Consider the following 57,671-nt stretch of genomic DNA (forward strand, 5'->3'; position numbering starts at 1 on the left):
TGTGCGAGGTGGATTTCTGTTCGATCGAAATGGCCGGCGACAAACCTTCGATGTGGTCCAGGTCGGGCTTTTCCATCACGCTGAGGAACTGGCGTGCATACGCCGACAGCGACTCGACGTAGCGACGCTGGCCTTCTGCATAAATGGTGTCGAACGCCAACGACGACTTGCCCGAACCGGACAGGCCGGTGATCACGATCAATTTGTCGCGAGGCAGGTCGAGATCGATATTCTTTAGGTTGTGCGTCCGCGCGCCGCGGATGCGGATGAAATCCATCGCCATGGGGGATCCGGTGTCGGGCCGGCGAACCGGCGGTGGTGCGAGCGTGCTCAGCGGGAATGAGTGGCAGTCGATCAGCCTACCCGCCGACCCAGGTGAGGGCAATTACCCCAAATGCCAGTCTGCCGGGGCCCTTGTGGCGGCCGGATGATGCGTTCCATGGCCCGGTTAGGGGTGGGCCGGGTAACACAGCTTGCGACTTGACCCGAAACAGGCTAGGCCAGTACAATCGCGCCCCTGTTTGCCCCATGGGTAAGGCAGGCGACCATAATAACTACAGAGGAAAACCTGGTCATGTACGCAGTTCTGGTCACTGGCGGTAAGCAATACCGCGTCGCGCAGGGCGAAACGCTCCGCGTGGAAAAGCTCGAAGTCGAAGCCGGCAACGAGATCACGTTCGACACCGTCCTGATGTTGGGCGATAGCGACGGCATAAAGCTGGGCGATGCACTAAATGGCGCTTCGGTCACCGCTAAGGTTGTGGCCCATGGCCGCGCCGACAAGGTGCGCATCATCAAGTTCCGTCGCCGCAAGCACCACATGAAGCGTCAGGGACACCGTCAGTACTACACCGAAATCGAGATCACCGGTATTGCCGGTGGCGATAAGAAGTAAGGAGAACCAGTCATGGCACATAAAAAGGGCGTAGGTTCCTCGCGCAACGGTCGCGATTCCAACCCGAAGTACCTCGGCGTGAAAATCTTCGGTGGCCAAGCCATCGATGCCGGCAACATCATCGTGCGTCAGCGCGGCACCCAGTTTCACCCGGGCGCCGGCGTCGGCCTCGGCCGTGACCACACCCTGTTCGCTCTGGTGAACGGCAAGGTGGAGTTCTCGGTCAAGGGCGCGAAGAAGCGTCGTACCGTCAGTGTGGTTGCCGAGGCGTAATCGCCCGCTCCATGCAGGCCAGTTCGTACGGCAGCAAAGCCATGCGAACGAGACGGAAAGCCCCGCTTTTGCGGGGTTTTCCGTTTGACGGCCGGGAGTCGGAAATGGGGAATCGGAAAAGCCGGTTCTGCATCCGGTCGCGTTTTTCCGCTGTCGTGCTGGTGAGTGTTCTCGCCAGCAGGAATGGGCCGCTTTTGTTGGCCAATTCCTCATTCCCTATTCCCTATTCCCTATTCCCTATTCCCGGTTGTACGCCCCATGAAGTTAGTCGACGAAGCAGAAATCCTGGTTACCGCCGGCAATGGCGGCAATGGCTGTGTCGGCTTTCGCCGCGAAAAGTTCATTCCGCTCGGTGGGCCCGATGGCGGTGATGGCGGTAGCGGCGGCAGTGTGTGGATCGTGGCCGACGAGAACGTCAATACGCTGGTCGATTTCCGGCATGAGCGCACCTTCAAGGCGCAGCGCGGCGAAAACGGCATGGGTCGCCAAGCCTACGGCAAGGGCGGCGAAGACCGCATCATCGTGGTGCCGGTCGGTACAGTGGTGATGAACGTGCAGACCGATGAAATCATCGGCGACCTCACCCAGCATGGCGATCGCCTGCTGGTGGCCAAGGGCGGCAAGGGTGGCCTGGGCAACATGCACTTCAAGAGCTCAGTCAATCGCGCGCCGCGTCAGTCCACCACCGGCGAAGAAGGCGAGGAGCGTCTGTTGAAGTTGGAACTAAAGCTGTTGGCTGATGTCGGTCTGTTGGGCTTCCCGAATGCCGGCAAGAGCACCTTGATTCGTGCGGTGTCGTCGGCGACGCCGAAGGTGGCCGATTACCCGTTCACCACCCTGTATCCGAATTTGGGTGTGGTCAGTGTCGAGGCGTATCGCAGCTTCGTCATCGCCGACGTGCCGGGCCTGATTGAAGGTGCTGCCGACGGTGCCGGCCTGGGGACGCAATTCCTGCGCCATCTGCAGCGCACGCGTCTGCTGCTGCATTTGGTGGACATTTCACCTGCTCTCGGCGTGTACGGCGAAGGTGGCGTGGACGGCGCGTCGCCGGCCGATCAGGTGCGCACCATCGAGCGCGAGCTGGAAAGGCATGATCCCGAGCTGCTTGAAAAGCCGCGTTGGCTGGTACTCAACAAAGCCGACCTGATGTTCGAAGACGAGGCGCGTGCTGCCGCCGAGACGATCGTGGCCGAGCTGGGCTGGACTGCGCCGTGGTATCTGGTGTCCGCACTGGGGCGCGAGGGCACGTTCCCGATCATGAAGGACGTCATGGCATTTTTCGATCGCCAGCGCGAGGACGAGCGCGATGCGCGCAATGCGGGCTGAGTGTATGCACTGGCACACAAAAAACCCGGCCAAAGCCGGGTTTTTCTATAGTCCAGGAAGCCAGGCTTCCGGCAATGCCGAGACTGATCGCTTACGCGGCCTTGATGGCCTTGATACGAGCGGTCAGGCGGCTCTTGTGACGAGCCGCCTTGTTCTTGTGAATCAGGCCACGGGCGCTGAAACGGTCCAAGATGGGCTGAGCAACGGCGAAGGCAGCTTCAGCGCCTGCAGCATCGTTGGCGTCAAGGGCCTTGATCACCTTCTTGACGGCGGTGCGCAACATCGAACGCTGGCCGGTGTTGCGCTCGTTGCGCACGACGGTCTGCTTGGCGCGCTTCTTGGCGGACTTGATATTGGCCACGGTGGTGGGTTCCTGAAAAATCGGTATGGTGGAAAAAGCAAGCGTGAAAGTATGATAGACCCGAATATGTACGTCAAGTCAGTTGTCAAGAGGGATGCAGCGTGAGCAAGCCCGCAATGTTGAAAGGCCTGCTCTCATTCAGCAGTATGACCATGGTTTCGCGGGTGTTGGGCCTGATCCGCGACCAGGCCATCTCCACGACTTTCGGCGCCAATGCGGTGACCGATGCATTCTGGGTGGCGTTCCGGATTCCCAATTTCCTGCGCCGGTTGTTCGCCGAGGGCTCATTTGCCACCGCGTTCGTGCCGGTGTTCACCGAGGTCAAGGAAACCCGCCCGCATACCGATCTGCGCGGGCTGATGGCGCGCGTGTCCGGCACGCTCGGCGGCATGTTGTTGGTGATTACCGCACTGGGGCTGATCTTCACTCCGCAACTGGCGTCGGTGTTCGCCGGTGGCGCGGCCACCGATCCCGAAAAGTACGGGTTGTTGGTCGATTTGTTGCGGTTGACCTTCCCGTTCCTGCTGTTCGTTTCGCTCACGGCCCTGGCCGGCGGCGCCCTCAATAGTTTCCAGCGCTTTGCGATTCCGGCACTGACGCCGGTGATTCTCAACCTGTGCATGATCGCCGGCGCTTTGTGGTTGGCGCCGCGGCTGGAGGTGCCGATCCTGGCACTGGGCTGGGCGGTGCTGGTGGCCGGCGCGCTGCAGCTGCTGTTCCAGTTGCCTGCGTTGAAGGGCATCGACCTGTTGACGTTGCCGCGCTGGGGCTGGAATCACCCGGACGTGCGCAAGGTGCTGACCTTGATGATCCCGACCTTGTTCGGTTCGTCGATCGCGCAGATCAACTTGATGCTGGACACGGTGATTGCCGCGCGGCTGGCCGACGGCTCGCAGTCGTGGCTGTCGCTGGCCGACAGGTTCCTGGAATTGCCGCTGGGCGTGTTCGGCGTGGCGCTGGGCACGGTGATCCTGCCGGCGCTGGCCCGCCATCACGTCAAGACCGACCGCAGCGCATTCTCCGGTGCGCTGGATTGGGGTTTCCGCACCACGCTGTTGATCGCGATGCCGGCGATGCTGGGCCTGTTGTTGCTGGCCGAGCCGCTGGTGGCCACCTTGTTTCAGTACCGCCAGTTCACCGCGTTCGATACGCGCATGACCGCGATGTCGGTCTACGGCTTGAGCTTCGGCCTGCCGGCTTATGCCATGCTCAAGGTGCTGTTGCCGGCTTTCTACGCACGTCAGGACACGCGCACTCCAGTGCGTGCCGGCGTGGCCGCACTGATCGCCAACATGGTGTTCAACTTCGCGCTGTTGGCGGTGGTCTACCAGATCATGGTGCCGCCCGAGCTCAAGGCGCAGGGCATGATGCAGGCGCTGGGCAAGCAGCCGGGCCTGCATCTGGCGCTGGGCATTGCCAGTGCGCTATCGAGTTATCTCAACCTGGGAATGCTGTGGTACTGGCTGGACAAGTCCGGCGTGTACCAGCGCAGGCCGGGTTGGGCTGGCTATGCGTTGCGCCTGTTGCTGGCGTGTGGGGCGATGGTAGCGGTGTTGTTGAGCCTGCTGTGGTGGCTGCCGTCGTTTACGCAGATGGACAAGTGGGATCGCATCGGCTGGCTGGCAGTGCTGGTCGGCAGCGGTGGGCTGACCTATCTGGTGGCGCAGGTAGGATTGGGATTGCGGCCGCGGCATTTGCGCGAGGGGTAAGAGAGGGATAGGGCGCCTGCCGGACTTGGCAGAGTAAGTGACAGAACCGCCTGCGCTGTACGGAGTTCTGCCTTCGCGCAGCCGAATGTTCGCTGCCACCTGCCAAGCGCTACCCGCTCCTGAGCGCGCGCTCATGCGGCTTGACAGGCACGGCTATACTTATGGGTTATGTGTCAGCGAGGGTCGGCCGACAGGTCGGCATCTGTTTGGATCGAGGAATGAGCAGGCTGTTTAGAGACGTCGAGGGCGGGACATTGTTCCCGCGCGGAAGCGTGGTCTGCATCGGCGCCTTCGATGGCCTGCACCTAGGGCATCGGACGTTGGTGCAACACGCAGTCGCGCGCGCGCGCGCGCTGGGCGTGCAGGCGGTGGCGGTGAGCTTCGAGCCGTTGCCGCGGGAGTTTTTTGCCTCGGCCGCGCCGCCGCCGCGGCTGACCCTGGCCCGCGCCAAGATCAAAGGGCTGTATGACTTCGGCGCCGACAGCGTGGGCATGATCCGTTTCGACGGCCGCTTGTCGGCGATGAGCGCGGAAGACTTTGTGCGATTGGCGCTGGTCGGCCGACTGTGTGCGCGCGAAGTATGGATCGGCCCGGAGTTTCGCTTCGGCCATCGGCGCGGCGGCGATATTGCGTTGCTGCGTACCCTCGGCGATCAGCACGGTTTTGTGGCCGGCGAAATCGCGCCGGTGCACCGGGGGGGTGAGCGTATTTCTGCGACGCGGATTCGCGAGCTGCTGGGTGCCGGCGAGTTCGCGCATGCTGGCAAATTGCTCGGCCGCCCGTATGCCATCGGCGGACGAGTTGTGCGTGGCAAACAACTCGGCTGCACGCTGGGCTACCCGACTGCCAACTTGCGCTTTCAGCGCACCCCGGCTTTGTCTGGCATCTATGCGACCTGGGTGCACGGGATGGCCGAGCAGCCTTGGCCATCGGTATCGAGCTTTGGCACCCGGCCCACGGTGGCCGGTGTGGAGCCGCTGCTGGAAGCGCACCTGTTCGATTTCCAGGGCGATCTGTATGGCCGGCATATCGAAGTCGAATTCGTTGCCAAGCTGCGCGACGAAGAAAAGTTCGATGGCCTGGACGCGCTGACCGTGCAGATGCATCGCGATGCCGAGCAGGCACGTGCTGTACTTGATGCCGGTCCCTCGCAAGGGCCTGCACATAATAAAAATGCGAGCTCCTCGCAAACGTCTGCACACTTAATTGCAGGCACTTTAGACAACGCAGCGCAACGGTAGAGACCTGTGACCCAAGACTACAAAGCCACTCTCCATCTGCCCGCGACGGAATTCCCGATGCGCGGCGACCTGCCCAAGCGCGAGCCGGCGATGCTGGAGCGCTGGGAGCGTGAGGGGTTGTACGCGCAACTGCGCGCCAATGCCGCAGGGCGCCCGCTGTTCGTGCTGCACGACGGCCCGCCGTATGCCAACGGCCAGATTCATCTGGGCCATGCGGTCAACAAGATCCTGAAGGACATCATCGTCAAGTCGAAGTATTTGGCTGGCTTCGATGCGCCCTACATTCCGGGCTGGGATTGCCATGGCCTGCCGATCGAAATCGCGATCGAAAAGAAGTACGGCAAGGTCGGGGTAAAGCTGGATGCGGCGGAATTTCGCCAGAAGTGCCGCCAATACGCAACCGAACAGATCGATCTGCAGGGGCGCGATTTCAAGCGCCTGGGCGTGATCGGCGATTGGGACAACCCGTACAAGACGCTCGATTTCCGCTTCGAAGCCAATGAGATTCGCGCGCTGGCCAAGGTCGTCGACAACGGCCACCTGACCCGCGGCGTCAAACCGGTGCACTGGTGCTTCGATTGCGGTTCGGCACTGGCTGAGGCCGAGATCGAATACGCCGACAAGGTGTCGCCGACGGTGGATATCGCCTATCCGGCGCGTGCTCCGGCCGCGGTCGCGGCCGCGTTCGGCGCGAGCCTGCCTGCTGGCGTGAGCGTAGCGGTGCCGATCTGGACCACCACGCCGTGGACGCTGCCGGCCTCGCTGGCGGTGAGCGTGGGTGCCGAACTGGATTACGTGCTGGTCGAAGGCCCGGCCGACCGCGGCCAGCCGCGCTGGCTGGTGATCGCCGAGGCCTTGGCCGGCAAGGCGCTCGGGCGCTACGGTATAGAGACGGTGGTGGTGCACGGCCATGCCAAGGGCGCGGCGCTGGAGCAGATGCTGCTGAATCACCCGTTCTATGCCGAGCGCGAGATCCCGTTGTTGCTTGGAGATCACGTGTCGGCCGAAGACGGCACCGGCGCAGTGCATACCGCTCCGGGCCACGGACAGGAGGACTACCAGGTCTCCAGGCAGTACGGCCTGCTGGAACGCTACGGCGCTGCGCAGATCAACCCGGTGGACGGACGCGGCGTGTACCGACCGTCGACGCCGCCGCTGGGCGACACCGTGCTAGCCGGGCTGCATATCTGGAAGGCTAACGACATCATCATCGAGGCGTTGCGCGACACCGGGGTGGTGTTGGCGGCCAGCAGGATGGAGCACAGCTACCCGCATTGCTGGCGCCACAAGACGCCGATCGCGTTCCGCGCCACGCCGCAGTGGTTCATCTCGATGGAGCAGGCCAATCTGCGCGCCGATGCGCTTAAGGCCATCGAAGGCGTGCATTGGTATCCTTCCTGGGGCCAGGCACGCATCGCCGGCATGGTAGAGGGGCGCCCGGATTGGACCGTCTCGCGGCAACGCACCTGGGGCGTGCCGATCGCCTTGTTCGTGCATCGCGAAACCGGCGAGCCGCATCCGCGCAGCACCGAGCTGCTGCGCCAGGTTGCCGACCGGGTGGAGCTGGGCGGTGTGGACGTGTGGTACACGCTAGACGCTGCCGAACTGCTGGGCGACGAAGCGGCCGATTACGACAAGATCACCGACATCCTGGATGTGTGGTTCGACTCGGGTGTGACGCATGAAGCGGTGCTGGTCGATCGCGGCCTTCCCAAGCCGGCCGATCTGTATCTGGAAGGCTCCGATCAGCATCGCGGCTGGTTCCAATCTTCACTGCTGACCGGCGTGGCGATGGACAAGGCAGCGCCTTACAAGCAGTGCCTCACCCACGGTTTCACTGTGGACGAGCACGGCCGCAAAATGTCCAAGTCGCTGGGCAACGGTATCGAGCCGCAGGACATCATGAAAACCCTGGGCGCGGACATCCTGCGCCTGTGGATCGCCTCGGCCGATTACAGCAACGAGATGTCGCTGTCGCAGGAAATCCTCAAGCGCAATGCCGATGCGTATCGCCGTCTGCGTAATACTGCGCGCTTTCTGCTTGGCAATCTGCATGGGTTCGATCCGCTGCAGCATCTGGTGGCGCTCGATGGCATGGTGCCGCTTGACCGCTGGATCGTGCATCGCGCGCACGAACTGCAGGAGAAGATCGTCGCCGCGTATGCGCGCTACGACTTGGCCGAAATCGTGCAGGCCCTGCTGAACTTCTGCAGCGTGGATCTGGGTTCGCTGTATCTGGACGTGACCAAGGACCGTCTGTACACGATGGCCGAGGATGCACGCGGCCGCCGCTCGGCGCAGAGCGCGATGTACCACGTGGCCGAAGCGTTCGTGCGCTGGATCGCGCCGGTGCTGAGCTTCACGGCCGAAGAACTGTGGGGCTACCTGCCGGGCAAGCATGCCGACAACGTGCTGTTCGCCACCTGGTACGACGGCCTTGCGCCGTTGCCAGCCGATGCCGCGCTGACCAGTGCCGACTTCGACAAGCTGCTGGCCTTGCGCGAGCAGGTGGCCAAGGTGTTGGAGCCGATGCGTGCCAACGGCGCGATCGGCGCGGCACTGGAAGCGGAGATCACAGTGGCCGTCGATGCGCAGACCGCTGCACGCTGGCAGCCATTGGCCGAAGAGCTGCGTTTTTTGTTCATCAGTGGCGACGTTAGCGTGATCGCAGCCAGCACCGACGACATCTTCGTCAGCGCGCAGCCGACCGCCAAGGCCAAGTGCGTACGCTGCTGGCACCACCAGGCCAGCGTGGGTAGCGATCTGCGTCATCGGGAACTGTGCAGCCGCTGCGTCAGCAACATCGAAGGCCCTGGCGAGGAGCGTCGCTGGTTCTGATCCTGTAATTTCTTCTCACGCGAGCGGGAGAAGATGGCGCGAGGTGCCGGATGAGAGCCTGCGATGGTGCCTCCGGCTGTGCTTACCCATCCGCCCTTCGGGCAGCCTTTCCCGTGCTCGGGACAAGGAACAGTAAGGTGATTTCATGACCGCAAGACCCAAACCCTCCGCCCTGATCTGGCTGCTGTTGTCGGCGCTCGTGGTCGGGCTGGACCAGTGGAGCAAGGCCTGGGTGCTGTCCAGCCTGCCCGAGTACACCCCGGTGCCGGTCATCGGCGGGTTCTGGAACTGGTACCGCACCTACAACACCGGCGCAGCCTTCAGCTTTCTGAGCGATGCCGGCGGTTGGCAGCTTTGGTTCTTCACCGCTCTGGCGGTGGGCATCAGCGGCTTGCTGGCGTTCTGGCTGTCGCGCACGGCGCGCGGTGAATGGCGCAGCGCGGTGCCGTACGCGCTGGTGATCGGCGGGGCGATCGGCAACGTGATCGACCGGCTGATGCACGGCCACGTGGTCGATTTCATCCAGTGGTACATCGGCAGCCACACCTGGCCGTCGTTCAATATCGCCGACTCGGCGATCGTGGGCGGCGCTATCGGCATTGCAGTGTTCGGTTTGTTCGACACGTCCGGGAAGCGGGAATCGGGGATTAGGAATTAGGAATCGACGCTGAAGTGGTCTAGCGGGCGAGCGCCGCCTAGTCGGGCTCCTCTTTCCTCATTCCCGTAGAATGCCCGCCATGGATGTCCTGCTCGCTAATCCCCGTGGTTTTTGTGCCGGTGTCGACCGTGCGATCGAGATCGTCAAGCGCGCGATCGAGACGCTGGGCGCGCCGATCTATGTGCGCCACGAAGTCGTGCACAACCGCTTTGTGGTCGACGATCTCAAGCAGCGCGGCGCGATCTTCGTCGAGGAACTGGACGAGGTGCCCGACAAGGCGACGGTGATTTTCAGCGCGCATGGCGTTTCGCAGGCGGTGCGCCAGGAAGCCGAGCGGCGGGGGCTCAGGGTGTTCGATGCCACCTGTCCATTGGTGACCAAGGTGCATTTCGAGGTCGCGCGGCATTGCCGGGCCGGCCGCGACGTGGTGCTGATCGGCCACGCGGGGCATCCGGAAGTGGAAGGCACGATGGGGCAGTGGAGCCGCGAGCGCGGCCAGGGCACGATCTATCTGGTCGAGGACATCGAGCAGGTGGCCACATTGCAGATCCGCCAGCCTGACAAGCTCGCTTACACCACCCAGACCACGCTATCGGTGGACGACACCATGGGCATCATCGAGGCCTTGCGCACGCGCTACCCGGCGATGCAGGGTCCACGCCACGACGATATCTGCTACGCCACCCAGAACCGTCAGGACGCGGTGCGCGATCTGGCGCGCCAATGCGATCTGGTGTTGGTGGTCGGCTCGCCCAATAGCTCCAATTCCAACCGTCTCAGCGAGCTGGCCCGGCGCGACGGGGTAGAGTCCTACTTGATCGACAACGCCAGCGAGATCGACCCAGCCTGGATTATCGGCAAGCAGCACATCGGTCTGACCGCTGGCGCCTCCGCGCCGCAGGTGTTGGTAGATGGTGTGCTGGCGCGGCTGCGCGAACTGGGTGCCGAAGGCGTGTCCGAACTGGAAGGCGAGCCCGAATCGATGGTATTTGCGCTTCCCCGGGAACTGCGGCTGCGTCTGGTCAGCTGAAAGCGGCTGACGATGGGGCAGGAGTGTCGATCGGCACCGTCGCGCTGGCGCATTGCGCGTGTGCGATCCAACAACACCCGGCACCGCGATGGTCAGCCCGCTACCACTGGCGATTGACCAGGGGGCGGCTGCGCTCCTACAATTCACGGCTGGCCGGAATAGCTCAGTTGGTAGAGCGGCGCATTCGTAATGCGTAGGTCGTAGGTTCGATTCCTATTTCCGGCACCATGCTGCGTGACTGGGTTGGCCTTTGGTCGGCCCAGTTTCGTTTTGGAGCGCTGCATATGTGCGTTTCATACAGTCATCGCATGTGCGCACGGCCCGATCGGCGGCCGCAACTGCTCAATTCTTCCCTGGCGCTGCGCTGCGACAACATGTCGCACAAATCTACGCGTATTTATTGCGATGGAGCATTGCAAATGGGTTTCGTGCAGGTGCAGCAAAGACTAAAATTGGCGTGCTAACCCGTGTCTTCGGTCTGCGCAGGCCACCTCAACTAGGACGTGCATGCGTCGGACGCATCCCGAAGGGGAGACGACGTACGAGGCTGGCGTTCCTTCGCATTTGGATCGACCGATGATTCCGCTGAAACATCTCAGGCGTTTACTTCGTCTAGGTCTGATGTTGCCGTTCCTGCTGTTGGCAGGCTGCAACTCGGCCATTCTCAATCCGAAAGGCCAGGTCGGCCACGACGAGAAACAGCTGCTGATCACCTCAGTGGTGTTGATGCTGATCGTGGTCATCCCGGTGATCGTGATGGCGATTACGTTCGCGTGGAAATATCGCGCATCGAACACGAAGGCGCGCTACGAGCCGGACTGGTCGCACTCCACCGCCATTGAAGTGGTGGTGTGGTCGATCCCTTGCGTGATCATCTTGGTGCTGGCGGTGCTGACCTGGCGCTCCTCGCACGCGCTGGACCCGTACCGGCCGCTGGATTCGGACGTCAAGCCGATCAACATCGAAGCAGTGTCGCTGGACTGGAAGTGGATGTTCATCTATCCAGACCAGGGCATTGCGACCGTCAACGAGATCGCGTTCCCGGTGCACACGCCGCTGAACTTCAAGATCACCTCCGATACAGTGATGAACACGTTCTTCATCCCGCAGCTGGGCACCATGATCTACGCGATGGCGGGCATGGAAACCAAGCTGCATCTGATCGCCAATGAGCCGGGCGAATACTTCGGCCTGTCGACCAACTACAGCGGTCACGGTTTTTCGAAGATGAGCTTCAAGGCGCATGCCACCGATCAGGCTGGCTTCGATGCATGGATCGCTCAGGTCAAGGCATCGCCGAAGACATTGGACGCCACCGAGTACCAAGTGCTAGCCGCCAATCGCAACGATAAAGAACAGTATCCGGTTACCTACTACGCGTCGGTGCAGGACGGCATGTTCCGGTCGCTGATAGGCAAATACATGAATGGCCCGGGTCACCATCCGGAAGGCCACGGCGATCATCAGGCATCGGCTGTAGAGCCGGTTGCCATGTGCACTTCTGGAGAAAAGTGATGCTAGGCAAACTTACGCTCGAGGCGGTTCCGTACCATGAGCCGATCATTATGGCTGCTCTCGGCGGCGCGAGCCTGCTCGGCCTGATCATCGCCGGCGCCGTCACCAAGTACAAGCTCTGGGGCTATCTGTGGAAGGAGTGGTTGACCTCGGTGGATCACAAGCGCATCGGTGTTATGTACATCATCGTGGCGCTAGTCATGCTGCTGCGCGGCTTCGCCGATGCGGCGATGATGCGCACCCAGCAGGCGATCGCCCACGGCGGCAACGAAGGCATCTTTCCGCCGCATCACTACGATCAGATCTTCACCGCGCATGGCGTGATCATGATCTTCTTCATGGCCATGCCATTCATGACGGGTCTATTGAACGTCATCGTGCCGCTGCAGATCGGTGCACGCGATGTGGCGTTCCCGTTCTTGAATTCACTGAGCTTCTGGCTGTTCGTGGCCGGTGCGGCGTTGATCAACCTCTCGCTGGGCGTCGGTGAATTCGCGCAGACCGGTTGGTTGGCCTATCCGCCATTGTCGGGGCTGGAATACAGTCCAGGTGTCGGTGTGGACTACTACATCTGGGCGTTGCAGGTCTCAGGGTTAGGCACATTGCTGACCGGCATCAACTTCTTCGTCACGATCATGCGGATGCGCGCACCTGGCATGACCCTGATGCGGATGCCGATCTTCACCTGGACCGCGTTGATCACCAACATCCTGATCATCGCGGCATTCCCGATCCTGACCGTGGCGCTGGCGCTGCTGGGTGCCGACCGTTATCTGGGTACGCACTTCTTCACTAACGACGGTGGCGGCAACGCCATGATGTACGTCAACCTGATCTGGATCTGGGGTCACCCGGAAGTGTATATCCTGATCCTGCCGGCGTTCGGCATCTTCTCAGAGCTGATCGCGACCTATAGCCGCAAGCGTCTGTTTGGCTATACCTCGATGGTGTACGCCACCTCTTGCATCGGCGTTCTGTCGTTCGTGGTGTGGTTGCACCACTTCTTCACCATGGGCTCGGGTGCCAACGTCAATGCCTTCTTCGGCATCACGACGATGATCATCTCGATCCCGACCGGGGTGAAGATCTTCAACTGGCTGTTCACCATGTTCCGCGGTCGCGTGCACATGACAGCGCCAGTGTTGTGGACGATCGGCTTCATCATCACCTTCAGCATCGGCGGCATGACCGGCGTGATGTTGGCGATTCCGGCCGTGGACTTCGTGCTGCACAACAGCCTGTTCCTGATCGCGCATTTCCATAACGTGATCATCGGTGGCGTGGTGTTCGGTTACCTGGCAGGTCTGACCTACTGGTTCCCGAAGGCGTTCGGCTTCAGGCTTAACGAGAAGCTGGGCAAGGCTTCGTTCTGGTGCTGGATCATCGGTTTCTTCGTGGCCTTCATGCCGCTGTACGTGCTCGGTTTCATGGGCATGACCCGCCGCATGAATACCTACAACCATCCAGAGTGGGCACCTTGGCTAATCGTGGCTGCGGTGGGTGCAGCGATCATCGGTACAGGCATCTTCCTCAATCTGGTGCAGATCGCTTACAGCGTCTGGAAGCGTAGGGAGCACATGGATTACACCGGCGATCCGTGGGATGGCCGCACGCTGGAGTGGGCAACTTCTTCGCCGCCGCCGTTCTACAACTTCGCCGTGTTGCCGCACATCGACGACCGCGATCAGTTCTGGGCCGATAAGCAGAACGGCAAGGGTTGGGTGCGACCGTCCAGGTACGAGCCGATCCATATGCCGCGTAATACCGGTGCAGGTGTCTATATCGGTGCTTTCAGCGTGCTGCTGGGCTTCGGTATGATCTGGCACATCTGGTGGCTGGCCATCATCGGCCTGGTGGGCATGATCGGCAGCTTCATCGCACGGACGTTCGATGACGACATCGATTACTGGGTGCCGGCCGACGAAGTGGAGCGCATCGAAAACGCACGTTTCGCCCTGCTCGAACAGCAACAGGCGGCGCAGGCCGCGAAGGTGGTATGACCATGGCTTCCTCGACCACGCTTGACCACGCCGCCCACCCGGGCGGCCACGATCACGATCACGAACATCACGACGCCGGTGGCAACACCGTCTTCGGGTTCTGGGTCTATCTGATGAGCGACTGCTTGCTGTTTGCCGGTCTGTTCGCCACCTACGCAGTGCTCTCAGGCGCCACGGTGGATGGACCGACGGCCAAGGAGCTGTTCGATCTGAAGTTCGTGCTGGTGGAAACCTTCCTGCTGTTGTTCAGCAGTTTGAGCTTCGGCGTTGCGATGATCTCGGCGCACAAGCGCAATATGACCGGGCTATATGCCTGGTTAGGCGTCACCGCGCTGCTGGGTATCGGCTTTGTGTGCATGGAAGTCTATGAGTTCAATCACCTGATCCACGAAGGTGCCGGCCCGGGGCGTAGTGCATTCCTGTCGGCCTTCTTCACCTTGGTGGGCACGCACGGATTGCACGTGACTTCCGGCCTGCTTTGGATGGCGGTGCTGGTGATCCAGATCTCCAAGAACGGCCTGACTTCGCGCAACAGCACGCGTCTGGCCTGCCTGAGCCTTTTCTGGCACTTCTTGGACATCATCTGGATCGGTGTGTTCACCGTCGTCTATCTGTTGGGAGCGCTGTAATGGCCAATCACCACCACACCGAAACCGCTGCCGACGCCTATGCAGGCGGCTTGAAGTCCTATCTGACCGGCTTTGTGATGGCCGTGATCCTCACTGCCATCCCATTTGCGATGGTGATGAGCGGAGCGTTCTCCAAGAGCGTCACCGTTATCGTGATCTCGCTGATGGCCGCCGTACAGATGCTGGTGCATATGGTGTATTTCCTGCATATGGATCGCTCGCCCGAGCAGCGTTCCAACGTGCAGGTGGGCCTGTTCTCGCTGCTGATCATCGGCATCGTGATCGTTGGCTCGCTGTGGGTGCTGCACAACATGAACGTCAACATGATGCATTGAGACGGCGCCACGCCAAATCGAAGCATGCTGGATCAAAGAAGGCCGCCAAGTGAATGGCGGCTTTTTTTGCGGATGAATCGCCTGCGACATGACCAATGGCATACGGGGAAGCGCTGGCGGGCGCTTAGCATCGTGGGCTTGCCTGTTCCAGGTCACTGCGGAGTTGCGATGAAAATGCCCACCTTGTTGTCCGTGTCTTTGCTGGCGGCGCTGTCGTTGCCCGCAGCCGCGCAAACCGCACCGCCACAAGATGTGCCATTTGAAGGCACCTTGAAGATCGATGTCGATGCCACCGATCTGGCGCACCGCATCTTCAAGGTCAAGACCACCATGCCGGCCAAGCCGGGTCCGATGACACTGCTGTATCCACAGTGGATTCCCGGCGATCACTCGCCGACCGGGCCGATCGACAAGCTTGCCGGTCTTGTGATCAAGGTCGATGGCAAGGTGGTGCCGTGGACACGCGATCAGTTCGACGTGTACGCCTTCAAGATTGACGTGTCGCAGGGTGCCACCGAGCTGGTGGCCGAGTTCAAGTTTCTCTCGCCGCAGGCCCCCAACCAGGGCCGGGTGATGATGACGCCGGAAATGCTCAACCTGCAGTGGAACACCGCTGCGCTCTATCCGGCCGGTTACTTGGCACGCAACATTAAGGCGCAGGCCAGCGTCACGCTGCCGGCCGGCTGGAGCTATGCCACCGCATTGGAAACCGACCACCGCGTCGGCGACACGGTGACCTTCAAGCCGATCGATTTCGACGACCTGGTCGACTCGCCGATGTTCGCCGGCAAGTACTACAAGCGCGTGGAGCTGAGCAACGCCAAGCAGCCGGTGTACCTCAACGTGTTCGCCGACGACGCCAAGTCGCTGGAGTCCAAGCCCGAACAGATCAAGGCGCATGCGTCCCTGGTGCAGCAGATGGACAAGCTTTACGGCGCACGCCATTTCGACCATTACGAATTTCTGCTCGCGCTGACCAAGAAGTTGGGTGGCATCGGCCTGGAGCACCACCGTTCCAGCGAAAACAGTGGCCCGCCGAATTACTTCACCGAGTGGGACAAGAGCTGGACCGGGCGCGACCTGCTTGCACATGAGTTCAACCATTCCTGGAACGGTAAATACCGCCGTGGCGCCGACCTGTATACGCCGAATTTCAACGTGCCGATGGGCGACAGCCTATTGTGGTTGTATGAAGGCCAGACCCAGTTCTGGGGCGAAGTGATGGCTGCGCGGTCGGGCCTGTGGACGCAGGACCAGGCACGCGAGATTTTGGCAGTCGTCGCTGCGACCCAAGAGCGCGGCCGCCCCGGGATGGCCTGGCGCACTGTGCAGGACACCACCAACGACCCGGCTATGTCGATGCGCCGCCCGAAGGCGTACCGCAGCTACCAGATGAGCGAGGATTATTACTCCGGCGGCCAGATGATGTGGCTGGAAGTGGATAGCAAGCTGCGTCAGCTGACCAACAACAAGCGCTCCATCGACGACTTCGGCAAGGCGTTTTTCGGCATGAAGAACGGCGATTGGGGTGTCAATCCGTACACCTTCGACGACATCGTCGCCACGCTCAACGACGTGGCCTCCTACGACTGGGCGAGCCTGCTGCGCAGCCGAATGGACGGGCACGGCTCCTTGAACGGTGGCATCGAAGCCAACGGCTGGAAGCTGGTCTACAACGACGAGCCGAACCTGGCGATCAAGACCTACGAAAGCAACGAGAGTGACGTCATCCTGAGGCTGTCGTTGGGTTTGTCGCTGGAAGGCTCCGGTGAAATCAACGAAGTGCTGTGGGACAGCCCGGCGTTCAATGCAGGCCTGATCAACGGCAATACGATCGTCGCAGTCAACGGCCGCGCCTTCAGTGCCGAAGTCATCAAGGACGCAATCAAAGCCGCCAAGGACACCACCACGCCGATCGAATTGCTGGTCAAACGTCTGGATCGCTACGACACCGTGCGCATCGATTACCACGGCGGGCTGTCGTATCCGCATCTAGAGCGTATTGCCGGCAAGCCGGATCGCTTGAGCGAATTGTACAAGGCGCGTTGATGGATGATTCCCCGCTCTTGTGAGGTGAGCGGGGAGTGTGTGGGCTCTGCAGCTGCATGGTCGGTAGTGATCGATCATGCAGCTTCCGATGAGTTGGTTGTCGTCGATACCGATGTCGACTCATCTAACGAAAGGCATTGCGCTAGCCACGTGTTTCGACGTCGTCGATGTGTCCCACGTAGAGCGCCGTGGTTGAAGTGCACAGTTGCAAGTCATCCAGCAGCGCTGTCAGCCTAGACGAATTCCCGATCCCGCCAGCGTCGCACATCCTGAGACCAACGGCGGCTATCCTGTTGTTCCAAAATCGATTGGCTAGATGACGATGGCGAAGGCCAAAACCAAAACAGCCTATGTCTGCGGCGAATGCGGCGCCGAGTACAACAAATGGCAGGGCCAGTGCACCGAATGCGGTGTATGGAACACGCTAAGCGAAATCGTGCTCAAAAGCGCGACGCCTGGCAGCAAGGCCTCGCCAGCGGCATCGCGGCGTAGCGGCTGGGCGGGTAAGGCCGAGGCACCCAAAATCACCGCGCTCAAAGATGTGCAGCAGTCCGAGCAGGCGCGTGTGTCCACCGGCATCGGCGAGTTCGATCGGGTGCTGGGCGGTGGGCTGGTCGAAGGTGTAGTGGTGCTGATTGGTGGCGACCCCGGCATCGGCAAGTCGACGTTGTTGCTGCAGGCGTTGGCAAGCATGGCCAGCACGTTGCCGGTGTTGTATGTCACCGGCGAGGAATCGCTGGCGCAGGTCGCCGGGCGTGCGGTGCGCCTGGATCTGCCATTGGAAGGTTTGAATGCACTGGCCGAAACCGGAATCGAAAACATCCTGCAGCACGCCAGCGTGGCGCGGCCGAAGTTGATCGTGGCCGACTCGGTGCAGACGCTGTGGACCGAGTCGCTGACCGCAGCTCCCGGTTCGGTTAGCCAGGTGCGCGAGAGCGCGGCGCGGCTTGTGCGCTATGCCAAGGAGACCGGCACTGCCGTGTTTCTGGTCGGCCATGTCACCAAGGAAGGTGGTATCGCCGGCCCGCGCGTGCTCGAGCACATGGTCGATGCGGTGTTGTATTTCGAAGGTGAGAGTGGGAGCCGGTTTCGGTTGTTGCGCGCTTTCAAGAACCGCTTCGGTGCGGTCAACGAGTTGGGCGTATTCGCGATGGGCGAGAAGGGTCTCAAGGAGGTGTCCAACCCGTCGGCGATCTTCCTGTCCGGCGGCAGCACACAGCAGCCCGGAAGTTGCGTGATGGTCACCCGCGAAGGCACCCGGCCGTTGATGGTGGAGGTGCAGGCCTTGGTCGATGCCTCGCCGTTGTCCAATCCGCGTCGGGTTGCGGTGGGGTTGGAGCAGAACCGGCTTGCGATGTTGCTGGCGGTGCTGCATCGCCACGGCGGTATTGTGGTGGGCGATCAAGACGTGTTCGTCAACGTGGTGGGCGGCATCCGCGTGCAGGAAACCGCAGCCGATCTGCCGGTGTTGCTGGCGGTGCTGTCTTCGCTGCGCGACTGCCCGTTGTCCGAGAAGACCATTGCGTTTGGCGAAGTGGGGCTGTCCGGCGAAATTCGTCCGGTACCCAACGGCGAGGACCGCCTGAAGGAAGCCGCGACGCATGGTTTCAAGCGCGGGATCGTGCCCAGAGCCAATGCGCCCAAGACGGCCAGCATCAAGGGAATGGAGATCATCGCAGTGGAGCGGCTGAGTCAGGCGCTGGAAGCGTCGGCCGACTGACGAGCCGATACGTCTGCCGGACATGCGGTGCGCTCGGCGGCGTGCACCGCATGTCCGGCAGGGCGTCGCAGCCTGCCTGTGTCCGACAGCTGCATGCACAGGCGATCAATCCGGATTCTCAAGCCGGCGCTCGCCTGCAGTGATCGTCCAAGCGCTACGGCGCATCGCAGCGTATGGGGCGCTCGTATCTGCAGCGGCTGGCCGCTGCCGACCGTCCGTCGCACAGCGTTTGGCGATATGCATTGGGCCGCAAAGAAACCATTTTCACCAGAGTGCGGCTATGGCAACATGTGCGGCCCGTTGCGCAGTGCCGCCAGATCACAGATACCGCTCACTGCTCATTACGAGAAGAGTCACGATGGAATGCATGCTGCTGCCGATCAAGCGCTGTGCCGACTTCCTCGCTCGCGTCGCGAGGAATATTGGATGTTTGCGCTGATGCAGTTCTTGGTCCTGGCGGTGCTCGGTGGCTTGTTTGCCATCGCTGCAGCAGTGTTGGGCGGCGAAAATGGTCCCGGTCCGGTGGACTGGGGTGGGGGTGTTCGCCGTTTTGACGAACTTGCTATTGGCATGATCAGCCTGGTGCCTTATGTCGGTTTTATCGTCTTGCTGGTCTTCATGTGCATCGAGGACACGCCCGGCCCGAACGAATACGGCGAGAATCCGAGCAGTAATCTGCAATACACGTGATTGAACGACGGCTTAGGGATTTCCATGTGCCGTTGTCTTTGCGTCGTACCGTTACCACGTTGCGGTAGTGATCGCGGGGCGCGGGCCATGACGTGCGGTTTAATCTGTTAGCGCATCATTTCAATGACGGCAAAGTGCGGACTTTAGCGGCGCCGCAGCAACGAAATGGCATGCAGCGAAAGCACTTGGCGATGTGCAATGCATTTAGGGAAGCTTTGAACAACTCCTCCATGAGCCTTCGATAAACAACCAAGGCGATCGCCGATATGCATAATTGCTTGATTTTCACTATGGACAATCGCCGCGTTTGAGAAACATTCCAAGTTCACTCGCTACGCCGTGAGTTGTTCAAAAGTTCCCTGGCGCCAGATCAACGCTCGCTCAGCAAGCCGCCGCGCGATGCGCCGGGCTGGGACTGACTGCCTTGCTCATCGTCACTGCATCCTTGTCGTGCGCGGACAGTTCCAGCTTGTAGCCGTGCGAATACACAGTTCTGATGCGCACCGCTCCGCTGTGATTGCATAGCTGCAATTTCTTGCGCAGCTTGTAGATGTGCTGCTCCATGGTGCGGTCGGTGAACTCGGTGTGACTACCCCATACTGCCTTGGCCAGTTGGCAGCGGCGAAAGCACACGCCGGGGCTGGAAAACAGCAGCCATGCAATCGAGAACTCACGCGCAGTCAGGACGATCGGCTTGCCGTGCATATACACGGTATTTTCGTCGCGTATCAATTGGTACGGACCAAGGCTGAGATGCTGTGTTTCCGGGCAAGCCTGCGCCACCGGCGAGATCGCCAAGGCTGCGCGCACATGCAGTTCGTGCGAATTGAATGGCAGCGCGAGCACGTCCTGCGCGCCTGCGCGATACCAGGCCAGAATGTCGTTGGCGCAATCGAAACGCCCCAGCACGATCAGCGGCGTGGGATGACCACTATGGCAGTGCTGCCAAGCCAGCACAGAGCTGTCGTCGGAAGCAACACAGGTCGCATCGAAGATCAGCAGCTCGCAAGCCGAATGCCGCAGCGAGCGCAGGAGCTCAAGTTCATCGGAGAACACCGAAAAACTCGGCGGAAGCGGTGCAAGGCTGGCGTTGACCTGCGATGCCAGACGCGCGTCCTGCGTCAACAGGAAAGCCGATCCGTGCTGGTTGGGCGGATTGCCGTACATCAGCCGGCCTTCCCATGACGGCACACATACCAGTGGTAGGTCGGATGCCTATGACGGGCGATCGGTGCCAATACAAAACCTATATGTAGAGATAAGTGCATTGCCAGACCTTTCGGCTGCCGGGGGGGGGCGACCATTATCAGACGAATGGTATGTACCATTGCAAAGCCAGAAAGTTGCATTGTTGCGCACGTTTCTTCGGATTTGCGCAGGTTGGCTTTAACCTGCGCTCATCTAGGCGTAACAGAGCTCTTACAGTTCAAGCATGCATGATGCGTCTGTGACAGCAGCATAGGGACTGCCACGGGCACACACGGCCCTGATGACCCAGGGAAGCTCTGAACAACTCATGACGTGGCGGACGTGGCGGACGTGGCGAGTGAACTTGGAATGTTGCTCAAACGCAACGATCTTCCATGCTGAAAATCAAGCACTTAGGCATATCAGCGATTGCCTAAGTTGTTGGTCGAAAGCGCATGGAAGAGTTGTTCAAAGCGTCCCTTGTGCTACATCGTTACGCGCACGGAGCCAATGGGCGGAGAGGTCTAGACCAAGCTATTGCGATTCATGTCTGTATGGATCGCGCTTGGAATATGTCGATCAGAATGAACGGCGCGCTATGCCTGCGACTACAGGGCTGAAGAAACGGGGGTAGCCCTCATGACGTGCAGGCAGTCAGTCCCATGACACAGGTCGACAACGGTCAATGTGCGGGGAAGCTGCGCGTTCGCAGACGTTGCCCGATTGCACCAGTGCTTTTGCGGGAATCGCTTAGATCAATACCCAATCGAATGGCGTGGTGTGTCCTGCGCATGACAATGCCGACGGTATACAAAAACATCCCTCGATGCGCGCAACGTACGATGCGCACGTTTGAGGGCAGAGTGAGATTTTTTGATTTTCTCAGTGTCTTAAAGTGAGAAATTCCATTGGATCGGCTGCATACAATCATTCGCGCCAGCCAGAACGGCGTTTGTTGTCTTTTGCTCCGCCCCTCAAAAGAGAGAGACCTGGCATGATCCTTTCCACCTACTTCGCAGCCATCTCTGCGTTGTCGTACGCAGAACATCTCCCTATCTATACGAGCAGGATGCTGGTTGGTGCTTGGCCTCAAGGACTGCAGCATCTCCAACAGCGCCGAGACGGGCAGGGCGCCTCGGATGGCGCTGACGACGGGGTCAGCCTGTTCGGCGCAAGCGGCGATGCGCTGCTGATCCTGGAGTATCAAGAAGAGGCTGAAGATGCATACAGGCATGCCTTGAAGGCGATGCGCGGACATCAGCGGCAATTGCGGTTGCTGTCGTGCCGTAATACCGCCTGGTTGATGCTGAGCCAGCGGCGGCTGAGCGCCGCGTTGAACTGCTTTGCGCAGTTGGCAATGGATCGCGAGACGCCGCCCACCCTCTGCGGCGAAAGCCTGTTGGGCAAGGCGCTGACTCACTTCCACCTGGGCCAGAGCACGCTCGCGTTGCAGACCTTGGAGCGTGCCAACGAAGTTCTGGCCGAATTGGAGAGCGGTGCCGCCGACTGGCTGCGGATCGCTACGGCACTGCGCCTGGACATGATTGCGCAGCTGCGCATCCGCCGCGCTGACCGCATGAGCGACCACGTGTTCTGGCAGGCCACGCTGCGCCAGGAAGATGCAGCGCATGCGTTCGAGCCCAACGAGCTGCGCGCCTGTATCGCCGATCTGGCCGAGAGCATGCCGGTGGTTGCACAGCGCATGCGGCACGTGCGCAATCTGCTGCGGATTGCCGGTGGCGATACCTTCGGGTTCGATGCGCAGATCGATGCGCTGCCAGCCGCGGCGACCGGCTGCCCGCCGTGCGCCCGACAGGACGCGCAGGTGGAACTGGCGCTCGCCGCGTTGGCGGTGGGACGTGCCGATCTGGCCGAGCGCGCCCTGGCCGGTGCCGGCCGGCATCATGCGCCGCGCTGGAATCTGGAATTCGAGTATTGCCAGGCCAAGATCAGCCAGGCGATGGGGCGTACCGAACAGGCGCTGTTGCTCTACAACCGTTATGCGCTGGGCGCCGTGCAGTGTCTGCGCAGCGAGGTGCAGGCGCCGCGCCTGCTGGAAAGCGGCACTCCTGCGCATGTCAGCGACGACATTTCCGCACGGTTGCCGGCCAAGTACCGGCGTGCTTACAGCTACATGATCACCAACGCGCACCGCTCGGATCTTTCGATCAATGAAGTGGCCGCGCAGATCGGGGTCACTGGGCGCGCGTTGCAGCAGGCGTTCAAGTCCGCTACCGGGCTGTCGCCGACCCAGGTGCTGCGCCGTTACCGGATGCAGAGCATCCGCGACGAGCTGCTGGCCGAAGGCGGCTGCGGCAGCGTGTTGCAGGCGGCCAGCCGTTGGGGCGTGGGGAGCCGCTCGGCGCTGGCCAAGGGTTACCGCCAACACTTTAATGAGGCGCCGATGGAAACCCTGCAGCGCTAGCCGTCTCGCGCCACGGCCCCGCGGTGACGTGGTCGTGGCGTGTCGTTTTCAGTGAAGTGACGCAGCCGTCGTCGGCTGCCGGCAGCGTAGGGCGGGACTCCAAGAGTGCGACGTGCGTGCGAGGTGGCTTGCGGCTATCCTCTTCGGCCCGCACTGCCGCCCGGAAGGCGCGGCTGAAGACCGGCGTGGCCGCCGAGGAAACGACGACCGATCATGCAAGAGCGCATCCCCTGGGCCGCGGATGCTTAGCAGGTCCGCCGCGCAGGCGTCGATCTCAATGGACTGATGTCCGCCCTCAGTAAACATCTGTAACCCACACCGGTAGTCGCGTTGCGCGAGCTGTTGCAGAACGCGCACGACTCGATCCTGCGTCGCCGCCTGGAGCAACCCGATTGGCAGGGCGAATCGCGCATCGAAGTGCACGCAGACCCCGTGCAAGAATACGATGGACGGTTACAACGACCGTAATGCGCGCCTGCACCTGCAGTTACTGTTGAAGCCCAACGATGCGTTCTCGCTGCTGGGCTCTGTGCATACGCGCGATTACGATGGCACCTCCACCTTGTTCCTGCGCAATACGGTCACGCGCGGCAGCGACAAGGTGGACGTCGCGCGACCGCGTGGCCTACGATGAGGCGCATGACAACCCGCAGGCGTATCAGACCGACGGCGGCTCGATCAATGCGATCTACGACTTCGGCGGCGTGTCGCGGACCTCCATCACCGCCTACGAAACCACCTCCGGCTACAGCCGTGGCGATACCGATGGTGGCGCGGCGGCCAATGCCCCGGTCAATGGTGTGCCGAATGGCTTTGGCCAGTCGATGGGCCGGAACCGCGACCTGGACCAGTACACGCAGGAACTGCGCCTGGTCAGCGAAGGCGACGATGCACTGCAATGGCAGGTGGGCGCATTCTACTTCGATGCGCCGCGACACCACCGATTTCTATCAGCGTGCGTATTTCCTGCAGACCGCCGCGCGCAATCCGAACAACTGGGTGCGCCTGCGCAACACCGATACCTCGTGGGCCGGCTTCGGGCAGTTCAGCTATAAGGCCACCGATGCGCTCACGCTGACCGCCGGCATCAGCCAGACCAAGGACACCAAGGAAACCCGTCTGCTCAAGACCGCCGACACCGCCGATGGTGCGGTGACCTATCGCGGCCGCCGCGAAGTGCGCATGTCCGACACCCAGCCCAGTTGGGATCTCAGCGCGATGTAAGAAATCAATCCCGAGCTGAGCGTGTATGCACGCGTGGCGCGTGGCTTCCGCGGCCCGACCATCCAGGGCCGCAGCGCGGTATTCAATTCGGATTTCACCACCGCCGATTCGGAAACCATCCTGTCATGGGAAGCCGGCATCAAGAGCAGCCTGTTCGACAATCGCCTGCGCCTGAATGTCAGTGGCTTCACCTACACGGTCGATGACATCCAGCTCAACGGCAACGATTCGGACGGCAACGGCGTACTGTTCAATGCCGACAAGGCCAAGGCCAAGGCCTACGACATGGAGGCCGATCTGGATTGGTGCCCGATCTCCAATCTGTCGCTAACCGCCGGCCTCAGCCTGTTGCACAGCCAAATCCATGACGATCGCATCTATGCGCAGGCCTGCGCGCTCAATGGCGTGGTGGTGTGCACGGTCAACGACCCCAGCATCCGCCTCGGTGCCAACACCTTTGCGTAGATTGACGGCAACCCGCTGCCCAACGCACCCAAGTACAACCTCAATCTGGCGCCGCGTTACGACCTCCCTGTTGGTACCGACGACGGTGCGTTCTTCATCTCCACCGATTGGAACAAGCAGGGCCAAACCAGCTTCGTGCTGTACGACTCCACCGAGTTTCGCGCAAACGGCAATTTCGAAGGTGGCCTCGAACTCGTTTACACCGGCGGCTATGGTGCGTGGGAAGTGCCGGCATTCGCACGCAACATCGCCAACCAGAAGAACGTCAAGGGCACGATCGAAAACTACATGGCGGCGGTCTACAACGAACCGCGCGTTATGGGCGTGTCGGTCAAAGTCAACTGGCAGTAAGCGGCTGCATCACTGCGGAGTGCGCGTCGTAGCGATGGTCGCATGGTTGGTCTGAGCCAGCTGCGTGGTTGTGGCAGTTGCCGCACTTGGGCCGATCGTATAGGCGCGTCTGCTCGACACGATTCATCGCAGCGTAGCTTGGGCAGGCGAGCAGCAGCGGTGCGTCGGTCATGCGGCGGTGATCGCACAACATCCGCGGGATAACGCGACTTGGCATTGCTGTGACGATATTCGAGTGCTGCGCTTACGCCGCCAGATGATGGCGTCGCAGCCTCGCTTCGAACACCACATCGCCGTCTTCGTTGCATGCCTGCAGTGTGCCGCAGTGCGCCTTGACGAAGTGGTCCGTCTTGGGTGCGTCGTTCGGCAACGCGGCGCCGCTGATCAAGCGCAGGCGCTCGCCGTCGATGCGATATAGCGCGCCCACCTGCGCATCCAGCGTGTCGCACAGTGCGCACACCGCGGCATCGGCCAGATCTTCCGGGATTTGATCGCCACGCAGACTGGTATCGATGGCGTTTTCCGCCTGCTGCAGCCACAGCGCAAACTCTGCCTGGAGACGCGCGCTGACCGCCTGCGTCACCGCTAGCGCCACACCGCCAGAAACCACACGTCGCCAATACTGCGATTAACCGAGTAGAAACTCGAATTGGTGCTCGGCGGTGCAAGATGAAATCCAATCGCCAGCAGTACGCAAGGCAGCGCGCCCACCACCATCGGTCCTTGCGGACGATTTTGAAAGACTGTCGCGCCCACCGTCACGAACTAGGTCAACCACACCTCATAGCGGCGTAGGGTGACCAATTCCGTCCCCAGGGTGCCAGCCATCAAGGCCCCTGCGATGACCCGGATTCAGCGGCCGCGTGCGTTCGAGATGTTCTGCATAAGGTGCGCGGGCCGAACCTAGAGTGGCTAACAAAACGTGGCGAGCAGTCGCCAGGTGAGTGTGGACGACGTGGAGGAACCGCAGTGTACGCGTGGTACATGCCGATTCCGATCACCGGCCGCGCCCGCCTGGCGGTGAGCGCAGTAGTTTTGTGAGCCGCTCTAAGAGCCTGTTCACGATCTTTTGAGTAGAAGCGCCAAGAAGGCCAGATGGATGAACTGCAAGCTGGTGTTGAGTTTGCGCTCGCAGTTCTTCCACAGCCTTCGGTTTTTCTCCAGCCAGGCAAAACTGCGCTCGACGATCCAGCGCTTGGGCATGACCTTGAAGGTGTGCAGTTCGCTGCGCTTGGCAATCTGCACCGTGAGCTGCTCGCCTAGAATCTCTCGTACGCCTTCGGCAAACGGTACTCCGGTGTAACCACTGTCGCACAGCAGGCTTTGTACATGCGTCAAGTTTGACTGACAGCGCTCCAGCGCCCGCAGCGCACCTTTGCGGTCGGTCACCTCCGCCGTCGTCACCGCGATGGCATAGGGCACCCTGGGTATCAACAGCGATATGCCGCTTGATGCCCGACACCTTTTTGCCCGCGTCATATCCCTTTTGCCCGGCTGTGTCCGTGTTCTTGACGCTCTGCGCGTCCACGATCAAGAACCTGCTGAAGATGTTGCGCTCCTGTTTCTGGCGGGCCACGCCAACCTGATTTTTTGAGCGCCCGCTCCAGCAGGCTCACTCCTTCATCGTCGCACTCGCCCCACTTGGCAAAGTACGAGTGCACGGTCCGCCACTTCGGAAAGTCGCTGGGTAGCGCTCGCCATTGGCAACCGGTTCGCAGCACGTACAACACTGCGCACCACACCTCATACATATCCACTCGGCGTGGCTTGGTGCGCTTGCGCGCTTGTTCCAGGATCGGGAGGATGTGTTCGAAACGCTCCCGGCTCATGTCGCTCGGATAGGTTTTTTGGCGCATCCGCAGAGTCTGCACCAATCAGGAAAGATCGTGAACAGGTTCTTAGAGGGCGGTCATGGTAGCCGATAAGATTCACGCAAAAATCGCCGGGATTTTTGATGATTTTCCGGCTGGGTTGGCTTCCACGTTGCCTTCACGCACCCGTCACTATGGTCGCGCGCTTTCAAGGGGAAAACATCGCGCGATGGATGCGGAAACTGCCGTCGACAGTGCAGGGCCGTTTTCTTACGACAGCCGGCAGTGTCAGCTGTTGGTGCAGAGCGTGGCCGATTACGCGCTCTGTCTGCTCGATACGGTCGGTTATGTGCGTAGCTGGAACCCGGGCAGCGAACGCATCAAGGGTTACAGCGCAGGCGAAGTGTTAGGCGTGCATTTTTCGCGCTTTTATCTTTCCGAGGATGTGCAACGCGACGAGCCGACCCACAACCTGGAAATCGCCGCACGCGAAGGGCGCTTTGCTGCCGAAGGCTGGCGCGTGCGTAAGGACGGCAGCCGTTTTTGGGCCAGCGTGGTGATCGAGCCGGTGCTGGAACTCGGTATGCTGGTCGGCTTTGCCATGGTCACCCGCGACGTGACCGAGCGGCATGAAGCGCAGCGTCTGCTGCAACAGGCGCAGCATGCGTTCCTGGGCTCGCAGAAAGTTGAAGCGCTAGGCAAGTTGACGCTGGGTGTAGCGCACGATTTCAACAACCTGTTGACGGTAATGGTGACCAGCCTGGATCTGATCGCGCTGCGCAGCGGCGATGATGCGCGTACCCGCATGTTGATAAACGCGGCGCAAACCGCGGTGGATCGCGGCACCTTGCTGACGCGCCAACTTCTGGCCTTTGCGCGTGGGCAGCGGCTGGTCCCAGAGCGTCATGCCGCTAATGACGTGTTGGCAGGTTCGCTGGAACTGCTGCTGCGGCGCGCGTGCCCGGCCGGCGTCGGCCTGTCGTTGGAATTCGCCGAAGCATTGCCGGACGTGTGCATAGACCCCGGTCAGCTGGAAGCGGCATTGCTCAATTTGATTTTCAACAGCTGCGATGCCATGCCTACGGGCGGTGCCATCGTCGTGGCGACCGCCGCAACGCTGCGCGTTGCGTTGTCTGATCCGCACGGCCCACAGCGCCGCTACGTCAGTATTGCAGTGCGCGACAACGGCCGTGGTATGTCCGCGCCTGTCGCGCAACGCGCCAGCGAACCGTTTTTCACCACCAAAGATGTGGGCAAGGGCTCCGGCCTGGGATTGAGCCAGGTGTTCGGCTTTGCGTCCCAATCCGGCGGTTTTGTCGAGCTTGAGACCGCACCCGAACGCGGCACCACCGTTACCCTGTATCTTCCGGCCATCGAGGAGGCCGAGCATGGCTGAAACCCTGCGCCTGCTGATGGTTGAAGATCAAGAAGAACTGCGCGAATTGATCAGCGAGGCGCTGCGCGATGCAGGCATCACCGTCGATACCGCCGACGATGGCCAAAGCGCGTTGCGTATGCTGCGCGAGAACGGCCCGTACGATGTGGTGTTCAGCGACATCCGCATGCCCAACGGCATGTCGGGCATCGAATTGAGCGAGCAGGTGGCGCAGCTGCTGCCGCAAGCACGCGTCATTCTGGCATCCGGATTTGCGAAGACGGAACTGCCGCCGCTACCGGCGCAGGTCGATTTTCTGCCCAAGCCCTATCGCTTGCGTCAGCTCATCGACATACTGAAAGGCGCTGCAGCCAACGCGTAAACGTTGCTTTTTGTTTTCAGGTGGATGCGTGCGCTTTCAATGCCGCTGGCCTGCATTCGCTCACAGCTCAGCGTTTTGGGCACGAAAACGGTTTGCCGGTCTACAACACGCTAAAAAGCGTCATCGCCTATCAAGTGGTCGTCGAGGTGTTCAACGACGGCATCCAGCAGAATATCCACCGGCTGGACGCGTTCCGACGCGAAGAGCTGGGTGCGGTGCTGAAGGAGGCCAGCACCCTCCTCAAGGAACTATTGCAAGGTAAAGCCTTGCTGGCCAGTCAGCTGGATGCGGGTTTGCCGCGTTATGCGCAACCCTCGGTGCATGCCTTCGTGGATCGGCTGCAATGCGGCGACACGGCACAAATGCTCTGACCGCAGGTCAGCCGCAGCCGATGCTCGCGGCCAAACAACATGCATCCACGGATGGCCCAAGCGGTGCACGGCGCGACCGAGCACGCGCAGCAGCTCCTTCAGCGCAAACACGCCGCCGCCAGCGTGGCATCGCGCTCGTGGGACAGTCTTACCTGCAGCGCGGCGAGTTGCAACCGCTGTTCGTACCGGATGCGAGCGACACCACCTAGGCCGCACCGGAGCCATTGCGTCTCTACCTCTGCGTCGCTTCACTCCGAAATGCGTGCTTTCATGGACCACGTGCTCGAAGGCCTGCCAGCGGAGTGGCACATCGCTCAGCCAGCGCTGCCGTCTGTGCCAGCTTAGAGTGGCTAACAAAACGTAGCGAGCAGTCGCCAGGTGGGCGCGGAGGGTGCGAAGCAACCGCAGGGTACGCGTGGTACATGCCGATTCCGAGCACCGGCCGCGCCCGCCTGGCGGTGAACGCAGTCGTTTTGTTGGCCGCTCTTAGCCGGGCTCTCGAAACTGCAAGGTTGTGCAGCCATGCACGCCATCGCTCACTCCAACTTGAGCATCACGATCGAGCGCGCTGGCAGCGCCACCGCAACGCAGTGTCGTCGCGCCACAGCCCACTTCCCGGACGGGTTGGTGGTCAGCGGCACGTAGCATTCGCCACGCTGCTTGCCTTGGCGCCAGCCAGGTCGGCGCCATGCCGCACCGGCTCCGCACCGCTGACCACCAACCTATCTCATCCCAAAGTGAGCAACACGCTCTAGGGTCAGCCCTCGCGGAGCAGGTACAGTGCACCGTGCGGGGCAGGCGCTGCCGCGCAGCCGGCGTTGGGGCAAGGATGAAGATGCAGAACGTGTTGTTGTCGTTGTTCGCTGGGTTAGTGCTGCTGATCGGCGCGGATGCAGCGGCGGTGAACCAGATCGAGACCCCGCGCATGCGCCGGTTCGGGCCAGCTGAAGGTTTGCCCTCGCGGATGGTGCTGGCATTGGCGCAGGATCGGCAGGGCTATGTGTGGGCGGCGACCAGCGATGGCCTGGCGCGCTACGACGGCATCGGCTTGCAGGTGTGGCAGCACGATCCGCATAACGCGAGCTCGATCCCGGGCAACGAACTGGAAACGCTCCTCGTCGATGATCGCGACAGGGTCTGGATCGGCGCCAACGGCTCGCCACTAAGCATGTTGGATGCAGAGCGCGAGGTGTTTGCGACCTTTCCCGACGTCGGCGAAGCATGTGCGGGGCAGGTCTGGGCGTTAGCGCAGGCGCAGGGCGCGATCTGGTTGGGGACCAGCAGCGCAGGTTTGTGCCGACGCGAAGAAAACGGGAGGGTGACTGTGTTCCGTGCCACGCCCAATGCGCCGGATGGTCTGCCCAGCGACACGATCATGAGCATGCTGACCGACGCGCGTGGCCGGCTGTGGATCGGCACCGCCAGCGGCTTGGTGATGCGCGATGGCGAGCGCTTCGTGCGCATTGCGCCGGACCGGCTGAGCGCTACAGTCTTCAAGTTGAGCAAGGATCCGGACGGCACGCTGTGGGTGGGCAGCAGCAAGGGGCTCTACCGCGTGACGCCGGCAGGTGTGTTGGAGCCGGCGCCGTGGACTGGAGCGGCCACCTTGCGTGCTGCCAGCGTAGTGCACGATGTGCACGGCGGTTACTGGATCGGCGCGGCCGATGGCTTTTTTCGAGTTGCGCCTGGGGAAACCGCGCTGCGGGTGATGGAAGGCGATCGTGGCAGCGGCTTTCTTACCGCCCATAGCGGTGTGCTCGACGTGATGCAGGACCGGCAGGGCGCGCTATGGCTTGGGCTGATTTCGCAAGGTGTCGCCTATTTGCCGCCGGATTGGCGGCGCTTCTCCACGATTTTTGAAACCCAGGGCAAGCCACTGGAGAGCCTGTACCTAGTGAACGCTGCCGCCGATGGCGACAGTTTTCTGGTAACGACCGGCGAAGGGGTCTATCGGATCGGCGACCAGGGCGATGTGGTGCCAGTACTGCACAGCGACGTGTTGGGCGGCGGCACCGTGCAGTCGGTGCTGCCGGCCGGTGATGGCAGCCTATGGATTGCGCTGCGTGATGGCATCACACGCTACACCCCGGCAACCGGGGAGAAACGCAAACTTGCGATGGAGATCGACACCTCCGACATGCACCGGGTTGAGCTGATGACGCCGGGCATCGATGGGGAGTTCTGGATATCGATTGTGGAAGGAGGCGTACAGCGGCGTGCGGCAGATGGACGCATGCTGGGGACGTACCGCTTCGGCACCGACCTCAGTGAAGTCGGCGGCATGGCGCAGCAACTGGTGATACGCCCTGATGGCGATGCCTGGGTGGCAGCCGGCGACGGACTCTGGGTATGGCAGGGGGAGAAGTTTCGCAAGGTGATCGGTGGAGGTGAGGTCTATGCGCTTGCCTTCGTATCGCCACACGAGTTCTGGGCGGGCCGCTCCGGCGCACTGGAGCGTTACAGCTGGGATAGTCAGCGCGCGCGCTTGCTGGAGCGGGTCGGGCGCGAGCAAGGTCTGCCGTCTACCGAGATACGCGGCCTTGCGCTGGGCGGCGCAGACACGGTGTGGGCGACCACCTCGCGCGGCCTGTTCGCCTATAAACGTGGCCAGTCGCAGGTACGGATGTTCGGTCAGCGCGATGGCCTGCCGGACAGCGAATTTTCGATGCGCCCACCGGTCACCGGCCCCAGTGGTCAGGTGTTGGCGCTGACCACTAGCAGCATCGTGCTATTGGATCCATCGCGGCCGTTTTCCCCGGCACCGTCGGCACCTTTGGTGATCGAGTCGATGCAGGTACGTCGCAACGATGCCGAGCGCTCGCAGCCGATTCCGCACAAGGGCCCGGTGGTCTTGCAGGCGCGCGATCGCGATCTACGCATCAGTGCGCGATTGCTGTCGTTCGTCGATCCCGCCTCTGCGCACTACCGCTACCGCGTAGATGGCTACGACGAGCGTTGGGTGGAGCAGGGCGCCAGCGGCGAACGTGTGATCTCGCGCCTGCCGCCCGGCGACTACCGCATCGGAGTGCAGGCGCGTGCCGGCGATGGCGATTGGGTCGCCGCGCCGACGCTGCAATTGGAAGTGCGCCCACCGTGGTGGTTGAGCACACCGGCGCAACTGGTCGCCGCATTGCTCTGCGTGCTGCTGTTGTGCCTTGGGATCTGGGCCTGGCGACGACGTGTGCGGCGTCAACAAGCCTGGGTCTTGGCGCAGCAAAGCCAGCAGCTTGCCGAGCAGGCGTCGATTGCCAAGTCGCATTTCCTGGCAACACTGGGGCACGAAGTGCGCACGCCGATGACCGGTGTGTTGGGCATGAGCGAATTGCTGTTGGCTACGCCACTGAATGCCAAGCAGCGGGGGCACGTCGATGCGATCCGTAACGCTGGTACGCATCTGTTGCGGCTGGTCAACGATGCGCTGGATCTGGCCCGGATCGAGGCCGGCAAACTGGAGTTGGTGCAGCAGCCGTTCGACCCATCGCAGCTTGCTCAGGAGCTGGCCGATTTCATGCATCCCATCGCCGAAGCGCGCGGCTTGCGTTTCCACTACCGCAATCAACTGCCTGCCCATCTGGTGGTGCTGGGCGATGCCACGCGGGTGTGCCAGATCTTGATCAATCTGCTTGGCAACGCGATCAAATTTGCCGAACGCGGCGAGGTCGCGCTCTTGATCAGTCAGCATGGCGACAACCTCCGCTTCAAAGTGCGCGATTCGGGGCCCGGTATCGGGCCGGAGCAGCAGAAACGCTTGTTTCAGCGCTTCGAACAGGGCGAAGGCGCGCGCACCAGTTCGCGCTACCGCGGCAGCGGTTTGGGGCTGGCGATCTGCCAGGAGCTCACCGTGGCGATGAATGGCAAGATTCGCGTGCGTAGCCGGCTTGGCATGGGCACTCAATTCACCGTGGACCTACCGTTGCCGCTCGACCGCTCCGGCGTGCGCATCGCCAGTGGGCAGGTACAGACGTTGGCGGGCGAGTCGCTTCGCATTTTGTTGGTGGAAGACGACCCCACCGTGGCCGAAGTGATCTGCGGCCTGCTGATCGGTCGCGGCCATCGCGTGGTGCACGCCGCGAATGGGTTGGCGGCGTTGTCGGAAGCCGTAGATGGCGGTTTCGACGTGGCCCTGCTGGATCTGGATCTACCGGGCTTGGACGGGTTCGCACTGGCATCGCAGCTGCGCCAGCTTGGCCACGCGTTCCTGCTACTTGCAGTTACCGCACGTACCGATGGCAGCGCCGAGACGCAAGCGCAGGCTGCAGGCTTTGATGGATTCCTGCGCAAGCCGGTGACGGCTGATTTGCTGGTACAGGCGATCGCGGCCGCGCGGGTACGCGCTGACACGCAGCCGATACCCTTGCATGGGTGAGGGCGCTGGTTGATGGTCGACCATCTTCGGCCAACGCTGGCGCCGTGCCTTGAAGTAACGCGCGCACGCGATGGCTGTCCAATGCGCTCGATCGCCAAGATCGCAGCCGCACGTGTTGCCAGCACCGTGCGCGGTCCGCACTATGCGTCCAAAGGAAACAAGAACGCATGCTTCAACCCAAATGCCTCGCCCCACGCGTGCTGGCGACCACTGTAATCGCGCGTTGCATATTGCTGGTGTGCCTGGTCATGCTGTGCGGTTGGCCAACGTTGGTGCTGGGCGGTGTGCCGGTGTTGCCGCAGCCGCGCCAGTTGACGGTGGCCGATGGGCTGCCGTCCAACATGGTGTACGGGTTGGATGAGGACGAAAACGGCTATCTGTGGTTGGCCAGCAGCGATGGGCTGGCACGCTACGACGGCCGCAATTACCGCATCTGGCGCATCGAAGAGGGACTACGCGACAACCAGGTCTGGGCCGTCCATGTCGACAAGCGTAACCGCGTCTGGATCGGAACCGGCATGGCTGGTCTGGCCATGCTGGATACCGCGCGTCACACCTTCACGTTTTACGATGGCGCCCGCTACCCGCAGCTGCGTGGGGCTGCGATTTGGAACATCACATCCACCGAAGACGGCAGCATCTGGTTCGGTACCGAAATCAACGGCCTGTATCGGTTGCGACCGGATGGGTCTTTGGATCATTTCACCCACCGTGCCGACGATCCGCACAGCCTGCCCAACGATGCCATCTACCGACTCGACGTCGACGCAGAAGACACCTTGTGGGTCGGCACCGCCGATGGCGCCGCGCATTGGACCGGCAAGGATTTCGAACGGCAGGTCTTTCCGGACGGTACTGCGCAAATCATTACCCGGCTCACTGCAGATCACGATGGCAGTGTGTGGATCGGCACCAGCGACGACAAGCTGTTCCGGCGTGATCCTAATGGACGCCTGAGTCCGCATTCGTGGAACACGTCTGCGCAATACCCTGTCCTTGGCGTGCTGTTACGCGACCACGATGGCAGTTATTGGCTTGATACATTGGCCGGGCTGGGCCATGCGATCGGCAAGGACGTGCAGAACGTGCCGTTGTACAGCCTCTCGGCGCATGGTCGGATCCGCCCCAACTGGGAGTCCGCCTATCAGGACCGCGAAGGCGGTGTGTGGTTTGCCAGCCCCAACGGAGGACTCTGGCATTTGCCATCGAACTGGCGACGTTTTGCGGTCGTGTTCAACCTGATCGACGATGGTGGCCAGGGCGGAAATCTGGCGACGCAAGCTGCGGCCAAGTCACGCGATGGCCGGTTGTGGCTGGTGGGCACATCCGGCGTGCTCGAGCGTGTCGATCCGGGCATCGGCAAGATCGAGCGAGTGCGATCGACTCTTGGCACGGCGAGTTGGGCCAACAGCGTGCTTGAGGATCGCAAGGGCAGGGTCTGGATTGGTCAATACGCCGAACTGCTGCGCTTCGATCCGGCAAACGGCCAATTGCTAAGCTGGAACGACGGTGCCAGCCGGTCGAGCTCCGCTCATCAGGATGCTGCGTTGGATGCCTCGCAGGACAGTTTGCAGCAGACCGGCGACCGACACATATGGATCAACACCGCAGTAGGGTTGCAGGAGCGCGACGAGGAGGGGCATGTGATACGGGCCGTGCTGCGTGGCAGTCACGGACTGGATCGCGATCAGGTCGTGCATGAACTGCAGACCGGCCCGGAAGGAAACCTGTGGCTGGCGACCAATCGTGGGGTGCTGCAGTGGAATGCGGACAGCGCGCGCTTCGAACCGATTCCCGGCGCACCCAACGAGCAAATTTTCACTCTTCGCTTCAGCGACAGCCAGGTCGCCTGGTTCGCCGGCCTGGGGAAGCTGCATCGCTATCTATGGAAAAACGGCGTGCTGCAGCATTTGGACACTGTCGGTGCCGAGCAGGAATTCCCTGCATTGGCGCCGAACGGTTTGGTGATCGATCGAGATGGCGTTGCGTGGTTGTCGAGCATGCGCGGATTAATTCGGGTGGATCCTGCGACCCGTGGCGTGCGTGTGTATGGAGTGCACGACGGCTTACCTGATCCGCAGTTCGTGCCGCGGTCTTTGGTGCAGTCGGCTAAAGGTTTGATCGTCGGAGCAACGCCGGACGGTCTGGTGATTTTCGATCCGGCCGAACTAAAACCCAACGACCGCCGTGTACCGCTGGTGATCGAACAGGTGGGGCTGCGCCGCGGCGAGCGCGGGCTGGACCTCAGCCATGTCGAGCCGCTGGTGGTTGAGGACGGCGATCGCGATTTACATTTCGTTGCGCGCCTGCTCAGCTTTGCCGACTCCGAATCCAACGGTTACCGCTTCCGCCTCAGCGGTTACGACCCGGACTGGATCGACGTTGGGCCCAGTGGCGAGCGGCTGTTTTCGCGTCTGCCAGCAGGTCGTTACACGTTGGAAGTGCAGGGCCGTACCGGCGACGGCATCTGGTCGGCGACCCAGACGCTGCGCTTTCAGGTGCTGCCGCCCTGGTGGCTGGCGCCATGGGGCCTGGTCTTGTTGGGCCTGCTTGCGCTATGCGTCATCGCCGCGGCGGTGTTGTTGTATCGCCGCCGCCTGCGTCGTTTGAATGCCTGGCAATTGGCCGTGCACAAACAGGAACTGGCCGAGCAAGCGTCGCTCGCCAAAACACGTTTCCTGGCCACGCTCGGACACGAAGTGCGCACGCCGATGACTGGTGTGTTGGGCATGAGCGAGTTGTTGCTCAAGACCTCGCTGGACAATAAGCAGCGCAGCTATACCGAATCGATCCGCCGCGCTGGCGCGCATCTGCTGCGGCTGGTCAACGATGCGCTGGACCTGGCGCGGATCGAATCCGGGCGCCTGGAACTGGATCTGGAGCCATTTTCGGTACGCCAACTCATGGCCGAAGTCGAAGCGTTGATGGCACCGCTGGCGCGAGAGCGCGGCTTGCGTTTCAGCCTTGAAGTGGGCCTGCTCGGCGACATCACCGCCAGCGGCGATTCCACCCGCATTCGGCAGATTTTGCTCAATCTGCTCAGCAACGCTATCAAATTTACCGAGCGCGGCGTGGTCGGTTTGAAGTTGACCACGCTCGGTTCCTATCAGGGCTTGCGCTTTGAAGTGGCCGACACCGGGCCGGGCATCAATGCCGAACAAAAGGCGCGACTATTCCAGCGCTTTGAACAAGGCGACGGTGCCAAGACTACTTCGCGCTATGGCGGCAGTGGCCTGGGACTGGCGATTTGTCAGGAACTGGCGATGGCGATGGACGGACATATCGAGGTAATCAGTCGTCTCGGCGCCGGTACGCGTTTTGTGGTGGATCTGCCGCTGCGCTGGGTGGCCTCCAACGCAACGTTTGGCGGCGAAGTGGCGCGTGCCGGCGCGGCGGTTGCACCGCAGCGCATCCTGTTGGTGGAAGACGACCCTACTATCGCTGAGGTCATCCTCGGCCTGCTGCGTTCGCAGGGCCACTCGGTGGTGCATGCCCCGCATGGCTTGGCCGCGTTGACCGAAGCGGCCGACAACATCTTTGACCTGGCCTTGCTGGATCTGGATTTGCCCGGCCTGGATGGATTCGCACTGGCGCGGCAGTTGCGCGTGTTTGGCTACGACATGCCGCTGATTGCGGTGACCGCGCGCTCCGATGAAGCGGCCGAACCCACTGCGCAGGAGGCGGGGTTCGACAGTTTCCTGCGCAAGCCGCTCACTGGCGACATGCTGGCCGACACCATTGCCGATACGTTGCGACGGGCGCGTCCGCGCGAGGATGGTTAGGCTTTGATAACCCGCGAGTGCGGGCGGGCGATGCCGCGCGATCTGCGCTAGGGAACCTCTGAACAACGCACTTCAAATGCGCGACACTACACACCTACGTTGAGGAGTCATCCATGCAACTGACGTTCGGTGACGCTGAAGGTTTGGGCAAGCGCAAGCAGACTCGCTGCGAGATCTTCCTGGCCGAGATGGAGCAGGTGGTTCCGTGGAGGCATTTGCTCGGACTGATCGCGCCGCACTATCCGGTGTCGGGGCGGCCTGGTCGACAGCCGTACGCACTGGCGACGATGTTGCCGATTCATTTGCTGCAGCAGTGGTATGCGTTGAGCGATCCGGCGATGGAAGAAGCGTTGCACGAGATCCGGACCTTGCGCCGTTTTGCCCGGCTCGGTGGTTTGGACAATGTTCCCGACGAGACCACGATTCTCAACTTTCGCCGCTTGCTGGAAACCCATGGCCTTGCAGCGCGGATGCTGGAGGCCGTCAACGCGGATCTGGTGCGCAAGGGTCAGAGCCTGCGGTCCGGCACGATCGTCGATGCAACCCTGATCGCTGCGCCCAGTTCGACCAAGAACACCGACCGCGCGCGCGACCCTGAAATGCATCAGACCAAGAAAGGCAATCAGTGGTATTTTGGGATGAAGGCACCCATCGGCGTGGATGAGTTTTCCGGGCTGGTGCACCACGTCCGTTGTACGGCTGCCAATGTGGCCGATGTCACGGTGACCCACGCATTGCTGCACGGCAAAGAAGACAGTGTGTTCGGCGACAGCGGCTACACCGGTGCGGACAAACGCGAAGAACTGCAGACCTGCAAGGCTGGTTTTTTCATTGCCGCCAAGCGTTCGACGATTCAAGCCATTGGCAACAAACGCGAGCGCCGCCAGGAAGAACGTTGGGAATACTTCAAAGCAAGTGTGCGTGCGAAGGTGGAGCATCCATTCCGCGTGATCAAACGCCAGTTTGGCTACACCAAGGTCCGCTATCGCGGCCTGGCCAAGAACACCGCGCATGTGCTGACCCTGTTCGCACTATCCAATCTGTGGATGGTGCGCCGGCAGTTGCTGCCGGCCAGGGGATAATGCTGTCTGGCGCCAGCCAACGCCGCAAGAAACCGTAGAAATCGTATCGTACGCATCAACTCTGTGCGCTATTGGCACGCAGCAGGCTCGAATTTTAGAGGTCTGGTGCGTTGTTCAGACCTTCCCTAGCGCGCAGGTGTCGCTTCAATGCCTGCAAACAGGTCAGGTCGCGACAGCGGCCATCGAGCCTGAGTCGCGAACGGCCAGGTCAGTGCAGGCGTATGTCTTGGAGCGATTCTGCAAACGCCAACTGTCTCTGAAACGCTTGGAAATCTCTATGTGGTGCGCTTTTCGCACATCGCTCACTCGCTGAGTAGTCATTGCCTCGCAATGCGTGTCTATTCCGCCACCTCTTCGACCTGCTTTGGATGTGGCCGGGTCTCGGCCAGCTGCCAGAAAATCAGCGTCGAGGACAGCGTCATCGCACCAACGCACAGGAAGGTCGCGTGCAGTGCTGCGGTGGCACCGTGGCTGTCGCCCAGATGCGTGTTGAACGCGGTCAACAAGCTGCCCGCCGCCGCCGCGCCGAAGCCGGTTGCCAGCATCATCACCATCGACAGCAGGCTGTTGCCTGGGCTGGCATGCTCGCGGCCCAAGTCGCGCAGGGTGACGGTGTTCATCACGGTAAATTGCAGTGAATTTACGCCGCCAAAGCACGTCAACTGCACCAAGCGCATCCAGAGCGATTGACCGACGTCGATCAATGCGAAGCTAGCCATCGCCAGGCCCACCAGCACGGTATTGAGCATCAGGGTGCGGCGGTAGCCGAAGTGGCCGACCAGCTTCACCGCTGAACGTTTGGTGGCCATGCCGGCCAGCGCCACCGGCACCATCATCAGTCCGGCATTCATCGGGCTCATCCCTAAGCCCACTTGCAGCAACAACGGAATCAGCAACGGCATCGAGCTGCTGCCCACGCGTGCGAACAGATTGCCCAGAATGCCGATGCGATAACTGGCCACCTTGAACAAGGCCAGCGGAAACACCGCGTTGGTGGTGTTGCCCGCATGCAGCCAATAGCCAGCCAACGCCGCCAGCCCGCCGATCGCCAGCAGCATCACAAACGCGTGGCGCAGGCCGAGTTCGGAAATGCCGTCCAAGGCCAGCGACAGCGCCACCATGCCGAACGCCAGCATCAAATATCCGATCAGATCGAAGCGTTTGCGCGCTTCGCCGTAGTGGTCCGGCATGATCTTGAGCGCGGCAATAAAGCCGATCACGCCGATCGGCAGATTGATCAAGAACACCCAATGCCACGAGGCGACTTCCACCAGCCAGCCACCCAAGGTGGGGCCGATGAGCGGGCCGATCAGTGCTGGAATGGCGATGAAGCTCATCGCACGCAAGAAGTCTTCGCGTGCCACCGTCTTGAGCACCGCCAATCTGCCTACCGGCAGCAGCATTGCGCCGCCGACCCCTTGTACCACGCGCGCTGCCACCAACTGCGGCAATCGCTGCGCGGCTGCGCACAGCAACGAGCCCAGCGTGAACACGATAATCGCCGCCAGAAAGGTGCGTCGCGTGCCGAAGCGGTCTGCAATCCAGCCCGATGCCGGGATGAACATCGCTACCGCCAGCGCATAACTGAAGACCACCGACTGCATCTGCAGCGGGCTTTCGTGCAGGCTGCGCGCCATCGACGGTAACGCCGTGTTGACGATGGTGGCATCCAGCATCTGCATGAAGATCGCCAGCGACACCAGCCACAACAGCGGCTTTATGGTGTCGTAGGGACGCAATGCGGAGACGGGCTGAGACATGGTTGCTACGTTCGATAGAACGTCACATTATTCCGGCTGCGGTGTGCAGGAACTCAGAAGGTTGTGCGCATTCGCGAGGTCTGTTGATCGACGGAGCGCCCGCGCACCGTCGATCGCGCCTGGCTCAACGCTTGCTCAACGTCTGCACTGCTTCGACCAGCACACCAACGTGGTCCGGATTCATATCTGGCGACATGCCGTGGCCGAGGTTGAAGACGTGGCCCTCGCGCGAGCCGCCGTTGCCTTGGGCGTAGCTGTCCAAGGTCTTGCCGACTTCGATGCGGATCGCCTCGGGCGAGCCGTACAGGGTGGCCGGGTCCAGGTTGCCTTGCAGTGCGACTCGGCCGCCGGCGCGTTGGGTGGCATCTGCCAGCGAGATGGTCCAGTCCACGCCTATGGCTTCGGCGCCGCTGGCGGCCAGGTCGGCCACATACGCGCCGTTGCCTTTGCCGAACAAGACCAGCGGGGTGCGCTCCGCATCGTCGCCACGTTCCAGCTCATGCGCAATGCGGGTAAGGTAGGGCAGCGAGAATTCGCGGTACATCGCAGGCGACAGCACGCCGCCCCAGGTGTCGAACACCTGTAACGCTTGTGCACCGGCTGCGCGTTGTGCGGACAGGTAGGCGATCACCGCATCGGTGACGATGCCGAGCAAGTGGTGCAGCACGTCGGGCGCATTGAAGGCCATTGCCTTGATGCGCGCGTATTCCTTGCTGCCGCCGCCTTCGATCATGTAGCAGGCCAGTGTCCATGGGCTGCCGGAGAAGCCGATCAGCGGCACCGCGCCGTCGAGCTCGCGGCGGATCAGGCGCACCGCATCCATCACGTAACGCAGCTCGGTTTCCATGTCCGGCACGCCCAGGCGATGGATCGCGGCGGCATCGCGTACCGGATGGCGAAACTTCGGGCCTTCGCCTTCGACGAAGTAAAGCTCAAGGCCCATCGCATCGGGAATGGTCAGGATGTCGGAGAACAGGATCGCCGCATCCAGCGGAAAGCGCTGCAGCGGCTGCAGCGTCACTTCGCAGGCAATGTCCGGGTTCTTGGCCATGCCCAAGAAGCTGCCGGCGCGTGCGCGGGTGGCGCGGTATTCCGGCAGATAGCGGCCGGCCTGACGCATCAGCCACACGGGCGTGCGGTCCACGGGCTGGCGGTCCAGGGCCCGCAACAGGCGATCGTTCTTGAGCATGGGTGATCCTCAGCGCGGCGCGTCGGCGCCGCCGGTGATGAGTTGGAAGCCGCGTTTGAGATGGGCGTCGCGCGCCTTGTCGAAGGCGCGGTCGGCTTCATCCTGCTGCAGGTATTGGTCGCGTCGCAGCTGGGTGCGTCCACCGATCTGGCCGCTCTCGCGCAGCAGTTCCCAACCGCCGAACAGATCCGGTTGCAGGGTCAGCTGGACGTAGCGGAGGGGCGTGTTGCCGCCAGGGTCGTGTTGCAGAAGAATGCGCATAGGGCCGATTGTAGCTGGGCGCTGCTCAAAGCTGGGGGAGCAGGGATTTGGAGCGTTGCGAGTCGGGTCAGCCGCCTGCTGGTCCGCCCATAAAAGCGCACCGTGCACGGCATTGCGTCAGACCACCGCGCACACGGCAGCCATCCGAATTGTCAGAACGGCTGCCGACGGCTTCAGCCGTCACGCTTTAGCGATCGGCGCGGTGCCCCTCTGCTCGCCAGAATCTGCAGCACCGCTGCTTCGTCGACATCGGGCACGACTTGGGCCTTGCCGATGCCGCGCCATAACACCAGACGCAAGCGGCCGGCGATGTTCTTTTTGTCCAGCCGCATGCGCCCCAGCAGGGCTTCCGGCGACAGGCCGGCCGGGATCTCGGTTGGCAGCTCGAAGTCGTGCAGCAGGCCGCGCAGCGCCTCGGTGTCCTGCGCATCGCTCATGCCCAGCGCGGCCGACAAACGGGCCGCCAGCACCATGCCGACCGCGACCGCTTCGCCATGGTTGAGGTTGTCGTTGCCGGACGCGCCGTAGCCTTGTTCGGTCTCGATCGCGTGGCCGAAGCTGTGGCCCAGATTGAGCAAGGCGCGCTCGCCTTTTTCCAGCGGATCGCGCGCGACGATCTCGGCCTTGTGTTCGCAGCTGCGCGCGATGGCCTGCGCCAGCGCGGCGGCGTCACTGTCCAGCAAGGCGCGGCGTTCGGCGTGCAGCCACTGGAAAAACAGCGGGTCGCCGATGGCGCCGTACTTGATCACCTCGGCCAGGCCGGCACGTAGCTCGCGCGCGGGCAGGGTGCGCAAGGTGTCGGTATCGGCGATCACTGCGCGCGGCGGATGGAACGCGCCGACCAGGTTCTTGCCCTGCGGGATGTCCACCGCAGTCTTGCCGCCGACCGACGAGTCCACCATCGCCAGCAGGCTGGTGGGCAGTTGCACGCAATCCACGCCGCGCATCCAGCAGGCCGCTGCGAAGCCGGCCAGATCGCCCACTACGCCGCCGCCCAGTGCGAACACGCAGGCGTCGCGGGTGGCGCCCAACTCGGCCAGCGCGGTGATCGCAGCGCCGAAGTTGTCCAGCGTCTTGGAGGCTTCACCGGCTGCGATGACCAACTCGCCGATCTGCAAATCCGTGCGCGCCTGCAGCAGCGCGCCGCGCACGCCGGCCGCGTAATGCGGGGCAACCTGCGAGTCGCTGAGCAGCAGCACGTGGCGCCCGCGCACATGGCTGGCCAGGCGCGCGCCGTCGGCCAGCAGGCCTGGGGCAATGGTGATGGTGTAAGGCTGCGCGCCGTCGACATCGACGCTGCGCCAGGAACGGGGAAGTATCATGCGGGGGTACTCGACATGCGCCATTGCGCCGCCAGGCGCGACACCAGCTGCGCGGTGGCCTCGGCGGGGGAAAGATGATCGGTTTCCAGGCTGAGGTCGGCGACCTCCTGGTACAGCGGGGTGCGCTGCGCGGCCATCGCGTGCAGCACCTGCTCGCGATCGGCGCGATGCAGCAGCGGGCGATTGCGATCGCGCGCCAGCCGCGTCAACTGCGCCGGCACGCCGACGTGCAGATACACCACAAAACCGCGCCCGCGGATGCGTTGGCGGTTGAGCGGATCCAGCACTGCGCCGCCACCGGTGGAAATCAGCTTGTTGTCCTGTTCCAGTAGCGCACGCAGGATCTCGACTTCGTGCTGCCGAAATCGCGCTTCGCCGTGCTTTTCGAAGATGGCCGGGATGCTGCTGCCGACGTGTTCGACGATGGCCTGATCCACGTCGACGAAGTCCAGCCCGAAGCGCTCGGCCAAGCGACGACCGATGCAGCTTTTTCCGGCGCCCATCGGGCCGACCATCACGAGATTGGGTGCGGGGTTCATGCGCAGGGATCGTAGCATTCACGCCATCGGGCTGGGCCGATCAGGGGTGGTTGACGCCATTCCCGGGCGTGGATGCCTGCGACAGATACCTCTGTTGGTCGCGCATAGGCCAAATGCAGGCGATGCGCCCACAATAGCCGCCAATCTTGCTGCCCACGCACCGTCATGACCGATCTGTACGCAGAAGCCCTTGCCACCTTTACCGCGCTGTACGGCGAGGCACACAACAGTGCCGAACTCGAAGCCAGTGCAATGACCGTAGCCACTGCCAACCTGGATGGCCGGCCGAGCGCGCGCACCGTGTTGCTCAAGGGCTTCGATGCACGCGGGTTCGTGTTCTACACCCATCTGGACAGCGCCAAGGGCCGCGACCTGCAGATCCATCCGCAGGCGGCGCTGCTGTTTCTGTGGCGCAGCCTGCGCGAAGCCGGCGTGCAGGTGCGCATCGAAGGCGGCGTACAGTTGGTGAGCGCGGACGAATCCGATGCCTACTTCGCCTCGCGCCCGCGCATGAGCCAGATCGGCGCCTGGGCCTCGCTGCAGTCGCAGACGCTGGGCTCGCGCGAGGAGTTCGACGCGGCCATCGCCAAGGTCGAAGCCACCTTCGCGGGCCGCGACGTGCCGCGCCCTGATGGCTGGGGCGGCTTCCGGGTGGTGCCGCAGGCGTTCGAGTTCTGGTACGGCGCCAAGTTCCGCCTGCACGAGCGTTGGCGTTATGAAGCCGATACGGCAAGCCATTGGAGCAAGCGGATGCTGTATCCGTAAGCCTGCAGGCCGGCTGGCGGGTACGCGCTGCGCTTGACGCAGATCTCCCGGCATTGCTGGCATTGCGCCTGACCTTGCCGCCGGATGCCGAAGACAGCGCCGCCCAGGCTGCGCATGCGGCATGTGGGTTCGAGTCAACTGAACGGGTGGTCTGCGTCCGGCTGGCGCCTGCCTGACCAGCCGCCGGGCAGCCTTTCTGCCGGTCGCGAACAGTCTGTAGTATGTCCGCCCATCGCATGACTATTGCTGCATAACCACCGCTGCATGACCATAAGGACAGGACATCGTATGACGCAGTACACCACTGTCGAATTGCACGGCCTGCTCGCCGAGCGCTACCGCGACCAGCTGCTTGAGGTCGAGCTGATCGACGGGCTGGAGCCGGCCATCAACCTCACCCTGGCCGACCATGGCGACATGCAGATCCAGGTCGCCGCGTCCGGCTCGCAGGTGTTTGTTTCAACGCTGCTGGCCAATGCCGACCAAGTGAGCGATCGCGCCGCCTTCAACGACGCCTGCCTGCGACTCAATCCGCTCAATCCGTTGTCCAACCTGGGCCTGGTGCAGGTCGACGGCAAGGATTGCTACGTGGTCTTCGGCGAACTGTCGGCGTCTTCCACGCTCGATCAGATCGATGAAGAAATCCAGACCCTGGCGGCCAATACGCTGGATGCCGCCGAATCTCTCAAGTCGTTCTTTTCCTAAAGGCGTGTTGTCATGAGTATTTTTTCCAAGCTGATCACGCTGCTGCGTGGCACTGCACACGAAACCGGCCAGAAAGCGGTCGACGCCAACGCGCTGCGCATCCTGGATCAGGAAATGCGTGATGCCGGCGCTCAGCTCACGCGTTCGCGCGAGGAGCTGACCAAGCTGATGGCGCAGAGCAAGCTGGCCCAGCAGAAGATCGAAGCGCGCGCTGGCAAGATGGCCGAGTACACGCGCTATATCGAAGGTGCGCTGGCCAAGAACGACGAGGCGCTGGCGCACGATGTGGCGGCCAAGCTGGCTGCGCTGGAAAGCGAAGATGCCGGCGACAAGGCGTCCAAGACCGCGCTCGACCAGTCGGTGGTGACGCTCAAGGCCACCATCCAGAAGACCGAAAACCAGCTGCGCGGCATGCGTCAGCAGATCGATACGGTCAAGGCCACCGACGCGGTGCAGAAGGCGCAGGCAGCGATTGCTGCGCGGCATTCCGGTGCCAGCAGCAAGATGGGCTCGGCACTGGAATCGCTGGAGCGTATCAAGGCGCGTCAGGCCGAAACCTCTGCGCGCATCGAATCGGCCGAAGAGCTGGAATCGTCCACCGGCGATGGCGCTTTGAATCGGCGTCTGGCCGCGGCTGGACTGATGGAAGGCGACTCCAACGCCGCCGCGGTGCTGGCGCGCTTCAAGAGGCCGGTAGGCCAGCTCGGCCATGACGCTGTCAGCGGCACTGCGCCGCTGATCGGCCAGGTGCGCGACGTGCAGCAGGTTCCGCGCAGCGACAGCTGATCCACCGCACGGCACAGGACGCGCCATGATTATCGTCGGACGGTTGTTCCAGAGAATGATTGCGGCGCCATGTGCGCCGCGTCAGCCGGGGCTTGGTGGCGCTGGCGCACATGGTGCTGAGTCGCGCGCTGTTGATGGCTGGCGAGCACGAGCGCGTCGGCCTGCACGCGTTTGCGTACTACTTCATGACCACCGTCACCCTCATCGGCTACGGCGACCTGTTACCTGGGTCGCTGGCCGGGCGTTATCTCGCCGTGTTCGTGTTGATGCCGGGCGCGGTGGCGCTATTCGCTACGGTGCTGGCCAGACCAGCGGCATGCGCATTACTTTCTGGAGGCGGCACCAGATGGCTGCTGGGCTTGCGCCTGACCGATGGCGCGTTGCGGTTGAACCCGCCAGCACATACCGCGGGGGCGGCCGGCGCCATGCTGTATTACCTGGCCGAGCAGCGCGCGCCTGTGCATGCCATCGCATGGCAAGCTCTGTGTACTGCGGCCGTTTCCACTTCCCCATGCCACAAGGCGCATGACGATGAGTTTTTTCAGCAAGTTGTTCGGTCAACCGCAACCGCCGCCGCTGCCTACTTCCGGCACCGGTGCGATCGGTCACACCCTGCCCCTTGGCCTGCGTATCGGCGGCCAGGTGGAGATCGACACCACCCTGTACCGCATGGCGCCCGACGCCATGACCGCCGAGTTGCCGGGGGGCCATCAAGGCATTCCGTGCTATGGCCATGTCGATCTGGGCGACGGCTATTGCTTGCACCGCTTCTATCTGGATGACGACGCGTTGCTGCAGGTCACCACGGTGGGCGGCGATCTGGAAGCGATGAAGGCGTTCGTGTATTGCGAGACGGTCAACCCGCCCAGCAAGCAGGCGTTTCAGGAGTTCGTGATGCAGCATCCGCATCTGGGTGCGGCACAGATCGAGTACGCCGGCAAGCGCTGGCAGCGTGCCACGCAGTCCACCGATGACACGGCCCGAATTCCGCCGATCGCCTACGACGAGGTGCTGTACCGCTATCAGCCGCCGCGGCGCGATGGCGATCTGACCCACTACGCCATGCTCTATAGCCGCGACGTGCCCGAGTTGCAGCGCGAAGAATTCTTGCTGGTCACTGGCGAGGATTCCGGCCCCAACGAATTCTGCGTCACCTATGCGGTCGGCATCGATGTCACCGTGGCCGATCTCGATATCACCTGAGCGTGCGCGCTCGTCTTCCACTTACCTTGGCGCTGTCATGAACCCGATCAACCTGCAGAGTTTCGTCGCGTTTCTTTCCTATTTCGCCACTGGCCTGGGCGTGTTGGTCGTCTCGGTGGTGCTGGTGACCCTGGTCACCCCGCACAAGGACTTCGCCTTGCTGCGTCAGGGCAATGTGGCCGCTGCCACCGCGCTGGCCGGCAATCTGATCGGTGTGGCGCTGCCGCTGCATTCGGCCATCACCCATTCGGTGAGCCTGGTCGATGCGCTGATCTGGGGCATGGTCGCCTGCGGCATCCAGATCGTGGCGTATATGTTGGCCAATCTCGTAGCCGGGCGCATCTCGCGGCAGATCACCGACAACGTTACCGCGGCGGGCATTTTTTCGGCTGGCGTGTCGATCGCGGTCGGCCTGATCAACGCCGCGGCGATCACGCCGTAACGGAGCGCAGGCATGAAGCGATCACGCGATCTCAAACTTACCTTGATGGCCGCATTGCCGGCCGCCTTCGTCACCGGTTGCGGCTCCGAGCCGGAAACCGGTGTGGTGTTGCAGTCGGCCTCCGACTGCTACCAGATCAAGCAGGAACAGACCGACATCCAGCAGTGCCTCAAGGCCTACGATGAGGCGATGGCCAAGCATCAACAGGCTGCGCCGCGCTTCACCTCGCGCGACGAGTGCGATGCGCAATTCGGCAGCTGCACCGAAGCGCAGGGCCAGAGCCAGGGCCAGCACAGCTGGATCCCGCCGATGGGCGGGTTCTTGCTGGGCTACGCACTGGGCAACATGAGTGGCGGTGGCTATCGCTATGGCGGCGCGATGCCGCTGTATCGCGACTACCGCAGCGGCGGTTACTACAAGCCCAACGGCGATCTGGCCAGTAACCGCATCGGCACCGTGCGCGGGGGCAGCGGCGCGATCGACATGCCATCACGTGCGATCACTGTCTCGCGTTCGGGTTTCGGCTCCAGTGCGGCGGCGCGTAGTTCGTTCGGCAGCGGCGGGAGCAGTTCCGGGTACGGCGGCTAATATGCAACGGATCGCGATTGCCGAACGCCCGGATTGGCGCGAATACGCCGAGTCGCTCGGCTTCCATTTCCATACCATCGACGGCGAACCGTACTGGGACGAGCGTACGTATTACGCGTTTTCGCTAAGGCAGATTGAAGACGACATCGAAGCGCCTACGCAAGAACTGCACGACATGGCGATGCACTTGGTGGACGAGGTGGTGAGCTCCGAAGCGTTGATGACGCAGCTGGCGATTCCACGGTTCTACTGGGACTGGATTGCCAACGCGTGGAAGAACCGCGACCCGCATCTGTATGGCCGCATGGACCTGGCCTATGCCGGCGACGGCCCGGCCAAGTTGTACGAACTCAATTACGACACGCCGACCTCTCTGTACGAATCCGCATATTTCCAGTGGGTGTGGCTGGAACAACAGATCGCCGCTGGCTTGCTGCCCAAAGGCACCGATCAATACAACCTGATCCAGGATCTGCTGTGCGAAACCTTGGGCGCGCTGGCGCTGGATGGTGCGATCGGAGCGCAGATGCATTTTTCTGCCGTGCGCGACTCGCTGGAAGATCGCGCCACAGTGCGTTATCTGCGCGATTGCGCGCACCAGGTGGGCATCAGCACCGAGGAAGTGGCTATCGAAGACATCGGTCTGAGCGCCGATGGCTGGTTCACCGATGCGCAGGACCGGGTGATCCACACGCTGTTCAAACTGTATCCGCTGGAATTCATGATGGAAGAGCGGTTCGGCCCGGCGCTGTGCGCCAACCGCGTGCGTCTGATCGAGCCGGCGTGGAAATCGGTGCTGAGCAACAAGGGCATCCTGCCGCTGTTGTGGGAGCGTCATCAAGGCCATCCGAATTTGCTGCCGGCACGTTTTGCCCAAGCTGGCGAAGCGCCGACAGCCGGCTGGGTGCGCAAGCCACTGCTATCGCGCGAAGGTGCCAACATCGCGCTGGTCACTGCACAGGGTGATGCTGCGCAGACCGATGGGCCGTATGTGGATGGGCCGGCGATTTTGCAGGCGCACCATCCGTTGCCGGTGTTCGACGGCCGGCACGCGCTGGTGGGAAGTTGGGTGGTGGCTGATCGCCCGGCCGGGCTGGGCATGCGCGACGATGATGGCCCGATCACCCGCGACACCTCGCGTTTCGTTCCGCACGTCATCGTCGGTTGATACGCGTGTGAGTGTGCATCGCCACTAGTGAGGTGGCGGTGTTGCGTATCCGATTGAACGGTATTGCCGACGGCGCACCTCGATCCGTGTCTCTGTGCTGCAAGTAGCATGTTGCTGCCAGGCACGACGGACGACTTTAGCGGCATTGCTCATCGGCTTAATTCATGCTTGACCTGCGCGCAAGGCCTGGAATCCATGCAAGACGGCGCATCTTTTCCACACCCCCTGTGGATGGAAGTTGCACAAGGCTGTGGACAAGTGAGCGCAGGCCCCGGCCTGTAATGCTGTCAAGATAGGCGGTGAAAAAAATGACCAGGCGTTCGCAGGGATGGTTTTGACGCTGTCGGTCGGCGCGATCTCGACAGAATCGGCAAAGTCATTGGAGCAGCATCGTCGCGATTTGTTGGCCGCCCAGTTTCAAGTGCCGAGCATGTAGATCGTGCACGCCGTCCAAACCGCGCAAGTGATGCAGGCAATTGGAGCCATGCCGGTCGACTGGCCACGACGCTTCAGCATCCGCGATCAGCGCTTCATTCCCTCGGCACCTCTATGCCCGCCGCATCGCGCATCACACCCGCCGCGCCATGAGCAAGCTCGCCACCGCAAGCAGCCAGCAGCAGGCCAACCCGAACACGCTCAGGTATGCAGTGACTGTCGCCGATGCGAGCGGCGCGGCAAACAACGCGCCTGCCAGCGCCAGCATGCCGGCCACCGCAATCGCTTCGCTCAGCTGCAGCGCTGCACTGTTGGCGCCTCGCTGCGCAGACGCTGACAACGACACCGTCAACACCGGCAGGCCGGGAGGCAGCAGGCACGTGCCCAGGCCGGTCAGCGCCCCAGCCGGCAATCGCCACCGGTACCGAATTGCTAGCCACGCCGCACCTGCGCTGATCACGATGCCCAGCGACATCCAGCAGCGCGCCGGAGTTGAAGTCAATGCAATGCAGCGTGAGTTGTCCAAGGGCGAGGTAGCCAAGCGCAGTGGTGCGGCGGTGTCTGCACTGCATTTTTACGCGCGCAAAGGCTTGATCCGTAGCTTGCATACCGCAGGCAATCAACGCCGTTATGCGCGCAATGCGTTGCGGCGGATTCTCGCCGTTGCGTTGTTGTTGGCGTGCGTCAGCTCACATGCGCTTGCCGCTCCCGCAACACGCGCACCAGCTCCGGCAAGGGACTTCGACCCGCTGGCCTTGTTCGCACCGTTGCAACTGCCTGACGCACCCAATGCCTATCGCATCGGTAGCGGGGTGCCCGGCCCGCTATTTTGGCGGAACCGCGCCGACCACGACCTCAACGCCAGCATCGACCCGGTCAGTCAAACGCTCGCCGGCGATGCAGCGATCCACTAACCAATCACAGCCCGGATACATTGGATGTGTTGTGACCGCAGTTGGACCAGAACATCTAAGAACCTGTTCACGATCTTTCCTGATTGGTGCAGACTCTGCGGATGCGCCAAAAAACCTATCCGAGTGACATGAGCCGGGAGCGTTTCGAACACATCCTCCCGATCCTAGAACAAGCGCGCAAGCGCACCAAGCCACGCCGAGTGGATATGTATGAGGTGTGGTGCGCAGTGTTGTACGTGCTGCGAACCGGTTGCCAATGGCGAGCGCTACCCAGCGACTTTCCGAAGTGGCGGACCGTGCACTCGTACTTTGCCAAGTGGAGCGAGTGCGACGATGAAGGAGTGAGCCTGCTGGAGCGGGCGCTCAAAAAATCAGGTTGGCGTGGCCCGCGAGAAACAGGAGCGCAACATCTTCAGCAGGTTCTTGATCGTGGACGCGCAGAGCGTCAAGAACACGGACACAGCCGGGCAAAAGGGATATGACGCGGGCAAAAAGGTGTCGGGCATCAAGCGGCATATCACTGTTGATACCCAGGGGTTGCTCCATGCCATCGCGGTGACGACGGCGGAGGTGACCGACCGCAAAGGTGCGCTGCAGGCGCTGGAGCGCTGTCAGTCAAACTTGACGCATGTACAAAGCCTGCTGTGCGACAGTGGTTACACCGGAGTACCGTTTGCCGAAGGCGTGCGAGAGATTCTAGGCGAGCAGCTCACGGTGCAGATTGCCAAGCGCAGCGAACTGCACACCTTCAAGGTCATGCCCAAGCGCTGGATCGTCGAGCGCAGTTTTACCTGGCTGGAGAAAAACCGAAGGCTGTGGAAGAACTGCGAGCGCAAACTCAACACCAGCTTGCAGTTCATCCATCTGGCCTTCTTGGCGCTTCTACTCAAAAGATCGTGAACAGGCTCTAAGTAAGAGCGCCGCAGCGGCAGCTTTCTGCACCGCAGGCGGTTGCGCATTGGGCGCCACCAGCAACGGAAGAATATCAGCATTGATGTGCAGGTAGCGCCAACGCGTGCAAGAAACGCGGCAATGGCCGCGCGCTACACGCTGTTGGTGCTGCTGACGTTGTCGTCCAGCGCACAGGCCTGGCACCCGCAATACTCGCCATGGCCGCAGCCTCCGGCTGGTTCGCAATGCAAGGCGGGCGCACTGCAGCCGCAAGAGGGCAGCCCGCAATGGGTCGGTAGCGCTCCGCCCAAGCGAAGCGCCGTCCAACGCGGCAAGCGATGCACCGACTGTCACGCGCAGTGGCCGCTTACGGGCCGAAGTATGTAGAAATGGTGGAATACACGTCCGCCAAGCGCGAGTAGTAATCCGGTTCGGTCTGTGCGGCGCAGAACGAATAGCCGCCATACAGCCCACCGCGCAGTTGGTAGGCGCCACCACTGGCGATGGTGAACAACCCCGCGCCAGACGAGCCGCCTTCGGTCACGCCGTCGTTCCAGACCACGCGGTACATGGGGCTCTTGCCGTCGATGGACGTGCTCAATGCATTCACGGTGCCCAGCGAGTACTTTTTGACGTCGCTGGAGGGATGGTGGATGCCCACAATCGACGTACCGGTCGCGCCGATCGCCGCGCTGTTCCACGCTGCGTAGAACGCGCCGCTTGGCGGTGCGGTCTTCAACTCCAGCAAGGCGGTGTCACGGGTGGTGTTGGCATGACGCAGAAACGCACCTCCGGTCAGCGTGGTCGCCTGCGAACTGGCGGTATTGCCATTGCAGGTCGCCGCATCGTAGAACCAGTAGGTCTGCAGCGTGTTGGCAACGGTCTGCGTGCTGATGCAATGCGCCGCGGTCCAGAACAGATTGCGCTTGGGCGAGTTGGTGTTGTTGAGCAAGGTGCCCGTGCACAGGAACGAGCCCCGGTTGTTGGTGTACAGTATGCGCGCCACGGCCTTGGCCGCATTGTTGAAGCCGGCAGTGGGATTGGCACGGCAGACGATGTCGTTCTGGCAGGAATCGCTCTCGCCGATGGCAATGGTCATCATGTCGCGCGTGCTGGCGGTAGGGCTGATGTCCAGATGTGAGAGCTGCGGAATGCTGAGGCTGAAGTTTTCCGGGTACAGACCGGCCGGCAGCGACAGTTCGATCAACAGGTTCTCGCCGCTCACTGCCGGCGACCAACCGATGTCGTTGCCGCTGGCAGCGAAGTTGGCACCGGATTGTTCGAACACGCCTCCGTCGTCGCCGGCAAAGCGCAGCGTCACCTTGGACGGATCGCCCGGCATTGCGCCGGCGCCCCGTAGAGTCAGCGATGCACGCAGTGACACCGCCTCTGCTGAGTTGACCTTCAAGGTCGCAACGTGGGAGCCATCGCCGGCCACCCGCCAATCGAGCTTGGACAGATTCACCAGCGGCTGCGCCACTGCACGCGAGAAGCCGATCTGCAACGGCTGAGCGTGTTTGAGCTGCGCAATGCGGCGCTCACGCACACGACTGATTTCGGTGCTGGTGGGAGCACTGAGCTGCACTATGCGCGTAGGCAGGATGCCGCCACGTAAACTTGCCGACTGCAATGTCGCCGCGCCGAGCTTGGCCGCTTGTGGCGCGGTGCTGGCCGGCGCTGCGTCCATCTCGGCGGGCGGCGCGGCGAGCGCGGCGCCGGAAACAGCGGAGAACAGCGCCAAATACAACGCATTCTTGCGATTCATTGGTAGTCCTTCTCGTCAGGGATCAGCAGGCTGCAGCGGGGGCTGCAACATACGAGCGCCATCGTCGACGCCGAACGAGGCTAACGAAATTTTACAGATGAATATGTGCTGAAAATCTCGCTCATAGGCAAGTATTAAATAAAAATATAATTGCATTAAATTGCATCAGTTCGCTTCGTCATGTAGGCGACTGATCTTTGCCAAGCGCATGCGCAACTGTGGAAGCCAAGCGCGCCGCTTGGACGATGCGTCACCGTTCAGCGCATCGCTGCACTAGCTACTCTTAGCGGGCGATTCGGCGTGCAGGCGCGACGCATCCGGCAATGCGTCGAATTCCAGTCATTTGGTGTCACGGTGCGATTCGCCAGCCTCTGATCACGCTTGCAGGCAGGTGCGTTGCGATTGCAGCAGGCATCGGCGCACCGATCGCTGCGTACTGAGGGATGTCGGCGTTATTCCAACGCATCGCTTGCGCGGAACTCGGTCGAGCGACCGCTGATTTTCAGGAAAGCCAGTACCGCCAGGCCCACCGCCATCCACGTGGTGCCACCGAGTTGCGCATGCCGGTCGGCACTTATCAGCACATAGGCCAGGATGACGATGCCGATCAATGGCACCACACCGTGCAGCACCAGACGGCCCTGCGCGCGGAAATGCCACAGCACCGCGATATGCAGCAGGATAAATGCGGTCAGCGCGCCGACGTTGCACAGCGAAGACAGCAGCGCGATCTGGCCAACGAACACTTCGCCCAACACCATGCTCAAGCCGGCAACCAGCAAGATGGCGCGCTGCGGCACGCCGGTGCGTGGATGGATGTAGCGCAAAAACCCCGGCAGCTGGCGGTCGCGCGCCATGGCGAACAACAGGCGCGATGTGGCGGCCTGCGCGACCAACGAATTGGCGATCGCAGCGCTGATCGCTACCGTGAGCGCAATGACGATCTGCAGCCAAGGCCCCGCGATCAGCCGCCCGATCTCGAAGAACGCATCGTTGGACGCCTGCGCGCTGGGGTAGCGCTGCAAGTCCGGCTGCAGCAACGCCGCCAGCCACGTCTGCAGCACGAACAGACCCGCCACGATCAGCAGCGCCAACAAGGTGGCGCGCCCGACTACACGATTGCCGCCGCGCGCTTCTTCCGACAAGGTGGAAATCGCATCGAAACCGAGGAACGACACCACTGCCACCGACAACGCACTGAAGATCAACTGCGGGGAAAATGCTTGCGGGTTGTAAAACGGACGCGAACTCCAGTACGCGCCGTTGACGCCGCGCTGGATCGCCAACGTCGCCAGCGCCACGAACACCGCCAGCACTATCAGCTGCGCGAACAGAAAAAAGCGATTGGCACGCGCGGTGGTTTCTATGCCGCGCAGATTGACCAAGGTATTGAGCACGACGAAAAACGCGATCCACGCCGGTTGCGGTACCGCCGGCAACACGTTGTGCATCGCATTGGCACCGACCACGTACAACAGCGTCGGCACCAGTAAATAGTCGAGCAGGATCGCCCAGCCAGCCAAAAACCCCATGCCGCTGCTCAATCCTCGCCCCACATAGGCGTACACCGAGCCAGCCACCGGAAACGCCTGCGACATCTGCTGATAGCTCAAGGCGGTGAACAGCATCGCCACAAAGCCGACCAGATAGGTCAGCGGCACCATCCCGGCGCTGATGTCGAACACGCCGCCAAAGATGGAGAACGGCGCCGTCGGCACCATGAACACCAGTCCGTAGATCAGCAGATCCTTGAGCGTGAGCTGCCGCTTGAGCTCTTGCGCGTAGCCAAAGCGTTCCAGCGTGGCCGCATCGTCGCGGTGTGGTGTGTCGGTCATGCATGTGTCCGCTGAAAGGAGTGCCGAGTCGTAAGCAGGCGCGGCAAGGCGCTTGCGTGTTGATGTTGCGTTGCAGCTATCTGACCGGCATTGTGACGGTAATGCGGCCGGCAAGCCCATCCATTGGTAAAAGTGCTAGGTTTTCCATGCTGGATGTCACCCAGTGGCAAATGCTGGCACCGAAGGAGCGACCATGTTCGACACTCTGGCCAGCCTGGGCCGCGATCTGCAGGCGCTGCATACGCTCAATGGCTGCCTGGATCGGGTATTTCGCGATGTCTGTGCGCTCGGTTTCCAGTCGCTTGTCTACGACTACGCGCCGGTACCGCTGAGCATGGAAGGCACGCTGATTACGCCAACGGTGTTCATACAACGCAATGCGCCGGGCGACATGCAGCATGTCTGGTGCGAGCATGGGTATTACCAACATGATCCCGTTCAGCAACGTGCGACGCGGCGCACCACGCCTTTCGTGTGGTCGTACCGCACCGATGGCGACCGAGCGGGGCTTGAATACGTCGGTGGACAGCATCGCCAGGTGACGCAATATCTGTGCGACAGCGGCATGGGCACCGGTGTCACCGTTCCGCTGCATCTGCCCGGCGGCGCATTCGCAACGTTCAGTGGTGCAGTTGATGCCGTCGCCGCCGAGGCGCCACGGCTGGCCGTTGCACAGCTGTCGCCGTTCCTGTTGCTGGCCCACACCTTCCAGGCGCGTGCGCAGGAGTTGCTGGATCCGCACGAACGCCGCTGCCACCACATCGTCTTGACCCGTCGCGAGCGCGAGTGCCTGCAGTACTCGGCCAAGGGACTGACTGCGAAGAGCATCGCAGCTGCGCTCAATCGTTCCACTGCCACGGTGAACCTGCATCTGAACTCCGCCGCGCGCAAGCTGGGCGCGCGCAATCGCGTCGAGGCGGTCGTGCGCGGTATGCACTATCGGTTGCTGGAGCCATAAGCCTGGCAATAGTTACTGCGATAGATGCGCTGAGTTGAACCGGGCAGTTCGATCGGAATCCGCATCGAGCTCGCCCAAAATCCTGCCCGATTCGGCAGCGCGGCACATTTGGCTGAACCGATCGTCCGCCAGCGCTACCGCGCATCCGAAAACACGTCAAACCTGTGAGATTTGCCAGTTAACGCCAGTCTGCCGGGTCGCTAGGCTCGGGGTTAATCATTGCCGTAAGCAGGCGCAGGTCATGCAGTCCACTGAGGGTTACGTCAAATTCCGCGGCTACCGCACCTGGTACCGCATTACCGGCGACCTGCGCCCGGACGCCTGCCCGCTGCTGGTCCTGCACGGCGGCCCGGGTTGCACCCATGACTATGTGGACAGCTTCAAGGATCTGGCAGCCAACGGGCGCGCGGTGATCCATTACGACCAGCTCGGCAATGGCAACTCCACACATCTGCCGAATGCCGATCCCGGCTTTTGGACGGTCGGGCTGTTTCTGGACGAGCTGCACACCCTGATCACGCACCTGGGGCTGTCGCAATATGCGTTGCTCGGCCAGTCGTGGGGCGGGATGCTGGCCGCCGAGCATGCGGTGCGCAGGCCGGCCGGCCTGCGTACATTGGTCATCGCCAATTCGCCGGCGTCGATGGGTCTGTGGCGTGCCTCTGCGCTGCGTCTGCGTGCACGCCTGCCCGACGACATTCAGGCCGCCCTGGACGAGCACGAAGCCGCCGGCACCCTGGACCATCCGGCCTACCGTGCCGCAAGCCAAGCGTTCTACGCGCAGCATGTGTGCCGCGTACTGCCGTGGCCTGCCGAAGTGGCGCGCACCTTCGCCGCCATCGATGCCGACCCCACCGTGTATCACGCCATGAACGGCCCTACCGAATTCCATGTGATAGGCAGCTTGCGCAACTGGAGCATCATCGAGCGCTTGCACCGCATTACCGCGCCCACGCTGGTGCTATCGGGCAAGTACGACGAGGCCACACCGGAAACCGTCGAACCGTATGCGCGCCTGATTCCGGACGCACGCTGGCATGTGTTCGCCAATTCCAGCCATATGCCGCACGTGGAAGAGCGCGCTGCCTGCATGCGCCTGGTCGGCAATTTCCTGGACGATCAAACGCCCTGGTCCGGCGGACAGCTGGTGCGTTCGTCGGCCCTGGCCGATCGCGCCGTGTGAGTGCCCGGTGGCGTGTGCACGTGAGAGGTGTGCGTTCTGCCGATCGGTTTGCTTGGCGCAGGTGCCCGCTGAGGCATCTGTTACTTCGATCGACCTTTACGCAGTCGCTGGTACACCGCTGTGATGCCTTGCAGCAACGTTTGCACGTGCTGTGCAGCAGCGCACAGCAACGCCGACTGCGTACTGACCTGCACATCTGTTGAGATGCCTGCGTCTTACTGGGCGCACCCAAAGTGCCTTCCAACCCAGTAGCGATCGCTACGCAGGCTGGCATCTGCATAGACACACAAGCATCGCCAGTGCCTGTGTGCATCGATCCAAACTCATCCATAGCACAGCGCAGACGTTTCCTGCCTGGACTGTTCTTTGATGTCTATTTTGCATGTCCGGCCAAAAGAACACCGTGACGCGTCATATTTTCATTTCTTGATAATTTTTGTGTCTAAAACGTGCGAACAATGTGGCCCCACGCACCGCTTTACCTATCGCCACAACCGCTTGGAGAACGTGAACTCGTGGCTGCCGCTGCAACGCCGCGGCCTGAGCCACCTTTACAACACCGACTTCAACAACGTGCTTACTTCCGGCAGCAACGAGCGCATGGGCCGGGGGTGCGCTGATCGAGGCCGACTTCGAAAACGTAAAGAACTCGGTCGCCTGGCGCGACGGCAACGCGATCGGCTATTGGGATCTGGTCAACACCTGCGTCGGTCGCGACATCGCCTTGGAGCGTGCTGGAAAGCGTCGGCACACTCTGCGCCAACGCCACCAGCGGATGCGCTCGCAGGTATTCTTCGGAACCGCTGGGCTCCACGTACACCGCGCTGCCGGCGGTGTAGGTCACAAAGCCGAGGTCATGCCACCGCCGGTG

At 62.1% G+C, this 57,671-nt stretch carries 43 protein-coding genes, 1 tRNA gene, 2 other RNA genes and 8 pseudogenes (1 of these 54 only partly in view); 37 read left to right on the plus strand and 17 right to left on the minus strand.

The window, feature by feature from the left end; genetic code table 11:
• Window positions 1-283, minus strand: the beginning of a protein-coding gene (uvrA, locus tag PD885_RS04675; protein ID WP_002807874.1) for an excinuclease ABC subunit UvrA. The gene continues 2,684 nt to the left of window position 1, outside the view; the window shows 283 of its 2,967 coding nt (coding positions 1-283); its start codon is at window positions 281-283; its stop codon lies off the left edge, out of view.
• Between the two features lie 291 nt (window positions 284-574).
• Here uvrA and rplU point away from each other — a divergent pair, with 291 nt between their 5' ends.
• The 3 genes from rplU (at window position 575) to obgE (ending at window position 2,494) form a co-directional block, all read left to right on the plus strand.
• Entirely contained in the window at window positions 575-895 is a 321-nt protein-coding gene (gene rplU, locus PD885_RS04680) for a 50S ribosomal protein L21 (protein WP_002807877.1), read from the plus strand.
• 12 nt (window positions 896-907) lie between these two features.
• Complete coding sequence (gene rpmA / locus PD885_RS04685) at window positions 908-1,168, plus strand: 50S ribosomal protein L27 (protein ID WP_002807880.1); 261 nt, start codon at window positions 908-910, stop codon at window positions 1,166-1,168.
• A 258-nt stretch (window positions 1,169-1,426) separates the two neighbouring features.
• Window positions 1,427-2,494, plus strand: coding sequence for a GTPase ObgE (gene obgE, locus PD885_RS04690; RefSeq protein WP_002807881.1), 1,068 nt, complete (start codon window positions 1,427-1,429; stop codon window positions 2,492-2,494).
• A gap of 91 nt (window positions 2,495-2,585) precedes the next feature.
• Here the strand turns inward: obgE and rpsT are convergent, their stop codons facing one another.
• Complete coding sequence (gene rpsT / locus PD885_RS04695; RefSeq protein WP_002807888.1) at window positions 2,586-2,855, minus strand: 30S ribosomal protein S20; 270 nt, start codon at window positions 2,853-2,855, stop codon at window positions 2,586-2,588.
• Between the two features lie 116 nt (window positions 2,856-2,971).
• Here rpsT and murJ point away from each other — a divergent pair, with 116 nt between their 5' ends.
• From murJ to PD885_RS04760, 13 genes and pseudogenes are all read left to right on the plus strand, one after another.
• A complete protein-coding gene (gene murJ, locus PD885_RS04700) occupies window positions 2,972-4,564 on the plus strand; it encodes a murein biosynthesis integral membrane protein MurJ (protein ID WP_040762600.1) in 1,593 nt (530 codons plus the stop codon).
• 218 nt (window positions 4,565-4,782) lie between these two features.
• Window positions 4,783-5,805 (plus strand): bifunctional riboflavin kinase/FAD synthetase, encoded by a 1,023-nt coding sequence (locus PD885_RS04705; RefSeq protein WP_002807892.1) that lies wholly within the window; start codon window positions 4,783-4,785, stop codon window positions 5,803-5,805.
• Between the two features lie 6 nt (window positions 5,806-5,811).
• Window positions 5,812-8,643 carry an isoleucine--tRNA ligase gene (gene ileS / locus PD885_RS04710; RefSeq protein WP_002807895.1) on the plus strand — a complete coding sequence of 944 codons (2,832 nt, stop codon included), beginning with the start codon at window positions 5,812-5,814 and terminating at the stop codon, window positions 8,641-8,643.
• 145 nt (window positions 8,644-8,788) lie between these two features.
• The gene (gene lspA / locus PD885_RS04715) at window positions 8,789-9,301 is read left to right on the plus strand and encodes a signal peptidase II (protein WP_002807897.1); all 513 of its coding nucleotides are present in this window, start codon (window positions 8,789-8,791) and stop codon (window positions 9,299-9,301) included.
• 79 nt (window positions 9,302-9,380) lie between these two features.
• Window positions 9,381-10,331, plus strand: a complete 951-nt coding sequence (ispH, locus tag PD885_RS04720; protein ID WP_002807899.1) for a 4-hydroxy-3-methylbut-2-enyl diphosphate reductase — start codon at window positions 9,381-9,383, stop codon at window positions 10,329-10,331.
• A gap of 152 nt (window positions 10,332-10,483) precedes the next feature.
• A tRNA-Thr gene (locus PD885_RS04725) sits at window positions 10,484-10,559 on the plus strand.
• 348 nt (window positions 10,560-10,907) lie between these two features.
• On the plus strand, window positions 10,908-11,846 hold the full coding sequence (gene cyoA / locus PD885_RS04730; protein WP_002807901.1) for a ubiquinol oxidase subunit II: 939 nt from the start codon (window positions 10,908-10,910) through the stop codon (window positions 11,844-11,846).
• Complete coding sequence (gene cyoB / locus PD885_RS04735) at window positions 11,846-13,846, plus strand: cytochrome o ubiquinol oxidase subunit I (protein WP_002807903.1); 2,001 nt, start codon at window positions 11,846-11,848, stop codon at window positions 13,844-13,846. Before cyoA ends, cyoB begins: the two co-directional genes overlap by 1 nt.
• Complete coding sequence (cyoC, locus tag PD885_RS04740) at window positions 13,843-14,475, plus strand: cytochrome o ubiquinol oxidase subunit III (protein WP_172402110.1); 633 nt, start codon at window positions 13,843-13,845, stop codon at window positions 14,473-14,475. Before cyoB ends, cyoC begins: the two co-directional genes overlap by 4 nt.
• On the plus strand, window positions 14,475-14,810 hold the full coding sequence (cyoD, locus tag PD885_RS04745; RefSeq protein WP_002807907.1) for a cytochrome o ubiquinol oxidase subunit IV: 336 nt from the start codon (window positions 14,475-14,477) through the stop codon (window positions 14,808-14,810). Before cyoC ends, cyoD begins: the two co-directional genes overlap by 1 nt.
• 168 nt (window positions 14,811-14,978) lie before the next feature.
• Window positions 14,979-16,859 (plus strand): M61 family metallopeptidase, encoded by a 1,881-nt coding sequence (locus PD885_RS04750; protein WP_159087660.1) that lies wholly within the window; start codon window positions 14,979-14,981, stop codon window positions 16,857-16,859.
• Window positions 16,860-17,181: 322 nt separating this feature from the next.
• A complete protein-coding gene (gene radA, locus PD885_RS04755; protein ID WP_040762647.1) occupies window positions 17,182-18,579 on the plus strand; it encodes a DNA repair protein RadA in 1,398 nt (465 codons plus the stop codon).
• A gap of 358 nt (window positions 18,580-18,937) precedes the next feature.
• A pseudogene (locus PD885_RS04760) lies at window positions 18,938-19,269 on the plus strand (DUF805 domain-containing protein).
• A 381-nt stretch (window positions 19,270-19,650) separates the two neighbouring features.
• Here the strand turns inward: PD885_RS04760 and PD885_RS04765 are convergent.
• Window positions 19,651-20,436, minus strand: coding sequence for a response regulator transcription factor (locus tag PD885_RS04765; protein WP_002807926.1), 786 nt, complete (start codon window positions 20,434-20,436; stop codon window positions 19,651-19,653).
• A 1,090-nt stretch (window positions 20,437-21,526) separates the two neighbouring features.
• On the opposite strand from PD885_RS04765, the gene PD885_RS04770 reads away from it, so the two are divergent.
• The 3 genes and pseudogenes from PD885_RS04770 to PD885_RS04780 all read left to right on the plus strand — a co-directional run.
• A complete protein-coding gene (locus tag PD885_RS04770) occupies window positions 21,527-22,882 on the plus strand; it encodes a helix-turn-helix transcriptional regulator (RefSeq protein ID WP_172402147.1) in 1,356 nt (451 codons plus the stop codon).
• Window positions 22,883-23,095: 213 nt separating this feature from the next.
• A pseudogene (locus PD885_RS04775) lies at window positions 23,096-23,320 on the plus strand (molecular chaperone HtpG); the annotation flags it as partial.
• Window positions 23,304-24,922, plus strand: a pseudogene (locus PD885_RS04780) (TonB-dependent receptor); the annotation flags it as partial. The pseudogenes PD885_RS04775 and PD885_RS04780, both read left to right, overlap by 17 nt.
• 70 nt (window positions 24,923-24,992) lie before the next feature.
• On the opposite strand, the pseudogene PD885_RS04785 reads toward PD885_RS04780, so the two are convergent.
• The 4 genes and pseudogenes from PD885_RS04785 to PD885_RS04800 all read right to left on the minus strand — a co-directional run.
• Window positions 24,993-25,094: pseudogene (locus PD885_RS04785) on the minus strand (thiol reductase thioredoxin); the annotation flags it as partial.
• 174 nt (window positions 25,095-25,268) lie between these two features.
• Window positions 25,269-25,750: pseudogene (locus PD885_RS04790) on the minus strand (histidine kinase); the annotation flags it as partial.
• An 82-nt stretch (window positions 25,751-25,832) separates the two neighbouring features.
• Window positions 25,833-25,908, minus strand: a non-coding RNA gene (locus PD885_RS04795) — sX9 sRNA.
• A 73-nt stretch (window positions 25,909-25,981) separates the two neighbouring features.
• Window positions 25,982-26,778: pseudogene (locus tag PD885_RS04800) on the minus strand (IS5 family transposase).
• A 184-nt stretch (window positions 26,779-26,962) separates the two neighbouring features.
• Between PD885_RS04800 and PD885_RS04805 the strand changes: the two are divergent.
• The 3 genes from PD885_RS04805 to PD885_RS04815 all read left to right on the plus strand — a co-directional run bounded on the left by PD885_RS04805 (window position 26,963) and on the right by PD885_RS04815 (window position 28,861).
• A complete protein-coding gene (locus tag PD885_RS04805; protein ID WP_002807934.1) occupies window positions 26,963-28,129 on the plus strand; it encodes a PAS domain S-box protein in 1,167 nt (388 codons plus the stop codon).
• Entirely contained in the window at window positions 28,122-28,490 is a 369-nt protein-coding gene (locus PD885_RS04810; RefSeq protein ID WP_002807936.1) for a response regulator, read from the plus strand. The genes PD885_RS04805 and PD885_RS04810 overlap by 8 nt, the downstream gene beginning before the upstream one ends.
• Window positions 28,491-28,582: 92 nt before the next feature.
• Window positions 28,583-28,861, plus strand: coding sequence for a hypothetical protein (locus PD885_RS04815; protein ID WP_134656583.1), 279 nt, complete (start codon window positions 28,583-28,585; stop codon window positions 28,859-28,861).
• Between the two features lie 348 nt (window positions 28,862-29,209).
• Here PD885_RS04815 and PD885_RS04825 read toward each other — a convergent pair.
• Window positions 29,210-29,285, minus strand: a non-coding RNA gene (locus PD885_RS04825) — sX9 sRNA.
• Window positions 29,286-29,696: 411 nt separating this feature from the next.
• On the opposite strand from PD885_RS04825, the gene PD885_RS04830 reads away from it, so the two are divergent.
• The 3 genes from PD885_RS04830 (at window position 29,697) to PD885_RS04840 (ending at window position 38,091) form a co-directional block, all read left to right on the plus strand.
• Window positions 29,697-33,227, plus strand: coding sequence for a ligand-binding sensor domain-containing protein (locus tag PD885_RS04830; protein WP_040762650.1), 3,531 nt, complete (start codon window positions 29,697-29,699; stop codon window positions 33,225-33,227).
• Window positions 33,228-33,394: 167 nt separating this feature from the next.
• Window positions 33,395-37,009, plus strand: coding sequence for a hybrid sensor histidine kinase/response regulator (locus PD885_RS04835; protein ID WP_002807944.1), 3,615 nt, complete (start codon window positions 33,395-33,397; stop codon window positions 37,007-37,009).
• Between the two features lie 113 nt (window positions 37,010-37,122).
• On the plus strand, window positions 37,123-38,091 hold the full coding sequence (locus PD885_RS04840) for an IS5 family transposase (RefSeq protein WP_088056675.1): 969 nt from the start codon (window positions 37,123-37,125) through the stop codon (window positions 38,089-38,091).
• Window positions 38,092-38,429: 338 nt separating this feature from the next.
• Here the strand turns inward: PD885_RS04840 and mdtD are convergent, their stop codons facing one another.
• The 5 genes from mdtD to PD885_RS04865 all read right to left on the minus strand — a co-directional run bounded on the left by mdtD (window position 38,430) and on the right by PD885_RS04865 (window position 43,162).
• Window positions 38,430-39,851 carry a multidrug transporter subunit MdtD gene (gene mdtD / locus PD885_RS04845; protein ID WP_002807948.1) on the minus strand — a complete coding sequence of 474 codons (1,422 nt, stop codon included), beginning with the start codon at window positions 39,849-39,851 and terminating at the stop codon, window positions 38,430-38,432.
• 124 nt (window positions 39,852-39,975) lie between these two features.
• Entirely contained in the window at window positions 39,976-41,040 is a 1,065-nt protein-coding gene (gene hemE / locus PD885_RS04850) for a uroporphyrinogen decarboxylase (RefSeq protein ID WP_002807950.1), read from the minus strand.
• Window positions 41,041-41,049: 9 nt separating this feature from the next.
• A complete protein-coding gene (locus tag PD885_RS04855; RefSeq protein WP_002807952.1) occupies window positions 41,050-41,301 on the minus strand; it encodes a WGR domain-containing protein in 252 nt (83 codons plus the stop codon).
• A 173-nt stretch (window positions 41,302-41,474) separates the two neighbouring features.
• A complete protein-coding gene (aroB, locus tag PD885_RS04860) occupies window positions 41,475-42,623 on the minus strand; it encodes a 3-dehydroquinate synthase (protein WP_088056676.1) in 1,149 nt (382 codons plus the stop codon).
• A complete protein-coding gene (locus tag PD885_RS04865) occupies window positions 42,620-43,162 on the minus strand; it encodes a shikimate kinase (protein WP_002807956.1) in 543 nt (180 codons plus the stop codon). The genes aroB and PD885_RS04865 overlap by 4 nt, the downstream gene beginning before the upstream one ends.
• Before the next feature lie 165 nt (window positions 43,163-43,327).
• Between PD885_RS04865 and pdxH the strand changes: the two genes are divergently transcribed.
• From pdxH to PD885_RS04910, 8 genes and pseudogenes are all read left to right on the plus strand, one after another.
• On the plus strand, window positions 43,328-43,927 hold the full coding sequence (pdxH, locus tag PD885_RS04870) for a pyridoxamine 5'-phosphate oxidase (RefSeq protein WP_002807958.1): 600 nt from the start codon (window positions 43,328-43,330) through the stop codon (window positions 43,925-43,927).
• A gap of 288 nt (window positions 43,928-44,215) precedes the next feature.
• Window positions 44,216-44,632 (plus strand): YjfI family protein, encoded by a 417-nt coding sequence (locus tag PD885_RS04880; protein WP_002807963.1) that lies wholly within the window; start codon window positions 44,216-44,218, stop codon window positions 44,630-44,632.
• 12 nt (window positions 44,633-44,644) lie between these two features.
• Complete coding sequence (locus tag PD885_RS04885; RefSeq protein WP_002807966.1) at window positions 44,645-45,418, plus strand: PspA/IM30 family protein; 774 nt, start codon at window positions 44,645-44,647, stop codon at window positions 45,416-45,418.
• 25 nt (window positions 45,419-45,443) lie between these two features.
• Window positions 45,444-45,767: pseudogene (locus PD885_RS04890) on the plus strand (ion channel); the annotation flags it as partial.
• A gap of 176 nt (window positions 45,768-45,943) precedes the next feature.
• Window positions 45,944-46,621, plus strand: coding sequence for a YjfK family protein (locus PD885_RS04895; RefSeq protein ID WP_040762604.1), 678 nt, complete (start codon window positions 45,944-45,946; stop codon window positions 46,619-46,621).
• 37 nt (window positions 46,622-46,658) lie between these two features.
• A complete protein-coding gene (locus PD885_RS04900; protein WP_002807970.1) occupies window positions 46,659-47,063 on the plus strand; it encodes a DUF350 domain-containing protein in 405 nt (134 codons plus the stop codon).
• 12 nt (window positions 47,064-47,075) lie between these two features.
• Window positions 47,076-47,651 (plus strand): DUF1190 domain-containing protein, encoded by a 576-nt coding sequence (locus tag PD885_RS04905; RefSeq protein WP_002807972.1) that lies wholly within the window; start codon window positions 47,076-47,078, stop codon window positions 47,649-47,651.
• 1 nt (window position 47,652) lies between these two features.
• Window positions 47,653-48,819, plus strand: coding sequence for a glutathionylspermidine synthase family protein (locus PD885_RS04910; protein ID WP_002807974.1), 1,167 nt, complete (start codon window positions 47,653-47,655; stop codon window positions 48,817-48,819).
• Between the two features lie 568 nt (window positions 48,820-49,387).
• Here PD885_RS04910 and PD885_RS04915 read toward each other — a convergent pair.
• Window positions 49,388-49,729 (minus strand): annotated as a pseudogene (locus PD885_RS04915) (MFS transporter); the annotation flags it as partial.
• Window positions 49,730-49,760: 31 nt separating this feature from the next.
• Between PD885_RS04915 and PD885_RS22395 the strand changes: the two are divergent.
• On the plus strand, window positions 49,761-50,168 hold the full coding sequence (locus PD885_RS22395; RefSeq protein WP_323193895.1) for a MerR family DNA-binding transcriptional regulator: 408 nt from the start codon (window positions 49,761-49,763) through the stop codon (window positions 50,166-50,168).
• 101 nt (window positions 50,169-50,269) lie between these two features.
• Window positions 50,270-51,068, plus strand: a protein-coding gene (locus tag PD885_RS04925) for an IS5 family transposase (RefSeq protein ID WP_088056677.1) whose coding sequence is annotated in 2 segments (ribosomal slippage) — window positions 50,270-50,541 and window positions 50,540-51,068 — 801 coding nt in all. Because the reading frame shifts where the segments join, the coding sequence is not laid out codon by codon here.
• Window positions 51,069-51,426: 358 nt separating this feature from the next.
• On the opposite strand, the gene PD885_RS04935 is transcribed toward PD885_RS04925, so the two are convergent.
• A complete protein-coding gene (locus PD885_RS04935) occupies window positions 51,427-52,824 on the minus strand; it encodes a trypsin-like serine peptidase (protein WP_002807981.1) in 1,398 nt (465 codons plus the stop codon).
• Between the two features lie 452 nt (window positions 52,825-53,276).
• Entirely contained in the window at window positions 53,277-54,659 is a 1,383-nt protein-coding gene (locus PD885_RS04940; protein ID WP_002807983.1) for an APC family permease, read from the minus strand.
• Window positions 54,660-54,852: 193 nt separating this feature from the next.
• Here PD885_RS04940 and PD885_RS04945 point away from each other — a divergent pair, with 193 nt between their 5' ends.
• Window positions 54,853-55,617: a LuxR family transcriptional regulator gene (locus PD885_RS04945; protein WP_002807988.1), complete on the plus strand. Its 765-nt coding sequence runs from the start codon at window positions 54,853-54,855 to the stop codon at window positions 55,615-55,617.
• A 241-nt stretch (window positions 55,618-55,858) separates the two neighbouring features.
• Window positions 55,859-56,800 carry a proline iminopeptidase-family hydrolase gene (locus PD885_RS04950; RefSeq protein ID WP_002807989.1) on the plus strand — a complete coding sequence of 314 codons (942 nt, stop codon included), beginning with the start codon at window positions 55,859-55,861 and terminating at the stop codon, window positions 56,798-56,800.
• A gap of 577 nt (window positions 56,801-57,377) precedes the next feature.
• Here the strand turns inward: PD885_RS04950 and PD885_RS22650 are convergent.
• Window positions 57,378-57,644 carry a hypothetical protein gene (locus tag PD885_RS22650; protein WP_002807991.1) on the minus strand — a complete coding sequence of 89 codons (267 nt, stop codon included), beginning with the start codon at window positions 57,642-57,644 and terminating at the stop codon, window positions 57,378-57,380.
• Window positions 57,645-57,671: the final 27 nt, after the last annotated feature.

This window comes from Xanthomonas fragariae (assembly GCF_900183975.1).
GTDB lineage: Bacteria > Pseudomonadota > Gammaproteobacteria > Xanthomonadales > Xanthomonadaceae > Xanthomonas > Xanthomonas fragariae.

Coding starts and splice junctions, on each gene's coding strand:
- PD885_RS04905 (WP_002807972.1), top strand. CDS start 47,076: ATGAAGCGATCACGCGATCTCAAACTTACCTTGATGGCCGCATTGCCG.
- PD885_RS04880 (WP_002807963.1), top strand. CDS start 44,216: ATGACGCAGTACACCACTGTCGAATTGCACGGCCTGCTCGCCGAGCGC.
- cyoA (WP_002807901.1), top strand. CDS start 10,908: ATGATTCCGCTGAAACATCTCAGGCGTTTACTTCGTCTAGGTCTGATG.
- PD885_RS04935 (WP_002807981.1), bottom strand. CDS start 52,824: ATGAATCGCAAGAATGCGTTGTATTTGGCGCTGTTCTCCGCTGTTTCC.
- PD885_RS04865 (WP_002807956.1), bottom strand. CDS start 43,162: ATGAACCCCGCACCCAATCTCGTGATGGTCGGCCCGATGGGCGCCGGA.
- ispH (WP_002807899.1), top strand. CDS start 9,381: ATGGATGTCCTGCTCGCTAATCCCCGTGGTTTTTGTGCCGGTGTCGAC.
- cyoD (WP_002807907.1), top strand. CDS start 14,475: ATGGCCAATCACCACCACACCGAAACCGCTGCCGACGCCTATGCAGGC.
- PD885_RS04900 (WP_002807970.1), top strand. CDS start 46,659: ATGAACCCGATCAACCTGCAGAGTTTCGTCGCGTTTCTTTCCTATTTC.
- cyoB (WP_002807903.1), top strand. CDS start 11,846: ATGCTAGGCAAACTTACGCTCGAGGCGGTTCCGTACCATGAGCCGATC.
- PD885_RS04885 (WP_002807966.1), top strand. CDS start 44,645: ATGAGTATTTTTTCCAAGCTGATCACGCTGCTGCGTGGCACTGCACAC.
- cyoC (WP_172402110.1), top strand. CDS start 13,843: ATGACCATGGCTTCCTCGACCACGCTTGACCACGCCGCCCACCCGGGC.
- radA (WP_040762647.1), top strand. CDS start 17,182: ATGGCGAAGGCCAAAACCAAAACAGCCTATGTCTGCGGCGAATGCGGC.
- PD885_RS04765 (WP_002807926.1), bottom strand. CDS start 20,436: ATGTACGGCAATCCGCCCAACCAGCACGGATCGGCTTTCCTGTTGACG.
- rpmA (WP_002807880.1), top strand. CDS start 908: ATGGCACATAAAAAGGGCGTAGGTTCCTCGCGCAACGGTCGCGATTCC.
- PD885_RS04950 (WP_002807989.1), top strand. CDS start 55,859: ATGCAGTCCACTGAGGGTTACGTCAAATTCCGCGGCTACCGCACCTGG.
- PD885_RS04895 (WP_040762604.1), top strand. CDS start 45,944: ATGACGATGAGTTTTTTCAGCAAGTTGTTCGGTCAACCGCAACCGCCG.
- PD885_RS04835 (WP_002807944.1), top strand. CDS start 33,395: ATGCTTCAACCCAAATGCCTCGCCCCACGCGTGCTGGCGACCACTGTA.
- PD885_RS04770 (WP_172402147.1), top strand. CDS start 21,527: ATGCTGGTTGGTGCTTGGCCTCAAGGACTGCAGCATCTCCAACAGCGC.
- PD885_RS04910 (WP_002807974.1), top strand. CDS start 47,653: ATGCAACGGATCGCGATTGCCGAACGCCCGGATTGGCGCGAATACGCC.
- pdxH (WP_002807958.1), top strand. CDS start 43,328: ATGACCGATCTGTACGCAGAAGCCCTTGCCACCTTTACCGCGCTGTAC.
- PD885_RS04810 (WP_002807936.1), top strand. CDS start 28,122: ATGGCTGAAACCCTGCGCCTGCTGATGGTTGAAGATCAAGAAGAACTG.
- PD885_RS04830 (WP_040762650.1), top strand. CDS start 29,697: ATGCAGAACGTGTTGTTGTCGTTGTTCGCTGGGTTAGTGCTGCTGATC.
- lspA (WP_002807897.1), top strand. CDS start 8,789: ATGACCGCAAGACCCAAACCCTCCGCCCTGATCTGGCTGCTGTTGTCG.
- PD885_RS04750 (WP_159087660.1), top strand. CDS start 14,979: ATGAAAATGCCCACCTTGTTGTCCGTGTCTTTGCTGGCGGCGCTGTCG.
- PD885_RS04805 (WP_002807934.1), top strand. CDS start 26,963: ATGGATGCGGAAACTGCCGTCGACAGTGCAGGGCCGTTTTCTTACGAC.
- PD885_RS04945 (WP_002807988.1), top strand. CDS start 54,853: ATGTTCGACACTCTGGCCAGCCTGGGCCGCGATCTGCAGGCGCTGCAT.
- hemE (WP_002807950.1), bottom strand. CDS start 41,040: ATGCTCAAGAACGATCGCCTGTTGCGGGCCCTGGACCGCCAGCCCGTG.
- mdtD (WP_002807948.1), bottom strand. CDS start 39,851: ATGTCTCAGCCCGTCTCCGCATTGCGTCCCTACGACACCATAAAGCCG.
- obgE (WP_002807881.1), top strand. CDS start 1,427: ATGAAGTTAGTCGACGAAGCAGAAATCCTGGTTACCGCCGGCAATGGC.
- murJ (WP_040762600.1), top strand. CDS start 2,972: ATGTTGAAAGGCCTGCTCTCATTCAGCAGTATGACCATGGTTTCGCGG.
- PD885_RS04840 (WP_088056675.1), top strand. CDS start 37,123: ATGCAACTGACGTTCGGTGACGCTGAAGGTTTGGGCAAGCGCAAGCAG.
- PD885_RS04940 (WP_002807983.1), bottom strand. CDS start 54,659: ATGACCGACACACCACACCGCGACGATGCGGCCACGCTGGAACGCTTT.
- PD885_RS04855 (WP_002807952.1), bottom strand. CDS start 41,301: ATGCGCATTCTTCTGCAACACGACCCTGGCGGCAACACGCCCCTCCGC.
- PD885_RS22395 (WP_323193895.1), top strand. CDS start 49,761: ATGCAGCGTGAGTTGTCCAAGGGCGAGGTAGCCAAGCGCAGTGGTGCG.
- aroB (WP_088056676.1), bottom strand. CDS start 42,623: ATGATACTTCCCCGTTCCTGGCGCAGCGTCGATGTCGACGGCGCGCAG.
- rplU (WP_002807877.1), top strand. CDS start 575: ATGTACGCAGTTCTGGTCACTGGCGGTAAGCAATACCGCGTCGCGCAG.
- PD885_RS04705 (WP_002807892.1), top strand. CDS start 4,783: ATGAGCAGGCTGTTTAGAGACGTCGAGGGCGGGACATTGTTCCCGCGC.